We start from the raw sequence: 57,671 nt of genomic DNA, 5'->3' as shown, positions 1-57,671 counted from the left end.
CCCGGCAAAGAACTGTTTGCTGATCACCGCGGCGAGAGCGCCGTAGAGGAAGAAGTCATACCATTCGAAAACCGTCCCGAGGGACGAGGCAAAAATGACTTTCTTCGAGTCGTTGCTGGTGCTCGCATCCATCGCCGAGCCCAGGGGTTGAGCATGTTCTGACATCGGGTAACCCTCACAGTGATTATTTATTGTTGTTCCACTGTCGGCGCCAGGTGCGGCGCCGCTGTTCAGATTGCGTGAACCAGTTCTCTCTCCGGGGCGAGGCTCCTTGTGTTCGGTGAAAGGATCAACTGCGCGGCCTTCTCGGCGATCATCAGCGTCGGTGAACAAGTGTTGCCCGAGGTAATGCGCGGCATGATCGAGGCATCGGCGATGCGCAGGCCCGGCACGCCATGCACGCGCAGCTGTGCGTCGACCACGGCGTCCCTGTCATCGCCCATGCGGCAGGTGCCTACCGGATGGAAGATGGTGGTGCCGATACGCGCCGCGGCTTCGTGCAGTTGCTCTTCGGTTTGCAGAGCGTCACCGGGCAGGTATTCAACCGGCTTGAACCGGCTCAGGGCTGGAGCGGCCACGATTCGCCTTGTCAGGCGAATGGCGTCGGCGGCCACGCGCAGGTCTTCGGGGTGGCTGAGGTAGTTGGGCTGGATCAGCGGTGCGTCTGCCGGGTTGGCCGAGCGGATATCGATTCGCCCGCGGCTGTGTGGGCGCAGGTCGCAGACCGAGGCGGTAAAGGCCGGGAACGCATGCAACGGTTCGCCAAAGCGCTCCAGGGACAACGGCTGCACATGGTATTGAAGGTTGGCCGAGGTCTGCTCCGGGCCGGAGCGGGCAAACGCGCCAAGCTGGCTGGGCGCCATCGACAGCGGCCCGCTGCGGTCATACAGGTAGCGCAGGCCCATGCCCATCTTGCCCCATACGGTGCCGGCGATCTGGTTCAGGGTGCGCGCGTTTTCCAGCTTGTAGATCAGGCGCAGTTGCAGGTGGTCCTGCAGGTTGCCCCCCACGCCCGGCAGTTCATGCACCACGTCGATGCCCAACGGTTTGAGCACATGGGCCGGGCCGATGCCTGAGCGTTGCAGGATGCCTGGCGAGCCGACGGCACCGGCGCACAGCACGATTTCCCTGCAGGCTTTCCAGCTCAGTTGCTGGCCGTGCCGGCGTCCGATCACTTGGGAGGCGCGGCCGTTTTCCAGCACCACGCGGTCGACCTCCACCTCGGTCAATACGGTCAGGTTGGGCCGTTGGCGGACCGGTTTGAGAAACGCCTTGGCCGCATTCCAGCGCACCCCGGCCTTCTGGTTGACCTGGAAATAACCGCAACCTTCGTTATCGCCCTGATTGAAATCGCTGACGTTGGCGATGCCGCTCTGCTGTGCTGCGTCGCGAAACGCATCCAGGATGGGCCAGTGCAGGCGCTGCTGCTCGACGCGCCATTCGCCGCCGTCGCTATGGAACGGCGAATCGCCGGCGAAATGGTTTTCGCTGTGCTTGAACAGCGGCAATACGTCTTTCCAGGCCCAGCCCGGGTTGCCTTGCGCCGCCCAGCCGTCATAGTCCCGGGCCTGGCCGCGCATATAGATCATGCCGTTGATGGACGAGCAACCGCCCAGTACCTTGCCGCGCGGGTAGCTCAGGGCGCGACCTTGCAGACCGGCCTGGGCTTGGGTCTTGAAGCACCAGTCGGTGCGTGGGTTGCCGATGCAGAACAGGTAGCCGACCGGAATATGAATCCAGGCGTAGTTATCGCGACCACCGGCTTCCAGCAGCAGGACGCGATGGGCCGGGTTGGCGGACAGGCGATTGGCCAGCAAGCAGCCGGCGGGGCCGGCGCCGACGATCACATAATCGTATTCAGCAGTTGCAATGGGCATCTGGGGCCTCGCTTGTTTTTCTTATTGGTTCCATCCTAGTTGTTAGTTTTCGTCTTAAAAATGTTAGTTTTTGCCCAGCTGCTGTGCGTTTTTAAACAGCGCTGCCCGCGCGTGCGCAACGGAGGCGATATGTTTGACTGGAATGACCTGCGGTATTTTCTCGAGTTGCAGCGCAGCGGCCGCCTGCTCACCGCCGCGCAACGGTTGAAAACCACGCATGCCACGGTGGCCCGGCATATCGAGGCCATCGAAAAAAGCCTTGGTACGGCGCTGTTCGTGCAGCACGCCCACGGTTACGAGCTGACGCCGTCCGGCGAAGCCCTGCTCAAACATGCCGAAGCCATGGAAAACGTGGCGCTGTTGGCTGAAGACGAACTCACACACGCGGCGGCGCCCCTGGGCAAGATTCGTCTGGGGGTGGCGGAGGGCCTGGGGGTGATGTTCCTCGCCGGGCACATGGGCGAGCTGTTTGAACGTTATCCCGGCCTGGAAGTGGAATTGGTCGCGGTGCCGCGCTTTGTCAGCATCCTCAACCGCGAAGCGGAAATCAGCATTCACCTGGAGCGCCCCAGCGTCGATCAGTTGGTCACCCGTAAACTCACCGATTACCGCCTGGCGCTGTATGCCAGCCGCACTTATCTTGCGCGTCATCCGCCGATTGAAAAACGCGAAGACCTCGCGGCCCATGCGTGGATCGATTACGTCGACGACCTGCTGTTCAGCCAGGAGCTGAAATTGCTCAGCAGCTTTTGTCGCAGTCCCAAGGTGGTCTTTCACAGCACCAGCGTGATTGCCCAGCACCAGGCCGCGCGGTCTGGCTTGGGGATTGCGGTATTACCCTGTTTCATGGCGGCGGGCGATGCGCAGTTGGTGCCGTTGTTGCCGGGGGAGAGCATCCAGCGCAGTTATTGGATCAGTTCGCGGCGGGAGTTGCACAAGTCGGTGCGGTTGCGGGTGTTGTGGGATTATGTGGTGGAGTTGTGCGCGCGGGAGCAGAGCCTGCTGCTGGGCGAAAGCTGACTGACGAAACCGAATCAAACTGTGGGAGGGGGCTTGCCCCCGATAGCAGTAGTCCAGTCATAGTTGCATTGACTGATACAAAGCTATCGGGGGCAAGCCCCCTCCCACATTTTAACCCTGTTGTGTCAGGCAGGAATTTAGAGCTTCACCACCTGATGCACCTGCTCGGCACAGGCGCGTGCTTCATCAATCATCTTGCCGAACGCATCGCTGGCCACTTCACCATGGGTCAACCAACGCTTTTTCTGGCTGAGGCGATAATGATAGCGCAGCGTGCCATCCTCCAGTTTTCCGTCCAGGTCCAGGTCGTACCACGGCGAGCGCACTGCGCAGCCGGGGATAGCTTTTTCCATCTTCGCGCCTGTCAGGGTATAGGTGTAGTCATAGGTTTCAGGGTTGCCCAGATAGAGGTCGGCCTGTTGTCCCTGACGACGGTAATTGATGTAACCCTCCCAGCGATCTTGCAATGACGGATCGGTGTAGACGTAATCATTGCCCAGCTTTTCCAGGGCGCGCTGATCGTTCATCCGTGCGCTGACGCTGTAGCCGTCGTGCACCACAAATGCGCTGGGTGGGCGGGTGATCCGGCAGTCGCTGATGTCGTTGCCGAAGTTGGCGCAGATGTTCTGGTCGGTCGCGGTGCTGCCTTGCTGACGGTCGGCGACGCTCAGTTGCATCAGCGGCAGGCGGCTGAAGGTGATGGTGGCCTCGACCGCGCCATCGCCTTGCTTGCCGAACTGCACGTGTTTGTCCAGGCGCACCGCAACTTCGGGGCGTTCCAGCGCAATATGTTCTTCGCGCACCTGGCCCTGGGCATCGATGACCAGCACCCAGCGATCCTGGATATCGGGCATGGTCTGGCCCGGCGCGAAGACGGGGTTGGTCGGGTCGAGCCACCACACCTGGCCGTTCACTTCGGCGCGCACGATGGCGTGATTGGGCGCCTGGGTGCCCGGAATCAGCAAGGTTTGCGCCGCATCGCCGCGGCTGACCCATGCCGTTTCGGCCTTGATGCCGGTTGCCTTGAGCATCGCTGTCAGCAGGATCGCCAGGTCCTTGCAATCGCCATAACCATGTTCCTCGATTTCCATCAGGTTGAACGGCACATAGCCGCGCTCGGTGGCGCGCCAATCGCCCAGGTAACGGTAGTGATCGTTGATGTGCTGCATCAGCGCGGCGACTCGCTCCGCCGGGGCCAACCGACTGGCAGCGGCCACGGCGGCAGCGGCGTGTGCCGGCAGGCGGGCGCCGAGTATCTGGTTGTAGCGCTGGGCCAGGTCGCCGAAATAGGCCTGGCGCTCCAGGGCGCTGCCCAGCTCCAGGCGCGGGATGCCCAGCAGTGCTGCGTTGGACGGTTCATTGATGTAGTTGAGGTACACCGGTTGCTTTTGCATCACGTCCAGCGTCTTGCCATTGGCCGAAAGCGTCACGTTGAAATCATCGAACAGCTCACTGCGCCACTGGATCGGCCGCTCGGCGGTGAAGCGTGCCTTGAAGCGGTCACGGCGGGCCGCGCTGACGCCGAACTTGAGCACGTAGTGGAACTGGGACATCAGCGGCTTGGCGGCATAGTGCTCGCGTACGGTGTAACGGATGTGCGTGCCCACCCGCAGGTTCGGAAAAGCCAGGGAGGTTTGCTGGTCACGGCTGAAGCCCTGATCCGGATTGGGCGCCGTGCGCGTGTCGATTTGCGTGGCGGCGAGGGCGACCGGTTTGGCGCCAGGTTGGGTGGTTTGCGCGCTGATCACTTCAAACCTGTCGCCTTCGGAATAATTGAAGTCGATGCGCGAGAGCATTTCGCGGCCGTTGGGTGTGAGGATCGTGTAGTGGTAGGTGGTGGTGCAATCGGTGCTGGCATCGCGATTGAAGTGGCAGTGCAATTCGGTATCGCTGGCCAGCGGGGCTTCGGCGATGGGTTGCAGGGCTGCGCAGACGGTATGGGAAACCAGCCCCAGACTCATGGCAATCAAAGGGCGGTGAAACGAAAAACGGTACATGGGCGCCTCGGGTGACACATTGAAACAACTACCCGACGGGTAGTGAGAAGGCGCCGGATGATAATCGCTCTCAACGGACAAGGCCAGGATTGTTCGACAATATTTTTGCCTGAAAGGCCCGTCCTAGAGCCTTTCTTTGATGTATGTCAGGTCTTTCGCCTGTTGCCCGTGGTCTTTGACTAGAGGAACCAACGATACTCTCGCGCATGAATCTCCTGCTGGAACGCCAGGTGATCCTGACGCTTGTTCTCGCAATATACATCGACAAATTCCGCGCCCAGCTTGTCGCGCACAACCTGCTGATGTTGCATGGCGCGCACGGCGTCGAGCATTTCCACGGGGAAATCGGTGCCACTGCTGCGGTCTTCGTTCAGCGGCGCGATAGGGTCCTGCCTGGCTTCGAGGCCATGCTCCAAACCGGCGAGTATCGCCGCCAGCACCAGGTAGGGGTTGGCGTCGGCGCTGGCCAGGCGATGCTCGATACGCAGGTTGCGCGGGTCTGACTCGGGGATGCGCACGCACGCATCCCGGTCTTCGAAACCCCAGCTGGCGCGGGTGGCGGCGTTGACCGTACCACCGAGGCGGCGCAAAGCGTTGTGGTTGGGCGCGAAGATCGGCATGCAATGGGGCAGCAACGCCAGGCAACCGGCCACGGCGTGGCGCAGCGGTTGCTGCTGGTGCGCCGCCAGCAGATTGTTGCCCGCGCCGTCATACAGGCTGACGTGCACATGCATGCCGCTGCCGGGAAATTGCAGGTAAGGCTTGGCCATGAAGCTGGCGCGGTAGCCGTGCTTGAGTGCCACGCCGCGCGTGCTGCGGCAGAACAGGGCGGCCCAGTCGGCGGCGCGCAGGCTGTCGTCCGAATGGCCGAAATTGATTTCGAACTGGCCCGGGCCGATTTCGGCGGTGATGACCGTGATATCGATGCCCTGGGTCTTGGCGGTTTGTGCCATGTCGTCCAGCACGTCGCCAAAGCGCGACAGCCGTTCGATATGCAGGGTGGGCTGGTCGTCGGCATCGTCGCAACGTGGGTCGCGGGGGAATTGCGGCAGGCCGTTGTCGAGTTTTTTGTCGAACAGGTAGAACTCCAGCTCAAACGCCACGACCGGGTGAATGCCTTTGAGATGCAGGCGCTCCAGCACGTTGGCCAGGACTTCGCGGGGTTCGAATTCGATCGGCGCTTCGGTGCCGTCGGAGGTGATCAGCATCTGCCCCAGCGGCTGCGACTCCCAGCTCACCGGCTTAAGCGTGCCCGGCACCAGGCGCCGATTGGCGTCCGGGTCACCGTCGTTGAAGCAGTAGTCGCCAATCTTGAACAACCCGCCCTGGGCCCCCAGCAATACGGCGTTCTGCGGCAGCTTCAAGGGGCTGCCGGCGGCGACTTTCTCGAGCATGTCCACCGGGTAGCGCTTGCCGTAGAAATGCCCCGCAATGTCCAGGGCGATCAGGTCGACGTAGCGCACCTCGGGGTGGTTCTGGCGGAAGGTCCGTACTTCGGCCAGCAAGGTTGCAGATGGGCTTTTCACGGGTGCAGCTCCTAGTTGTAAACCCACAGCACGCGGGCGGGCAGGTCGGTCAGGTTGGCGTAGCGGCAGTGGGCGAAGCTGGCGAGATGGAAGCTGTCGCCGGCGTAGAGGGTGACCGCATCGGTCTCACCTTCCACCCACAGGGTCAGCTCGCCCTCAAGCACAAAACCGGCCTGCTCGGCGCGGTCGCTCATGCTTTGTTCCCCGCTGTTGGCACCGGGGGCCAACAGGCTGTCGAGCATCGAGAACGCGCCGTTCATGCTCGGTGAGACGAGGATGTCGGTGATGCCATTGGCGTAGTACAGCGTGCGCCGTTCGTTGGGCCGCGTGACCCAGTCCACCGCCTTGGGCTTGGGGAGGCTGTAGAAGTAAGTAGTAGGGACGTCGAGAGCGTGGCTGATGGCGGTGAGGTCGGCCACGGTCGGGCGCGACAGGCCGCGCTCGACCTGGGACAGAAAACCTACCGAACGCTCGATTTTCTGCGCAAGTTGGGCCAGGGTGAGTTTCTTGTGTTTGCGCAGGTCGTGGATCAGGGCGGCGAGGGCGGCGAGTTCGTCTTGGGGTGTCATGAAATTTGATTCGAGTAATTTCATGAAAAATTACAGGATTAATTTCATCGCGGCAATGGGGCAGGGCGTGTGGCGAGGGAGCAAGTTCCCTCGCCACAGCGCCGATTGGTGTTTTGACCTGAATGATTGCGCACCGCCGCGGTCGGAGTGTGGGTACGTCCCCTGAATTGAAGGAGCACCCATGACGTCCAAATCCCTATTTGCCTGTGTTCTCGTTGCCGCAACCCTGTCCACTGCCAGTTTTGTGGCGCAGGCCGGCGATACCCCTCAGGAAACTGTGCAACCTTCAAACATCAATGCCCGTGACTTGAAAGAAGGTGACCGTGCCCCGGACATGTTGATGCGCGAGGAATCAGCGGTCAAAGACTGGAAAAAACGCGGCCTCAAGCAGCCCGAAGAGGAGAGTCAATGGGCGCGTGTAGGCGACAAGTACGTTTTGCTCAAGACCACCAACGGCACCATCCTTGAGATTACGCCCGTCAAGAAATAATCCTGCCGGGCCACCTGCTCGTGTCACCTTTCTTGCGTTAAGGTAACCGACCGCAATGGTCGCGTTACCTTCAAAGAAAGAGAGCAGGATGCTTGCCACAATAAGAAACTATCCCCGCACGGTAAACTTGTTGTTGTCCGCCACGTTACTGCTGACGTTGGCCAAGGCGATCACGTTTCCGTACCTGGTGATCTATCTCACCGGTCATTTTGCCCTCGACATCAGCCAGGTCGGCCTGGTGATCGGCAGTTCGCTGATCGTCGGCTCGCTGCTCAGCGTCTATGGCGGTTTCCTCGTCGATCGCGTCAACAGTTACCGCTTGTTGCTCGGTTTGAGCCTGGTGTTTGTGCTGGGTTTCATCGGTACGGTCCTGGCGCAGACTGTCTGGACGTTCTACAGCTGCCTGATTCTGATCAACCTGGCTTATGCGGTCATCGATATCGCGATCAAGGCCGGTTTCGCCAGCGTGCTGCCCGAGGATGGGCGCAGCGAAGTGTTCTCCATCAAATACACCCTGACCAATATCGGCTATGCCGTGGGGCCGTTTTTTGGCGCGATGGTGGCCAAGCTGGATATCAGCCTGCCGTTTATTCTGTCGGCGCTGTTGGGCGCGGGTTTTTTCCTACTGTATTGGCGTCTGGGCGACCGCTCGCTGACCACCGTCGACGCCACGCAAAAACCGGTGTCATTCCTCGCCGTAGGTCGTGTGCTGCTCAAGGATCACCGCTTGGTGTGTTTCACCGTTGGTGGGCTGCTCAGTGCCGTGGTGTTCGGTCAGTTCGTGGCCTATCTATCGCAATATCTGGTGACTACCACCACCGCCGAATACACCTACACGGTAATCAGCACAATACTCACCACCAATGCCGTGCTGGTGATTGCCTTGCAATACCTGATTGGCCGGCGCATCTCGCACCGCCACTTGAGCCAGTGGCTGATCGCGGGCTTGAGTATGTTCATGCTGGGGTTGATTGGCTTTGCGTTGTCGACCAGCCTGCTGTGGTGGGTGCTGGCGATGGCGGTGTTTACCGTGGGGGAAATCATCGTGTTTCCGGCCGAGTACATGTTTATCGACCGGATTGCGCCTGACCCTTTGCGCGGCATGTATTACGGCGCACAGAACCTGGCCAATCTCGGTGCCGCATTGGGGCCGGTGTTATGCGGACTGGTGCTGGCCAGCCTGCCGGCGCATTACATGTTTTATATGCTCGGGGCATTTATCGTAGGGGGCGGGGTGTTCTATTTTATTGGGGCGAAGCTGAAGGCAAGTCATCCAGGTTGAGTTTGCCGACGGTATTGCTCTGCAGTTCGTAGCGCAATTCATCGACCATCTTGGCCACTTCTTCCGGCGTCTGCAGCCGTTTGGTGCTGATGCCGGTGACCACCAGGTCGACTCGGCCGGTTTCGGCGTCGAATACTTTGAGGGTCAAGGACGCATCCCGGCACAGGGTGAATTCGCACGTCAGCGGCGACAGGCCTTCTTCGATGCAATTTCGCAGTTGAGAGAGGGTAAACATGCAGGTTCCTTCAAGGCACAGATACGATGCCTTGAAGGTTATTGATTGCGCCGCCAGCTAATAAGGCGAATTCGCACTAGATGAACTAGTGCATTTGCACTCTCAGCGCTTGTTTTTTACCCGCAGTTCGCCAGCAAACAGCCCGCGTTCACGGGCCCAGACAATCGCCGAACTGCGGCTGTGGACGCCCAGTTTGGAGTACACCGTCGCCACATGATTGCGCACGGTATTGGGTGCCAGCTTCAAGCGCGAAGCGATTTCCTTATCGGCCAGGCCCTCGCAGATCAAGCCCAGCACGTCCCGTTCACGGGCCGTGAGGTCGGTGAAGGATACGTTCGGCAGGTTAGGGCTGTTAACGCTTTTGGCATTGGCCAGTTTCTCGATCAAGGTCTGGCTGAACCAGGAGGCGTCCTGCATCACTTCTTCGATGGCCGCCACCAGCTCCAGCTCCGAGCGCTTGCGTTCGGTAATGTTCATGAACACCAGCAGGTAGCACGGCACATCCTGGATCACTACGGTGTCTGCGGACACCACGCAATCGATCAGTTCATTGCCTTTCTTGCGTACCTTGAGGTCGTGGCCGTCGAGGTTTCCGGCCTTTTCCAGCGTGGCGAACAATTGCGCGCTGGTAGGCGGGCTGTCGATGAAGTTGATTTCTTCGATGGACTTACCGATCAGTTCTTCACTGATGTAACCCGTGATGCTCATGAATGCTTCGTTGACGTCCACAACCTGACGATTGGCAGCGTTGCACACCAGGGTCGGCACCGGCGTCAGGCGGAAGGATTTGGCGAATCGCTCTTCGCTCTGGCGCAGGGCGATTTCCGCCTTGCGACGCGGCTCCAGGTCCATGAACGAGAACAGCATGCAGTCTTCTTCATTCATGTCCAGGGGTTGGCCGGCCACCACAACCAGCTTGCTGCCGCCTTCGGGCAACCTCAATTCGGCCTGCATCTGCGGAATGGTCGCGCCTTGCCCCAGGCGCTCGATCGCCAGGTCCTTGCGCTCGGCGTGTTCGAGCACGTCCAGTTCGTACACGGATTTGCCGATGACCTGGTCGCGGTTGTAGCCGGTCATCTCCAGAAAACCCTGATTGACCTTGATGTAGCGCAGGTCGCTCAGGCGGCAGATCACGGCAGGTGCGGGGTTGGCGTTGAAAGTTTTTTCGAAGCGCTGCTCGGCGCTGGCCCATTCGGTGGCATCGCTGAGGATCAGCACCAGCAGTTCCGGCTCACCCTGCGCGTCAGTGATGATCAGGCTGCGCAGGCGGTGCACCCAGGTCTTTTCCTGGTCGGCGGTAGGAATGACCTCCACGATCACGTCGCTGAATTCTTCTCCTGCCGCCGCGCGGGCCAGGGGGTAGCTGTCCAGTTGCAAAGGGTGGTTGTTGCGATAGCGCAAACCGAAGCGCTCGGCGTATTGCTGGGTGTTGGCGCCCAGCCCCATGACGTCACCTACGCCATGCATGGCCAGTGCGGCCTCGTTCGCCCAGAGAATGGTCTGGTCGACCTCCGCCAGGATCACGCCGTCGGATAACCCGGAGATGATCTGTTGCAGTTGGCGGCGGTTGGTTTCTTTGGCAAGAACATCCTGTGTCATAGATTCTCCGAGGGCTGGACGCATTGAATTACGACATTCCAGGTTCTGGATAGTGCAGAGAAATTGTCCCCGCGGGAGTGCGAATGCACCAGGCCAGATAGTGCATTTGGGCCACGACTGAACGTATGTCGTTTCGCCACACTCACACCCAACAAGGCACTTGGCCTTGCTCCGATAATTTGAAAAGGACCTTTGTATGACGACTGTCTATGAGACCAATCGATCGCTGTTTCGGGTGTCGTGGAGCTCGGTATTGGCCGGTAGTGCAATTGCACTGGTGACCTATCTGGTCTTGAGCGTGCTGGGTACGGCCATTGGCGCCAGTGCCGTCGAGCCAATGGAGGCGGGTAATCCGCTAAGCGGCTTCGGCACGGGGGCCGGGGTCTGGCTGTTCGTTTCGACGCTGATAGCCGTGGCACTGGGCGCGTTCGTGGCCGGGCGCACCGCGCCGGACCGTGGCGGCCTGCACGGGGTGCTGACCTGGACCCTGACCACCTTGCTGACCACCTGGCTGCTGGCAGGATTGGCCTCCAGCGTAGTGGGCACCGCAGGCAACGTGGTGGGTAAAGGTCTGTCGGCTGCCGGCAGTGGTATTGCCGCCGCCGCACCGGGGATCGGCGACAGCATCAAGCAGCAGTTGAATGAGCAGGGTATCCAGCTGGACTGGAACAGCCTGCAAGGCCAACTCGATACCTTGCTCAAGCAAACAGGCAAGCCTGAGCTGGACCCAGCCAACGTCGAGCAGAAAACCGACCAGGCTGCCGCCGATGGCAAGCAAACGGCGACTGATGCAGCGACCAACCCTGCCCAGGCGGGCGATGAACTCAAGCAGTGGTTCGAGCGCGTGAAAGCGTCCGGCGAGCCTGCACTCAATGCTGCGGATAAAGAAGCCCTGGTCAACATCGTCGCGGCGCGTACCGGCAAGAGCAAGGAAGAAGCCACGCAGATCGTCGATAACTATGCCCAGGCTTATCAGCAGGCCATGCAGAAAGTCGAAGAGCTCAAGCAACAGGCCGAACAGAAAGCCCGTGAAGCCGGTGAAGTGGCGGCCAAGCAACTGTCTCGTGCAGCCTGGAGCACCTTGGCGATGCTGCTGTTGGGTGCGGCCTTGAGCTTCTTTGTCGGTCGTATCGCGCTGACAACCCGTCGCGTGCCATTGGCTTAAAAACTGTCTGCGGCAAGGACGCCGCCTCGGTGAACGCGTAAAATGCCCGACATTTTACGCGTATCACGCAAAGGTGCCCCTTGAGCGCAGGCAAAGCCGTCGGACTGTTATTACTCACCTCTCTGTTGGCGGCGTGCGGCACCTCGCCGCCACGCACGCCCAACGACATCTGCGGTATCTTCCGCGAAAAGGACGACTGGTACGACGCCGCCAAGGTCACGCAAAAGCGCTGGGGCGTACCGATCCAGGTACCGTTCGCAATCATGTATCAGGAGTCGGGCTTTCGCTACGACGCCAAGACCCCGCGTAAATACCTGCTGTGGATCATCCCCTGGGGCCGCGTGTCCACGGCTTCCGGCTATGCCCAGGCCAAGGATGAGGTATGGAATGACTACCGCAAAAGCACCGGTCGCAGCGGCGCCGATCGCGAGGATTTCGACGACGCCATCGACTTCATCGGTTGGTACATGGACAAGACCTACACCATCAACGGCGTCTACAAATACGACGCTTACGGCCAGTACCTCAATTACCACGAAGGCTGGGGCGGCTACCGCCAGCGCACCTACGCCAGCAAAGCCTGGCTACTGCCGGTGGCAAGCAAGGTACAGGCGCGTTCGCAGCTGTATGCGCGGCAATACGCCGGGTGCAAGGATGAGTTGGGACGAGGGTTCTGGAGCCGGTTCTGGCATTGGTTGTAACGCCTGACCGCTGGATGCACGCCGATCAAAAGGTGGGAGGGGGCTTGCTCCCGATAGCAGCGTGTCCGTCAACGATGTGGTGACTGATGCACCGCTATCGGGGGCAAGCCCCCTCCCACAGTAAATTGTGGTACGGCGCTGTGACCTGTGGCGAAGCCGATGACAGCCTCACAGCCGACGGCTATCTGACTGATGCGCTGCGATCCAAAGGTGGGAGGGGGCTTGCCCCCGATTGCAGAGTGTCAGTCAACGATGTGGTGACTGATGCACCGCTATCGGGGGCGATTCCCCTCCCACAGTAAATTGTGGTACGGCGGTGTACGCACGTTGTATGTACCGGCGCATCTGCCCTATGGTGAGCGCTCGATGGGCGCGCATTTCAAGCCAAACAGCAACCTGCGTTTCGAAATTGAATTGCTGGAAGTGCTGACGCGCGATGATTGAAGGGATTGAAAATGGATGTTGATCCACATGTGTTACCTGGCTGCTCCCTCGAAAACATTCAGGTGGTCGAGCTGCTTGGCGGCGATGAGGCTGAGCTGCAAGAATTTTTTGAACAGGCGCCGGATTATTTCATCGCGGTGAATGGTGAACCGGCTACCCCGACCGAAGCGCGGGACGAATTGCGCGGCCAATTACCCGCAGGTTGGCATTGCAGCCGCATGTACTGGCTGGGCTACCGCGATGCGCAGGATCAACTGGTCGCTGTGGTGAATATCGCTGCGGATTTGCTTGCCGCCGGGGTATGGCATATCGGCTTGCTGCTGGTGCATACGCGCTGGCACGGCAGCGGGCTGGCGCAGCGCTTGCACACGGACCTTGAGGCATGGGCGGCGGCGAAGGGCGCCCGGTGGCTGCGGTTGACGGTGGTGGTGGGCAATACCAGGGCCGAGCGCTTTTGGCCCAGGCTTGGGTATGTACAGGTGCGAACCCGAGAGGGCATCGCGATGGGGCGTCAGGTGAGCAGGGTCTCTATCCAGATCAAGCCACTCGGCAATGGGACCATTGACGGCTACCTGGCGCAGGTTGAGCGGGACCGACCCAGCGCTCCGTAGCCTGTACCGGTCTCATGAGGGCGTGGCGCCTGATTTCTCCTCAACCTTGATTCCAAATCTGCCGTACAGCTCCTTTCGCCCCTTGGGCGTCAATGCCAACGCCCGACTATCGAGGTCCTGGATAACCCATTTGCGGCTGGTAACGGCCTGCAGAACAGCGGCCCCCAAGGCGCCGGCGAGGTGAGGGCGGCGCATGCTCCAATCCAGGCATGAGCAAGCGAAACGACGTCGCTGTGCCCTTACGGTTTCTATCTCGATACCGAGCCCTGTCATCCCTTTTTCGCCCTCCACGGTGAGCTGATACGTACCGTCGCCAGCATCCGGCAGGCTCAACCAGCCTGAGTCGATGAAATAGTCGTGCAGTTGTACCGCCAGGGATCCTGCCATGTGGTCATAGCAGGTCCGCGCCAACTGCAATCGATGGGGGGTCGTCGAAACAAACCGGGTCTGCGCGTTTCGGCTGATCACCATGAGGGCTTCAATAGCTCGGGCCACGTGCGCGTCTGCCAGGCTGAAGTAGCGGTGCCTGCCCTGCGTGTGCAGCTTGACCAAACCGTCCTCTTTAAGCCTTGCCAAGTGTGCGCTTGCCGTGGATGCACTGATGTCGGCGATGACGGCCATTTCGGTACTGGTACGGGCGTGACCGTCCATCAGCGAGCAAAGCATTTTTGTCCTTGCGGGTTCCGCAATGGCGCCTGCGACACGAGAAATGGCGGTGTCATTGCTTTGGGAATCCATATTTCGTTCCTGAGCGAATTGTCGGTGTGACGATTGTTCGATAGTAGCCGTTCTTTGTGAAAAGGACCGCCAAATGACGCCGTTTGAAGCCGCTACCCATATCGACCCCTACGGTTATTACGCACGCATCAGGCATCAAAGGGGCCTGTCATTTGATGCCAATCTTGGGTTATGGGTTGCCAGTGGCGCCTGCGTTATCGAGGCCATTCTGGAACATCCCGACTGCCTTGTACGTCCATTGCACGAGCCGATTCCAGCGGCCATTGCACAAGGCGCCGCAGGCGATATTTTCGGTCGTTTGATGCGCATGAACGAGGGCACGCAACACCAGTGCCCCCGGAGGGTCATCGAACCCACCCTGGCCTGGATGGGCACGGAAAACATCGCAGACATTGTGGCGCAGGGTGTTGAGACACTTGATGTCTCTGGCGATAACCCGAATGAGTGGATGTTCAGGTTACCGGTGTCGGTCATGGCGACCTTGATAGGCTTCACATCCACCCAGCTACAAGAAGTCGCGCAACTGACACGGGATTTTGTCGCCTGTCTTTCGCCGTTAAGTGACGAGGCTCAACTCAGTAGAGCCCATTGCGGGGCGGCTCGGCTGAGCCAGATGTTCGGGGAGCTATTGAGTCACGACGATAAGGGTAGCGGCGTATTGGGCCGTCTTTATCGCGATTACGAAGCCTCAGCCTGGAAAGACGATGACGCGTTGGTAGCGAATATGATCGGACTGTTTTCACAGACCTGCGAAGCCACCGCTGGGCTGATCGGCAACACCCTCATAGCGCTCCAGCGTAATCCTGACCTGTTCGAAGACATGCAGGCCACACCGACGCTCGTCGCTGAGTGGGTGGCCGAGGTAGCCCGCTACGATTCACCGGTACAAAATACTCGGCGGTTTGTTGCCAGGCGATGCACGATTGATGGCAGCGTTTTAGAGGCGGGCGATGCCATTTTATTATTGCTCGCCGCTGCCAACCGAGACCCCTGCGCCAACCCGGACCCCGACAGCTTCTTGCTCAAGCGAATGCAACGACGAACCTTCAGCTTCGGCTCGGGAAGACATCAATGTCCAGGCCAGCAATTAGCATTGGCTATTGCTTCAGAGGTGGTTTTCGCGTTTTTGCAGCGACAGCCAGCCTCATCTGCTGGTGCTTATCGGTGGAGTTATTTGCCTTCCCTTAATGGCCGTATCCCGCAGTTCTGCCGCGATGGGGAGATTCAAGATAGCAGGCAGGCTCATGAGTGAAAGCACGACATCTGGCTTATAGGTAGGGCTTGCCCCCTCCCACAGTAAATGGCGGTACGGCGCCGGACCCGTGGCGATGCCGCTGACGACCCAAATGTGGGAGGGGGCTTGCCCCCGATAGCGGAGTGTCAGCCACTGATATCTTGACTGATGCACCGCCTTCAGAGGCAAGCCCCCTCCCACATTTGGTTTTGCATCAGCGCGGCAGCATGTATTCCAGCGAACCACCATCACGCTGGTCATTTCCACCAGATGACTGTTCCTACGCTTGCCAAACCCCGCCGATTCTGGGAAAACCCCAGCCTTTCACGCTTTCAATGAGACTCCCATGAGCAACGACGAACTGCAGGTCACCGACATCCGCCTGGGCGCCGGCAAAACCGTGGTCAAGGGCGCACTGATCACCACTCAATACACCGGCACCCTGGAAGATGGCACGGTGTTCGATTCGTCATGGCAGCGCGGCAAGCCATTCCAGTGTGTGATCGGCACCGGCCGCGTGATCAAGGGCTGGGACCAGGGATTGATGGGCATGCAGGTTGGCGGTGTGCGCACGTTGTATGTACCGGCGCACCTGGCCTATGGCGAGCGCTCGATGGGCGCGCATATCAAGCCCAACAGCAGTCTGTGTTTCGAAATTGAATTGCTGGAAGTGCTGACGCGCGATGATTGAAATGCTGATTTGCGAGGAAGCGGCATGGACGTGATTCAAGCAATACGCGAAAGCTGGGGGTGGGTTGGCATCGACCCCATTGAAGTTGTGGGCTTTACCGGCTTTGGCAATTTGATGATCAAGGACGGGCAGGCGCGTTATTGGCGGCTATGTCCGGAGACGCTCTCTTGCGAAATGATTGCGCAGACACGTGAAGCACTCGATGAAATTTCCAAGGACCAGGCGTTTCTGCGCGGCTGGTATTTGCAACCGATGGCAGAACAGGCCGAGAAGATGCTGGGCCCGTTGGCGCCGGGCGAAGTTTATCATTTCGTGATTTCACCGGTATTGGGGGGGGAATACGACATGAGCAATGTGCGTTGTATCAATCATGTCGAGCAAATTCGGTTTTGCGGTGATCTGGCACTGCAGATCAGGGATTTGCCAGACGGCGCCACAGTACGGCTCAGGGTGGTTGATTGAGGGGCTCCATCACCGTGGATTTACAATCGGTCCGTGTACGCGGCCTGCATTGCGAATGCGGTGTATCAGGCAATGAGTTCGCAGCTGACGCACCGTCTTCGGGAGCAAGCCCCCTCCCACATGTGTTCGCCGGTGTGGTTGAGGAGGGCGTTCCTGAACCCATCCTGAAGAAATTTCTTATTCCCCATTCAGGCACTTTCCTACGGTTTACTCTGCCAACATCGCGGCGTAAGCTTCGCGCGTTTTCATCAATAGCGGAGACCCTCAGTGGGTACTTGTTCGAGTGACAGTCGTCGGCCGGTTTCGGTAACCGGCACATACTTGGCAAGGTAACGCGCATGTTTCAGATGCCGTTATCTCGCCACAAAAGCGAGAAGCGGCATCCCGGCAGTGGCCAGTCCTGGCGTCTGCCTGATCCTCTCTCATCGACGCTGACCAGCACCTGAGTTGACTCGGGAGGCTACGGACGCGCCTGTCTTTTACGGCGGGCGGGCCAGGTTCGGCTGTGCCTGTTTGATGGGTGCAGCGCGGATGGGCAGTGCCTGCACGACGGGGTTTCCTCGCGCAGGAGTTACACCATGAACCTCACGCTGCTTAAAGAGTTCTTCGCCGGCTTCCTGCGGACCCGGCATATCGCCCGGCATTTCCGCCGCCTGGCGATGCTGGACACCGTGACCGACGCCAGTGTCAGCCGCGAAGTGCCGCCCAGCCTGGCGCACACCCTGGTGGCTGCGGCCAACGCCAGTGCCGTGCAACTGCTGGGCAGGCTGGGCAGCCACGCCGAGGGTCTGAACACCCAGGAGGCCGACGCGCTGCGCGGGCAATACGGGCTCAATGAGGTCGAGCACGAGCAGCCGCTGCCTTGGTGGGTGCACCTGTGGCACTGCTATAAAAACCCGTTCAATCTGCTGCTCACCTTGCTGGCGGTGATCTCCTGGCTGACCGAGGACATGAAGGCGGCCACGGTGATTTTCTCCATGGTGGTGCTGTCGACTCTGTTGCGCTTCTGGCAGGAGGCCAAGTCGAACAAGGCCGCCGATGCGTTGAAGGCGATGGTCAGCAATACGGCCACGGTGCTGCGCCGGGACGCGGCCAAGCGCCTTGAACTGCCGATCAGGCAATTGGTGCCGGGCGATCTGATCGTGTTGTCGGCCGGCGACATGATTCCCGCCGATTGCCGCGTACTCAGTGCCAAGGACCTCTTCGTCAGCCAGGCGGCGATGACCGGTGAATCCATGCCGGTGGAGAAGTTCGCCCAGCAGCAGGATGCCCATACCCGCAACCCGCTCGACCTGGAAAACATCCTGTTCATGGGCACCAACGTGGTGTCCGGCGCCGCCACAGCGGTGATTCTTGCCACGGGCAACGCCACCTACTTCGGTGCGTTGGCGCAACGCGTCACGGCAACCGACCGCGCCACCACCTCGTTCCAGCACGGGGTCAACAAGGTCAGCTGGCTGCTGATCCGCTTCATGTTCGTGATGGCACCGCTGGTGTTGTTTATCAATGGATTCACCAAGGGTGACTGGACCGAAGCGTTACTGTTCGCGCTGTCGATTGCCGTGGGCCTTACCCCCGAAATGCTGCCGATGATCGTCACCTCGACGTTGGCCAAGGGCGCGGTGTTCCTGTCGCGCAAGAAGGTCATCGTCAAGCGCCTGGACGCGATCCAGAACTTCGGCGCCATGAATGTGTTGTGCACCGACAAGACCGGCACGCTCACCCAGGACAGGATTTTCCTGGCGCGCCACGTGGATGTGTGGGGCCGGGAGTCTGACGACGTGCTGGAAATGGCCTACCTCAACAGCTATTACCAGACCGGATTGAAAAACCTGCTGGATGTGGCCGTGCTCGAGCATGTCGAGATCCATCGTGAATTGAAAGTCGGTACCGCGTTTGAGAAGGTTGACGAGATTCCATTCGATTTCAACCGTCGTCGCATGTCGGTGGTGGTGGCTGAGCAGGGCCAGCCGCACCTGTTGATCTGCAAGGGCGCGGTGGAAGAGATTTTGTCGGTGTGCACCAGCGTGCGCCATGGCGACGTCAATGAAGCACTGACGCCAGAGCTGCTGGCGCGCATTCGCCAGGTCACCGCGGCCTTCAACGAAGAAGGCCTGCGCGTGGTGGCCGTCGCGGCGCAGCCGATGCCGGCCGGGCGTGACACCTACACTCTGGCGGATGAAAACAACCTGACGCTGATCGGCTATGTGGCGTTTCTCGACCCGCCCAAGGAAAGCACCGCGCCCGCCCTCAAGGCTTTGAAGGCGCATGGCGTGGCGGTGAAAGTGCTGACCGGCGACAACGAACTGGTCACAGCGAAGATCTGCCGTGAAGTGGGCCTGGAGCAACAAGGGCTGCTGATGGGCAACGATATCGAAGACATGACCGATGCCGAGCTGGCGCAGGCGGTGGAAACCACCAACGTATTCGCCAGGCTCACGCCCAGCCACAAGGAACGCATCGTGCGTCTGCTCAAGGCCAACGGGCATGTGGTGGGGTTCATGGGTGACGGCATCAACGACGCGCCGGCGCTGCGTACCGCGGATATCGGCATTTCGGTGGACAGCGCGGTGGACATCGCCAAGGAGGCCGCCGACATCATCCTGCTGGAAAAGAGCCTGATGGTCCTGGAAGAGGGCGTGCTGGAAGGTCGCCGCACCTTCGCCAACATGCTCAAGTACATCAAGATGACCGCCAGTTCCAACTTCGGCAATGTGTTCTCGGTGCTGGTGGCCAGTGCGTTTATTCCGTTCCTGCCGATGCTGCCGATGCACCTGCTGGTGCAGAACCTGCTGTATGACATCTCGCAGATCGCGATTCCATTCGACAATGTCGACGAAGACATGCTCGCCAAGCCACAACGCTGGCAGCCGGCGGATGTGGGCCGCTTCATGCTGTTCTTCGGGCCGATCAGCTCGATCTTTGACATCACCACGTTCGCACTCATGTGGTATGTGTTCGATGCCAACACCCCGGACCACCAGACCCTGTTCCAGTCGGGCTGGTTCGTGGTGGGGTTGCTCACCCAGACGTTGATCGTGCACATGATCCGCACCCCGAAAATCCCGTTCCTGCAAAGCCGTGCGGCGATGCCACTGATGGTGATGACGGGCGTGATCATGGCCGTCGGGATCTTTCTGCCGATGGGGCCACTGGCGCATTACTTCAAACTGCAGGCGCTGCCGTCGCTGTACTTTGTGTTCCTGCCCGTGATTCTGCTGGCGTACATGGCGCTGACCCAGGCGGTGAAGGGCTACTACATCCGCAAATTTGGCTGGCAGTAACAGGGTTTCAGTTGCCGCAGCAGTCATGGAGATTTTTTTATGCAGGCCATCAACAACATCAACCTCGACTCCCTGGTCGACACCGTTGTCAGCCTCACCGCCGCGTTTATTCTCGGCGGTCTGATCGGCTTCGAACGCCAATATCGCCAACGCACCGCCGGTTTGCGCACTAACGTGCTGGTGGCGGTCGGCGCGGCGATTTTTGTCGACATGGCCAATCGGCTGGGCGGTGCCGAAGGCGCGGTGCGCGTGGTCGCGTACGTGGTGTCGGGTATCGGTTTTCTGGGGGCCGGTGTGATCATGCGCGAGGAGGGCAATGTGCGCGGGCTCAACACGGCCGCGACCCTGTGGGCATCGGCTGCAGTCGGCGCCTGTGCGGGGGCCGACCTGATCCTGGAGGCATTGCTGGGAACGCTGTTCGTACTGGCGGCCAATACGTTGCTGCGCCCGATCGTCAATAACATCAACCGTCAGCCGTTGGACGTAGTCTCGGCCGAGGTGACCAACATTCTGTATGTCATCGCGCGGCGTAGCCAGCAACAGGCGGTCATGGTGTTACTGGAGGCTGAGTTGGCGCGATGCAACTACCCGGCCAGCGATGTGGATGTACGACCCTTCGGCAGCGAAGAAGTCGAAATCGAGGCCACCCTCGCCGCGACGTCGGTCGACGGTGACGAGTTGGACGCGTTGGTGGCGCGTATTTCCACCTCCAGCCTGGTGGTGCAGGCGTTCTGGAGCCCCAGTACCACCGACTGATCCGTGTGCATGAACGGCCCTGCGAGCCAGCATCGACTAGGCTTTTCGTGAGGAAAAATCCTACAAGTAGTCAGGACTATCCCTTCAATCAAAACGTCATTGCATTGTTAAGGTTGGGCGCTTACAGCTGGTCGCTCGTTGGGGTCCAGCCGTGATTGCTCGTGATGTTTCAATGGAAGGGACCAGGCTACGAGTGGTTATCGTCCTGAGGAGGGTGCAGTACCGTTTGTCGGAACTGTCATTTCTCACAGGTACCTCGGTCCCATTTGATATGTAAGGGTACTGTGACCGCCTAGGGGTGAGTATGAGCAAAGCATTAATCGTGGATGACCATCCTTTTATACGTGCGACGGTCAAATATCTGCTGAAAGAGGAAGGATTCGATGAGATTTATCAGGCGGGTGACGGTGCAGATGCAATGCAATTGGCGCGGGAGCAACGTCCCGAGCTGATCATCCTTGACCTGGCGATGCCCAAGCTGGGCGGGCTGGAGGTTATCAGCCGGGTCAAGGCCCTGGGCCTGCCGTGCCGGGTCCTGGTGCTGACCTCCTACCTGGCGGTGTTTTTTTCTACCCGTTGCATGCGCGCCGGGGCCATGGGGTTCGTGGCAAAGACCGGCGAGCTGGATGAACTGCAAAAGGCCATCCGAGCTATCCAGTCGGGCTACAGCTGTTTCCCGAGCCTGCCCACCAGCTCGGTACGCCGTGACGACCTGCAGGAAACCGAGCGCCAGATGATCGAGTGCCTGTCGGACCGTGAATTGACCGTCTTGCAGAAGCTGGCCCTGGGGCTGGGCAATAAGGAAATTGCTGAAGACATGCTGTTGAGCCACAAGACAATCAGCACTTACAAAACACGTCTCAAGGAGAAGTTACGGATGTCCTCAGTGGTGCACCTGTCCAAATTTGCCCAGCGCAATCATCTGATCTGATTGAAATGACTGCCATCGCGCTCAAGCGGTTCGCTATGATCCTCTGGGTGGGCTTGTTGCCCATGGTCGCGATGGCCCTTGATGAGCCAAACGTGTTACGACTGTTGGGTCATTCTCGTATTGACCCTCCCGTCGTCACGCTGCCAGAGACCGACTGGCGCTGGTTGCGCGAACGGCGCAGATTGCTGATGGGGGTGTCCGCTCCCGATTACGCACCCTTCGACCTGACCAATAACCGTGAAGAGCTCGAAGGGATTACCGCCGATTTTGCTGCGCTGATCAGCCAGGCCCTGAATATCCCCATTGAGGTTCGGTGCTACGAAACTCGCGATGAAGTGATCGAAGCCCTCAAGCGAGGCGACGTGGACTTCCTCGGTTCGGCCAATGGTTACGAGGCGGCCGACCCGCAACTGATCTTGTCTCGCTCCTACGCCAATGACCAACCCACTCTGGTGACCCGTTCCAATGATAGCCAGGCGCTGAACGATGATTTGGCGGGCAAGCGCGTGGCGATGCTTTATCACTATCTGCAGCCCGAGGTGGTACGGGCTTTCTACCCCCATGCCCGAGTGGAATTGTTTTCTTCGGCCTTCGAGGCGATCGGCGCAGTGGCTTTTGGTCGCGCCGATGTGTATCTGGGCGATGCCATCAGTACCAATTACCTGATCAACCGAAACCAACTCAATATCGTGCGCATGGCGGATTTCTCCACCCTCGAAGTCAACCCGTTCGCTTTTGCGTTCACCCGGCAGAATACGCGGCTGCAGCCGATCATCAATGCGGCGCTGGAGGCGATTCCCGCCGGTGAGCAGATGGAAATATTACGCCGTTGGAGTGGCGGCAACCTCGGTATTGTCGGCGCTGGCCGGTTGCACCTGAGCGCCAGTGAACAACGCTGGGTCCTCAAGCATCCTCGGGTCAAGGTAGCGGTGCTCGACAAACTGCTGCCGCTGTCAGTCTTCGATGATCAGGGGCAGTTCGAGGGGCTGAGCGCCGAGGTGCTGTCACGTATCAGCCTGCGCACCGGCTTGAAATTCGATGCGGTGCCCGGCAACTCGATACCGGGTCAGATCGATCAGGTCAGCACGGGCGCGGTGGATATGCTGGCAGTCGTGACCCCCAGCGTCGAACGCGCCGAAAAAGTGCGGTTTACCCGGCCCTACCTGACCAATGCCCTGGTGCTGGTAACCCGGGGGGATGAACACAGTCCTGTCGCATTGGAAGATATGGTGGGTAAGCGCCTGGCGATGATCAGCGGCAACGGATTGCGCGATACCATCTCGCGGGACTTCCCCGGCGTCGTGTTCATCGATGTCGACAGCGCGGAGCAAGCGATGGCGATGGTGGCCAGAGGCGAAGCGGAGGCGGCAGTCAATTCACTGATCAGCGCGCGCTATATGATCGCCCGGTATTACCGCGATCGGTTACGCATCACCAGCACGGTCGGCTCGGAACCGGCGCGTATAACGTTCGGGGTCAACCGCAGTCAACTGGAGCTTTATTCGATCCTCGACAAGGCGCTGCTGAGCATCACCCCGCAGGAAATGGACGAGATGATCGCCCAGTGGCGCAGCGAGGTGATTATCGAAGACAGTTATTGGCTGCGTCACCGCAACGTGATCATTCAGGGGTTCGGGCTGGCCGCGCTGTTATTGATCGTCACGCTGAGCTGGGCCATCTATCTGCGCAGTCTGATTCGCAAGCGCGTCCAGGCCGAACGCGCCTTGAGCGACCAGATGCGCTTTATGAGCGTATTGATCGACGGCACCCCCCACCCGATTTATGTGCGTGACCGCCAAGGGCGCTTGATGGCATGCAATAACGCTTATCTGGACGTATTTGGCTACAAGCTTGAAGACGTGATTGGTAAAACCGTGGTTGAAACCGACGCCGGCAACCTGCCACAGGCCCAGTCGTTCCATCAGGATTACCTGCGCTTGATGGCCGAAGGTGAGCCACAGATTCATGACCGTATACTCAAGTTGCCCAGTGGCGAGGCCTTGACCATCTACCAATGAATGTTGCCGTACCGCGACGGTGACGAGAAAGTGGTGGGCATGATTGCCGGGTGGGTAGATGTCAGCGAGCGCCAACAGTTGTTGGGTCAGTTGCAGGAAGCCAAGGACGATGCCGACGCCGCCAACCGGGCGAAGACTACCTTTCTGGCGACCATGAGCCACGAGATCCGCACGCCAATGAATGCCGTGATCGGCATGATCGAGCTGGCCCTGAAGAACGCCGAACAGGGCTTGGCGGACCGGGATGCCCTGGAGGTGGCTTCTGAAGCTTCGCGCGGCATGCTGGAGTTGATCGGCGATATTCTGGATATCGCACGGATCGAATCCGGTCATCTGTCGTTGGTCCTGGAATCGGCCAATCTGCACGAATTACTGACGTCGGTGGCACGCGTGTTCGAAGGGTTGGCGCGGGCCAAGGGGTTGGCGCTGCAAGTTGAACTTGATCCATCGATCGATCACGTGGTTCTGGTTGACCCACTGCGTTTCAAGCAAGTGGTATCGAATCTGCTGAGCAATGCCATCAAGTTTACCCACGACGGCCAGGTCACGCTCGGTGCTCATGGGGCGTTCGAAGGGGAGCACCTGAAACTGCAATTGTGGGTGCAGGACACCGGCATTGGCATCAGTGCACAGGACCAGTTGCGTCTGTTCAGCCCCTTTATCCAGGGCAGCAATGGTGAGCAATCGGCGCGTAGCGGCTCCGGCCTGGGGCTGGTGATCAGCCGTAACCTGTGCGAAATGATGGGCGGGCGGTTGCACTTGAGCAGTGTACTGGGGCAGGGCACCCGGCTGGATGTGACACTGGCCCTGGTCATGACCGCTGTAGTGCCGCAGGAAGGGACGGCGACGAGCGCTCCAGTCACGCCGCCTCATGCCTTGAATATTCTGGTGGTGGACGACTACCCGGCCAACCGTTTGCTGCTGGCTCGGCAGTTGAGTTTCCTGGGCCACCGCATCACCACGGCCGAAGACGGCATTCAAGGGCTTGAGTACTGGCGCGCGGGGCAGTTCGATGGCGTCATTACCGATTGCAATATGCCGTTCAAGAACGGCTACCAGTTGGCGCGGGACATCCGCGTACTGGAGCGTGAATCAGGTCTGGCGCCGTGCCTGCTCCTGGGGTTCACCGCCAATGCCCAGCCCGAGGAGGCCGAGCGCTGCCGGCAAGCCGGTATGGATGGTTGCCTGTTCAAACCCACCGGGATTGACGATTTGCGCGTGGCGTTGGCGTCACGCTCCACTTACGCCCCCAGCCCTGAGGCAGCGACGTTTGATTTGAGTACCCTGATCGCGTTGACAGGGGAGGACCACCACGCGCTCGCAGAGCTGCTGATGCCCTTGCTCGACAGCCTGGAGGCGGACCGGGCGCTATTGCCGGCGATGCAGCGCAAGGCTGACTTCGCCAAGTTGCACGACCTCGCACATCGCGCCAAGGGTGGTGCACGAATGGTCAAGGCACAGGTTCTGATCGCTCGCTGTGAAGCGCTGGAGGCCGTTTGTGAAAGGCAAGACCGCAACGCGCTGGCGGCGACGACCGATGCGGTAGAGGAAGCGATCGGCGCTTTGCATGGAGGGCTGAGCCTTTATTGCAATCAGCCGTGATGCCGAATAATGGCCATTGGGAGCTTTTGGGAGAAGTCCTACATGAAGGGGGAATATGCCTGATTTTGTGTTCGGCATTTGTCTGGAAAATGGGCGACGCTCAATGACGAGCGCTGCCTGCCCAGGGGTTTGCCATGCCAAACAAAGCACTGACTATCCTCATCGCCGATGACTTGCACTTGCAACGGTTGTACATCGAAAAAATGCTCAACCAGTTGGGGTATCACCGAATTGTGCCGGTGCAGACCTTTGAAGAAGTCCAGATCCTTACCGCCATTCCGGCCGAACCCTTCGATGTGCTGATCATCAATGCGGTACTGGCGGCCCATGCAAGCGGGCCCAACCCTCAGGCACGCCATGTGCTGGTATATGACAACCTGGACCTGAGCGTACCCGCCGACGCCATGCCGACCGTATCGGTACGCCTGCCGGGCGTGCCGGACAACGTCGATCTCGAACATTTCATGGAAATCATCGACCCGCCCCACGCCATGACCGGCTTGCGGGTTTTGCCCTGGTTAAGGGCGCTGTCGCGCCAATCGGTGGTCGGGGTCTGATCCGGCGCTTGTGCAGCGTTATCAGGGCCGGTCAATAAAACTGTGGGGGCGTCGCACACGATACCGGTGTGCCGAGCCTCCTCCCACAGTTTGAAGGTTGCCAGTCAACCGTCGCCATGTTCACGAAGGCGTACCGCGGCATTGCGTAGCAACTGTTCGGTGCCCGCCCAGCCCAGGCAACCATCCGTCACCGACACGCCGTATTTCATTGACGGCCCCAGAGGCTGGCATCCTTCGAAGAGGTGGCTTTCGAGCATCATGCCGATCAACGACGTGTCGCCCTGCAAGCGCTGCTCCAGCACCTCGTTGAACACCGCTGGCTGGCGCAGCGGGTCCTTGCCGCTGTTGGCATGGCTGCAATCGACCATGATGCGCGCAGCGACCCTGGACTTGGCCAGGTCGTGTTTCACCTGGGACACACTCTGCGCATCGTAGTTCGGCCCACGGTGACCGCCGCGCAGCACCAGGTGGGTGTCCGGGTTGCCCGGCGTCTGGATGATCGCCGGGTGCCCCTGGCTGTCGACGCCGAAGTGGCGGTGCGGGTGCGAGGCCGAGCGCATCGCGTCACAGGCAATCGCGACGCCGCCGTCAGTCCCGTTTTTGAAACCCACGGGCATGCCCAGGCCGCTGGCCATTTCGCGGTGGATCTGCGATTCGGTGGTGCGCGCGCCAATCGCGACCCAGCTGAGCAGGTCGTCGAAGTAGCCGGCGGCCATGGGTTGCAACAGCTCGGTGGCGACCGGCAGGCCCAGGCGCAGCATTTCGCGCATCAGTTCCCGGGACAGGGCCAGGCCTGCGGCCATGTCGTCGCTGCCGTCGAGGTGCGGGTCGTAAGCCAGGCCCTTCCAGCCAATGGTGGTGCGGGGTTTTTCGACGTAGGCGCGGATAACCAGCAGCATCTGGTCGCTGACTTCAAGCGCCAGCTTCTTCAGGTTGCGCGCGTACTCCATGGCCGACTGCGGGTCGTGTATCGAGCACGGGCCGACAATCACCAGCAAGCGTGAGTCCTGGCCATCGAGGATGGCGCGCACGGCTTGACGATGGGCATGCACCTGTTCATTGAGGAACGGACTGAGGGGCAGTTGATGCTTGAGCTCATGGGCGCTGGGCAGGCGCTGGGTCAGGGCTTCATTGGCGCTGTTCAGCGTAGAGGCGGGTAAAGCTGCGACAGAGGCGTTCATATTCAAGGTTTCCTGGGCAAGCGGCGGGCAATTCCCGCACGCTTGGCCTACTGGGGTGTTCGACAATTGGCCGTATCGGCTACGTGTGTTGGCTTGCCACCAAGAGGTGACCGATCGGAGGCGGCAGGCTGTCCCGAACGGAGCTGGCTAAATCGCCATGCAGCGCAAGTGTCGTAGCGGTAATAGGTGGCGTAGTTCATGTCGTGATTCCTTCAAGTGTGTTTGGTTGAGCAAATTATCAGGGCCTGGAAAAACAAAACCCCCGGTCGGGGAGCCGACCGGGGGTTAGATTTCTCTGGCAGGCGACCCCTTGAGTAGTGGGCGCCGATTTCAGGTATCAGGCGCGCCAGTGGCTAAACCAATACCCAAAATAAAAGCTGACCAGTGCACTCGAACCGTTCACACGGGTAGCCGACACCGAGCGCGAGGCGCTGGCGGCAGGGCAAACCTGGGTGTGGGTGAGTGGCAACATGGTAGGTCTCCAAATGATGTCGGGCAGCTTACTAGAGCTGGGCGGGCGGATTCAATCAGTAATTTCTATCGCGCAGCGGGACTTACGGCTATGGGGCAAGTGTCGATATGCTGACGACATCCAACACTGATTGACGGAACCCGACCATGACTACCTTGACCTCGACTGCGCTGAGGTGGCGCTGTAAATGACCTTCCACCTGCGCGCTGCTACGGACCGGGACCTGCCCTTTGCACGAAACCTGACTCACCAGGCGATGAACCGCTATTACGAGCAAAACCAGTTGCTGTGGTCCAACGATGGCTTCGACACGGCCTGGGCCGGTCGGGAAAACTGGATCATTTGCCAGGATGACCGGGTGCTGGGGTTCCTCAGCCTGAGCTGTGACAGCAACGCGCTCTATATCCGCGAATTGCATATGCTCGAGCAGCACCGTGGGCTCGGCGCCGGTAGCTGGGTGCTGCAACAGATGGCTTTGAAGGCCCGCACGCCGGGGCTGTTGCGTTTGACCGTATTCAAGACCAATCCGGCCAAAAAGCTTTATGAGCGCATGGGATTCAGCGTTGTCGGTGAAGAAGACAGCTTCTGGCGAATGGAGCGCGTCTGTCGCTCAAGCTAAAAGCCTGCGCTGGAGCCTGATAAGCGCATACTGGTCCAGCAGCCGACTTCCTGATCGGTGTGCTGGCCATCAGCCTCAGCAAGGATGATTGCCTCTTTCATGCCCAAAAGGATCGCTACCTTGCGGGTCTACCCACGCCATCCCTTTTTGCGCCCAGCGAGCACTTGATCGGTGGTTGCCGGATCGACGCCGTGTTCACGGGCGGCCCCTCAACTGACTTTCCTGGATGTTCCAGTCAGGCCTTGGCTTGTGCAGCAGTACGGATTCCGGGCATAGTTCAAATCGTTCAAGTTTGCCTGGCGAAGAGATGAGTGTGTCACCTCTTGAGGTGTGCCAAACAGGGTCATACGTCCAAATGAGTGGAATCGGTTCGCGTTTAAGGCAAGAGAGAGCGACTGGACCTGTCGCAAAAATTTTTTGGTGAAATCGGAGGGGTTGAAGCCAACGCACAGGGTAAATACGAGAGTGGTGGGCGTGCGCCCAAGGCTGACTACTTGTCTCGTGTGGCACAGAGAGGCGTGGATATCCTGTACGTGTTGACCGGGACTGCCACACCGATTCAGCTGGAAAACCTGAGCCAGCTTGAAGAAAAAGTCCTGATTGATTACCGGGCGATGTTCAAGGAGGATCAGGATGCAATCCGCCGCCTGACGTCGACCTTGGCCGAGTATTCCCTTTCCCGGAATGGAAAAATCAAGCCGCATCCGCAGGATTCCTGACCTTTCAACCAGCAAATCCGGCCGTCCAGCCGCCAGTGGGCGCGTGCCGAACGGTCAAGCTCCATATATATATGATGCCAGCGGCTAGGTCTGCGACCCGGTTTTTTGCTAAGGTGTTCAGCAACCTATAAAGACCATATCGCGAGGTGTCTGCTTGATTAGGGTGCTAGTAGTCGATGACCATGATCTCGTTCGTACAGGCATTACACGAATGCTGGCTGACATCGATGGCCTGCAAGTAGTCGGCCAGGCCGAGTCGGGCGAGGAGTCTCTGATCAAGGCCCGGGAGTTGAAACCCGATGTGGTGCTGATGGACGTCAAGATGCCGGGTATCGGCGGTCTTGGCGCCACGACCAAATTATTGCGCAGCCATCCGGATATCAAGGTTGTGGTGGTGACCGTGTGCGAGGAAGACCCGTTCCCTACACGCCTCTTGCAGGCGGGGGCGGCCGGTTACCTCACCAAAGGCGCCGGCCTTGCAGAGATGGTGCAAGCCATTCGCCTGGTATTTGCCGGGCAGCGCTACATCAGCCCGCAGATTGCCCAGCAGTTGGCGATCAAGTCCTTCCAGCCCACCAGCGATTCGCCGTTCGACGCGCTATCGGAGCGGGAAATTCAGATTGCCTTGATGATCGTCGGTTGCCAGAAGGTGCAGTCGATTTCCGACAAACTGTGCTTGTCGCCCAAGACCGTTAACACCTACCGCTATCGCATCTTCGAGAAACTCGCCATCAGCAGTGATGTTGAATTGACCCTGCTCGCGGTGCGTCACGGCATGGTGGACGCCAGCGCCTGACATGACCACACCGTTTGATCCAAGTGCCTTCCTCTCGACCTGCAGTGGCCGCCCTGGCGTGTACCGCATGTTCGACAGCGAGGCGCGCCTGCTGTACGTGGGCAAGGCCAAGAACCTGAAAAACCGTCTGGCGAGTTACTTTCGCAAGACCGGTCTCGCGCCGAAAACCGCCGCCCTGGTCGCGCGCATCGCCCAGGTCGAAACCACCATCACCGCCAATGAAACCGAAGCGCTGCTGCTTGAACAGACGTTGATCAAGGAATGGCGGCCTCCGTATAACATCCTGCTGCGTGACGATAAATCCTATCCCTACGTGTTTTTATCGGACGGCGACTTCCCGCGGCTGAGCATTCACCGTGGCGCGAAGAAGCAGAAGGGCAAGTATTTCGGGCCTTACCCCAGCGCGGGTGCCATTCGTGAGAGCCTGAGCCTGCTGCAGAAGACGTTTTTTGTGCGCCAATGCGAGGACAGCTTTTACAAAAACCGTACACGGCCATGCCTGCAGTACCAGATCAAGCGCTGCAAGGCGCCCTGCGTGGGGCTGGTTGAGCCTGCCGAGTACGCCGAGGACGTGCGTCACTCGGTGATGTTTCTCGAAGGGCGCAGTAACGCGCTCACCGATGAGCTGTCCGGGGCCATGGAGCTGGCCGCCAGTACCCTGGATTTCGAGAAGGCCGCCGAACTGCGCGACCAGATCTCCTTGCTGCGCCGCGTCCAGGACCAGCAAAGCATGGAAGGCGGCACCGGCGACGTCGACGTGATCGCGGCGTTCGTGAACCCGGGAGGTGCCTGTGTGCACCTGATCAGCGTGCGTGGCGGCCGAGTGCTGGGCAGCAAGAATTTTTTCCCGCAGACCGGGATCGACGAAGACGTCTCCGAGGTCATGGCGGCATTCCTCGGCCAATACTATGTGAGCAGTCCCGAGCGCGACCTGCCGTCGGAGCTTATCGTCAACGTGGTCCACGAAGATTTCCCCACCCTGATCGAGGCGATCCACGAACTGCGCGGTCGCGAGCTGGACATCAGCCACCGCGTTCGCGGTACCCGGGCCCGTTGGCAGCAACTGGCCGTGACCAACGCCGAACAGGCCCTGGGCGCACGCCTGGCCAATCGACAGCACGTTGCCGCACGCTTCGAATCCCTGGCCGAGGTGCTCAACCTGGACGAGCCACCGCAGCGCCTGGAGTGTTACGACATCAGCCACTCCAGCGGTGAGGCCACCGTGGCCTCTTGCGTGGTGTTCGGCCCTGAAGGCCCGATCAAGGCTGACTACCGGCGCTACAACATCGAAGGCGTCACCGCCGGCGATGACTATGCCGCCATGCATCAGGCGCTCACGCGGCGCTTCAGCAAGTTGAAGGACGGGGAGGGCAAGTTGCCCGATATCCTCTTGGTGGACGGTGGCAAGGGCCAGTTATCCATGGCCCGCGACGTCCTCAACGAACTGGCCGTGCCCGACCTGATCCTGCTTGGCGTGGCCAAGGGCGCCACGCGCAAGGCCGGTTTCGAGACGTTGTACTTGAATGATGCCGCCCATGAGTTCACCTTGAAGGGCGACTCCCCGGCACTGCACCTGATTCAACAGATCCGCGATGAAGCCCACCGCTTCGCGATTACCGGTCACCGGGCGCGTCGCGGCAAAACCCGCCGAACCTCAACCCTGGAAGGCGTTGCGGGGGTCGGCCCGACGCGCCGTCGCGACTTGCTTAAACATTTTGGTGGCTTGCAGGAGCTCTCCCGTGCCAGCATTGACGAAATAGCCAAAGCACCCGGTATCAGTAAAAAGCTCGCTGAATTGATTTATGCCAATCTGCACAGCGAATAGAATGCCTTCTCACCTCGTAGCCAGTTGTGCCGATGAATATCCCTAATCTGATCACCGTTCTACGCGTCCTGCTTATCCCGATCTTCATTTTGTTGTTCTATTTGCCCTATGAATGGAGCTACGTCGCGTCCAGTTCGGTATTCGCCTTTGCAGCCGCCACCGACTGGCTCGACGGCTACCTGGCCCGCCGCCTGGAACAGAGCACGCCCTTCGGCGCGTTCCTCGACCCTGTGGCCGACAAACTCATGGTCGCCGTGGCCCTGGTGTTGTTGGTGCAGGAGCACGGCAACCTGTGGCTGACCCTGCCGGCCGCCGTCATCATCGGCCGCGAAATCGTCGTCTCGGCCCTGCGCGAATGGATGGCCGAAATCGGCGCCCGCGCCCATGTCGCCGTCTCCAACATGGGCAAATGGAAAACCGCTGCGCAAATGCTTGCGCTGGTCATACTGCTGGCCAACCCGTCGGATTTCTCGTTCTGGGTCCTGACCGGCTACGCCTTGCTGCTCATCGCTGCGGGCCTGACACTCTGGTCCATGCTCCAATACCTGCGCGCCGCCTGGCCTCACCTGCGCACCACCGTTGAAAAGAAATAAAACTTTTTTGAATCAAGGGGTTGACGGCTGCCGAGGATTCTATAGAATGCGCATCACCAAGCGGGAATAGCTCAGTTGGTAGAGCACGACCTTGCCAAGGTCGGGGTCGCGAGTTCGAGTCTCGTTTCCCGCTCAAAAATTTGATCCACAGATGTCCACTCGACGCTGGGATCCACGAAATAGACGCTTAGGCGTCTTTTTTCGTTTCTGCGCATAACCACTGGACTCCAAAGAGATCCGCTATGTTTGAGTACCTTTTTGAGTACTTTTTCCGGAAAGACTCAAATTCGTATTGTTGCTGGATCCTCTCGGGTCGCCAGACGAGCATCGGGTGCGCAGCCCACCCTGCCTATCTCCGAATTCACCATTCGGCATGCCCGGCCTACGGGTAAATAACGTCGGTATTACACCGCAAATAAAGTAGTCCGTACCCATCACCAGGAACCCCACGTCAATCCAACCATGTGACGGCGTGCAGCCGCGGAGTGCTCTTGCATCGTGCGCTCGGTAATATCCCCAGCACAGCGCCTGGAAAAGTTGTCGTTGAACCACAACGCCACCAGACATGAATCGGCCCCGATGCGCATCCTGAAGCCATCCAGATGTGGGATGGCCAATCAGCAAGGAAATGAAGCGACTACAGGGCGGCGATCGATGACGCTTCGGGCCGTCAGCGCGGAATATTTCAGCGTGCATCTGCGCGCATTATTGGCCGAGTGCAAGATCGCCCCGCTCGGCGAGCCAGTAGACGCCTGGGTCCTTGACCAGAATGATGGGACATTGATTGGCGATAGTCTCTGCCAACGCCGGCTTCAGATCGCTGCCTTTGAAGAACAATGACAGGGTGGTCTCCTTGCAACAGCGGGGCTCCCCAACCGCAAGGGTAGGCGCCCCTGGGATGAAGGTATGACGCGGCCAATGCGCGGTTGACGCACCGCGGTCTTGAAGGCTTTGACCGCCTGGGACGTTGCCGACGACGCCAGCGAACATGCGGGCAGTGTGGTCGAATGCTTGGTAGTGGAGGTCCGTCAAGCCGCTTCAGGCACACGCCGGTTTATGGCCGGTGGTCGTTACTCATCCAGCAGGAACACCGCAGTAAGGTTCCGGTCCGCTTCAGTGGAGATACAGAGGGCAAAGTCCTCACTGAAGGCGCAGTTCGACAGCAGGTAGCCGCCGAGTTCCAAAGCCGCTTCGTTGTTGCGTCGATGCTCTGAGCGCACATTGCCCCAATCGCCGCAGATGTGCCGGCGCACATAGGGCAGCGAGTCGAGCAGATCCTGTCGGATCAGCGCGTCTGTGCAGCGGGAGAACGTCAGGCCGCCGAAGGGAATCGTGGCTTGAGGAGGACGAAGGTGGGCATGGGATACGCGGATCCTCCACGGCGATGGGGCTTCGTGCTCTAGCAGGGCAAACTGTTTCGGCGACGAGATCGCGGTCACATAGGTCACCTACTACTGCTTAGGGTGTTCGGACCGGCTGGCTTCCTTGACCGCAAACATCAGACAGCGCACCGCTTCACGATCCTGCTCCGACAATAAACGGTAGTAGCGGATCAAGCGCTCTTCCTCTCGGTTGAGTTGGCGGGCGCGCAGGGATGTGCCGACGGCGCTACGCAGTGAGGAAATAAACGAAGTATTTAGCATGATCCTAGCCCTTCATGAGGTGAATGGAGGCATGGGCGGCTTGCCCAGAACAGCTAAATACATAACGTTTATCGGGGAAATGGGCTCGTCATTTTTCGTGACTGTTGGGTTTTTCAGAAGGGGCCGTCGGAAGTGCTTGGCAAAGGTGTAGGAGCGATCCTTCAAGAGCGACTGAATAGAGGCACGATTGAGTGAAGAATCTGCCAACTGGCATCAATCATCAGGTTGCCGGTGGGAGGGAGTGGGCTTGTCAAAACATCGAGCACGCTGACAAAGGCATCGCCTGCCTTGAGCTGTCTCTCGCTCCCCACCTATTTCGTCCACAGTCGATTCAGCGGATTCCTACATCATCAATAGACACCTGGCGGATGCTGCGGGCCGATGCAGGTGTAACGTGCTGAGCGTCTCAGGCATTTTCAGGGAATCAGCATGGTCACGCGTTATGCAAAGTTGGTCCTGGTCGCGATGTTGGCGGTCTTCGCCGCGCTGGCAGCGTTCAATAACCTCACGGACTACGCCTCAAATTTCAACTTCGTCCGGCACGTACTGAGCATGGACACCACCTTCCCTGGCAACGCTGCCATGTCGCGCGCGATCAACGCCCCGTGGTTATGGCACGGTGCCTATTGGGCGATCATTGCAGGCGAGGCGCTGACGGCCCTGTTGCTGGCTGTTGGCGGGCTGATGTTGTGGTGCGCCCGGCGCAACTGCGCTCAGCAATTCAACCATGCCAAGGCCTTCGCCGTTGCGGGCCTAACCACGGGCCTGTTGGTGTGGTTCTTCGGCTTTATGGTGATTGGCGGCGAGTGGTTTTTGATGTGGCAATCCCAGGAATGGAATGGTCAGAACGCAGCATTCAAATTCTATGCAGCCATTTTGGGCGTGCTGGTGTTTCTCAACCAGCCGGATGCGGATTGCGATTGAAACCCTTCATGCCTGTATCGGTGCGGATAGCCGGTGCGCGCATTGCCCGCACCGGATGGCGGGCTTACTTCGTACACGTCAGTCGCGAATACGTTGGTGGCTCAAGCAGGATGCCCGGCGTCATGAATGTCGAGCAGTTGAATACGCGTCCCTTCGCCGTCGTGGCTTTGAATGTCAGTTCAGCGCCGCCCAGGAAGTCTTCCTTGCCCTTGGTTACCGGACCCATGGTCAGTTCATCCGTGGAGGCCAGGCCGATCGTTTCGGCGGTGACTTTGTGTATCTGCAGAACGTTGGGATTCGTGGCGCAGCCTGCCAGCAGGCTGGTCATTGCAAGCAGTAAAAGGGCGGTTGAGGTTCTGGTCACGGGTGTGGCTCCTTGCGAGTGGCGGCGACAGGGTGGTGTGCGACGTGCCGCCTATAAAGAATCATGAGGGAACAGAGATTTGCCCTACGGCGGCCGAGTCTAGGAGCCTGTGGTTGGCCCCACAATCACTCGGAAAGAATCGAGATGGAACCCACGGCAGAGTGTTCGTGGGGATGACAGAAATCGGCTACAGCGCGCAGATTGAGGAATCGTTCCGGATCGTTAGGGGCCGTGCCTTCCGAGTGCGCAGCTAGTGCTCATTACCTTCAAATGGGGAGGACAGTGCTGTTTTTGACATCGCTTAAGCTTGGTGCGACAAGAAGGTATGTAGGAATTTGCCTTGTTTTTCTGTCGAAAGTTCTCTTCGGCTATGTGGGGGCTAGTAATAAATCCTTGAAATACTTCATTCTTGAAATGAAGGAACTAGGCGCAACACTTGTAAGCGCTTATGACCTTTGAAAGGGAATTATGTGCTGCAGTTGGTGGCGCTCGTGCTCGCCAGCTAAAGGTATGGGTTCCAGTCTAAGTTTTCGCACCAGCATCAGCTGTTGAAAAAGTGTCTGGAGGAAGGGGTTATGGCTACAAACAGTTTTCAGAATGAGGTGCCCAAGGCACGAGTTAATATCAAACTTGATCTGCATACCGGTGGTGCTCAGAAGAAAGTTGAATTACCGCTCAAGCTGATGGTGATGGGCGACTACAGCAATGGCAAGGAGCAGCGCCCGCTCTCTGAGCGAGGCAAGATAGACATCAATAAAAATAACTTTGACAGCGTCTTGGGCGAGTTCTCACCTAGTCTCAAGTTCGCCGTTGATAATACGTTGGCTGATGACGCATCCGACACCTCTGTCGAGCTGAAGTTTCAGAGCATAAAGGACTTCGAACCCGAGCAGGTGGCCCGTCAGATCCCACAGCTGCGCGCCTTGCTGGCCATGCGTAACCTGTTGCGTGATCTTAAGTCGAACCTATTGGACAACGTGACTTTTCGTCATGAGCTGGAGCGGATCCTCAAGGATGACGCACTCAGCGAGGAGCTGCGCGTTGAGTTGACTGCTTTGGCACCCAAAGACGAACGTTAATTCATATCGGTTGTTTTAAAGGGAAGTTAAATTATGTCCGTAGAGAACTCTAGCGTGCAATCGCGCGGCGCCACAGTATTGTCTGAAGGGTCTGCTGGCGTTTATGGTGATCTGTTTAACAAAATCAACTTGAGCCCCGTCACCACGTTGGGGGGTATTGAAGTTTTTCAGCGCTCCGAGGCGCTGTCTGAGGTGTCGGTCGATGAGCGAGTAACGGCAGCCGTCAGTGTATTCTTACAGTTGCTCAAGCAATCTTCACAAAAAGTCGAACGTTTGGATAAGGTTCTACTGGATGTGCATATCGCTTCGTTGGACATGCAAATCAGTCGGCAACTTGATGCCGTCATGCATCACCCGGACTTTCAGCGCGTCGAGTCAACTTGGCGCGGCGTTAAATCGCTGATTGATCAAACGGATTTCCGTCAAAATGTTCGTATAGAGCTGTTGGACGTCAGCAAGGATCACTTGGTGCAGGATTTCGAGGATGCCCCGGAAGTCGCCCAGAGTGGCTTGTATCTGCATACCTATACTCAGGAATACGATACTCCGGGTGGCGAGCCGATTGCCGCGGCCATTTCCAGCTACGAATTTGACCGCAGCCCGCAGGACATTTCCCTGCTGCGTAACATCTCAAAGGTCGCCGCTGCCGCGCATATGCCGTTCGTGGGTTCCGTGGGCCCGGCCTTCTTTGGCAAGGCGTCGATGGAAGAGGTCGCCGCGATCAAGGACATCGGCAACTACTTTGACCGTGCCGAATACATCAAGTGGAAGGCTTTCCGCGACAGCGATGATGCACGTTACATCGGGCTGACCATGCCGCGCGTTCTGGGGCGACTGCCCTATGGGCCTGATACCGCTCCCGTGCGCAGTTTCAATTACATTGAAAGCGTCAAGGGGCCGGATCACGACAAGTACCTGTGGACCAATGCGTCGTTTGCGTTTGCCGCCAACATGGTCAAAAGTTTCATCAGCAATGGCTGGTGCGTACAGATTCGTGGGCCACAGTCCGGCGGTGCCGTCACTGAGTTGCCAATCCACTTGTACGACTTGGGCACCGGCAGCCAGGTCAAGATCCCTTCTGAAGTGATGATCCCGGAAACGCGTGAGTTTGAATTTGCCAATCTCGGTTTTATTCCGCTTTCGTACTACAAGAATCGTGACTATGCGTGCTTCTTCTCGGCCAACTCTGCGCAAAAGCCTGCGCTGTACGATACGGCCGACGCCACGGCCAACAGTCGAATCAACGCCCGCCTGCCCTACATTTTCCTGCTCTCACGCATCGCCCATTATCTGAAATTGATCCAGCGCGAAAATATCGGCACGACCAAGGACCGTCGTTTGCTGGAGCTTGAACTGAACAAATGGATCGGTGGGCTGGTAACAGAGATGACCGACCCCGGCGATGACTTGCAGGCCTCACACCCTCTACGGGATGCGAAGGTCACAGTGGAAGATATCGAGGACAACCCGGGATTCTTCCGAGTCAAGTTGTACGCCGTGCCGCACTTCCAGGTCGAGGGTATGGACGTGAACCTGTCGTTGGTTTCGCAGATGCCCAAGGCCAAAGCCTGACTCAGTCGTAGGGAAACGATGCCATGAAGATCGATCGCCCTCTATGGGCTGCCGGGGCGCTGCTGTGCCCGCAGCAATTCCAGCAGCAGGCGCGCTGGGAGGCTTGGGCCAACGAGCAGCTCTCCCGTCTGACCTTGGTTCATCCTTGGGGGGTCCAGGTCGTTGAGTTTGACCCGCAGGCTTTGCGGCTGGGTAAGCTCAAGGCGACCCAACTGCGTGCGCGAATGCCGGATGGCACCTGGATCGACACTGAGCAGGCAGACCACCTGCCTCCGGCCTTGGAGCTGGCACAGCTACTGGCTGACGACGATCAGCACGCGTTGTTGCACTTGGCCTTGCCGCTGGAGCAGGCCAATGGCAACAACTGCCTGTTTGAGGGCGGCAGAGTTGATCGACCGCTGCGCTTTCGCCAGTCGTGGCGCGAGGTACAAGACACCTATGCGGATGAAGTTCAGACAATCGGTGTGATGGAACATGCACTGAGCCTGCGTCTGCAGCGCGATGACAATGCTGATTACATGACCTGCCCGATCGCGCGACTGGTGCGTGACGGGCAGGGCGCCTGGAGCCTCGACCCGGCCTATGTGCCGCCGCTGCTGAGCTTCGCTGCCCATGCCGGGTTGTTGAACCAGTTGGACAACCTGTTGACGCAACTGTCGGCCAAGCGGCAACGGCTGATGGGCATGCGCCGCGAAAGCAATCAACGTATGGCCGATTTTGCCGTGGCCGATGTGTCGCTGTTCTGGTTGCTCAATGCCTTGAATACCTACCAGCCTGTCTTGGCGGACCTTCAGGCGTTTCCCGCACGACCCCCCGAGCAGGTCTATCAGCAGCTGATAAAGCTGGCCGGCAGTCTGCTGACGTTCTCATTGGAGCACGATCTCGACAAGATTCCAGCCTACCGGCACGAGTCTTTGGAGGCGGTGTTCCCACCACTGATGCACACCATTTCGCTGCTGCTGGAAGCCAGCCTGCCGTCGCGGGTGCTTGCCTTGGAGCTGGAAGAGCAGGGTGCCAATCGTTGGCAGGTCACATTGAACGACCCTCGCCTGCGCGAGCGTGAGGGTGCTGATTTCTATCTGTCGGTGCGTTGCCGATTGCCCGCCGCGCAGTTGCAGGACCAGTTTCCACGCCTGTGCAAGATCGGCACGCCCGACGAGGTCAATTACCTGGTCAACGCCGCACTCGACGGCGTTCCACTGCAATCCCTCAGCCATGTGCCGGCTGCGATTCCGTTGCGTCTGGAAAACCAGTATTTCGCGCTGGACCTCGATCATTCCAAAGGGCAGGCGGTGCTGGACGAAGGGGTATGCGCGTTCTATGTGCCAAGCACCTTGGCCGATGTGAAGCTTGAACTGTTTGCGGTGCTGCGCTCATGAACCTGACTGCCTCCAAGGAACGTACCGCAATGGCCGTGGATATTGATGCGCTGTTGCAGGACACCTACCTGCTGGTGGTTGAGTTGCGCCAGGGCGCCTCCGTGCCGCGCAGCCAGGACCTGTCTCAGCTGTGTGTTAAGCAGGTTGAACACGTTCGGCAGCAGTTGAAAGTGGCGGGCCTGAGCCAGCGCAACATCGATCACATCAGCCATGCGCAGTGCGCGTTGCTCGATGAAACCGTACTCACTTGCGCCAAAGATGACGTGCACGCCTTTTGGGCCAGCGAACCGTTGCAGACCAAGTTTTTCAATCGCCATCAGGCGGGCGAGTTTCTGTACGAAAACATGCGCGACGTCTTGCGCGAGCCTGCGCCCGATCGGCATGTGCTGACGGCCTTTCAACGCGTACTCATGTTGGGGTTTCGTGGGCGCTACCGTGATCTGAGTGATCCAGAGCGGGAACAGTTACTGGTTGACCTCAGTGCACGGATTACGCCACTTCGGGTCAGTCAAAGCCTGATGACGCAGGCGAACGGCAGTGAGCTGATCGCAGGCCTGGCTTGGCTGCGCTCACCTCTGGTCCATGTAGTGGCCGTGGGGATGACACTTACGGCCATTTGGTGGGGATTGGATCATCTGTTGAGCGACGCTGTTGCCTCGCTCTTGCCGGATCAGGGGTGAAGGCGAGATGACCGTGAACCTGCATCGAGTTCTTTGCCTGTGGGCGGGCGCTCTGACCTTCGTGTTGCTGGCCATTATTCCACTCGGCATGTGGGCGCGGGCGTCGGGTGTGATGATTACCGTGGGTTTCGTTGTGTGGGCCTGGATGCTGTTGGGGCGTCGTGCCCTTCAATACCGTGGATTGGTTTCATTGGCCGATAACAGGGTCCTGCCTGCGGCAGCATTTCGTCATCCTGTCGTGCTGGTCTGCGGTGATGGCCTGGATGGACTGTTCAGCGGGGCTCCCGCCGAACAGATGGCCCTGCGCGTAACCGAACAAGGTTGCTATATCCGTGTTCCCAGTCTGGAACAACTGGTAGCCGTCACCGATGGACTCTTGGCGCTACGTCCAAGCTGGCGCGCGCAACTCAGTGTTATGTTCACCGTTAACCCCGGTGCGCATAGTGATGGTGCTGTACTCGCCGGCCAGGTGCGGGCCCTCAGCCACCAATTGACCCTGGTACGTAAGCGCGGCATTGCCCTGCCGTTATTGCTGGTGAGCTACGTGCAAACCTTGCAGGGCGAGGATCCTTGGTTCAGTTGGGTCAATGGCCAGTCTGACGTTCTTGTGCGGGATGCGGGTGCGTGTGTCAGCTTGGATGAGTGGCAGCAGCACACCGCAGACTCGTCCGTACAGTCGGCGCGGATGCACGCAGGTGTACAACTGAACAATGTCGTGGCCTGGTTGCACGACGCGGTGCTGCCGTACCTTGCCACTCGCCGTGCTCCAGGGGTGGCGTCGGTTTGTGCGGTCAGGCTGGTACCGGCTTTGCCCAGCGCCGTGGAGGGCAATCTGTGGCAGCAATGGTTGCGCAGCAGAGTAGCGCTGGCTGACAGCCGATCGGCATCGAAGGATGCGGTTTTGCCTTTCCCGGATCCTCTACTCAACCTGCTCCCGCTCGGCCCGCTGCGCGCTCCTGTGCAGCGGGCAAGCGTCGCGGCACTGTGGCTATTCGCCCTTGCCGGTGCCGTGGCACTCGCAAGCTCAGCGTGGCAGAACACCTTGTTGGTACGCCAGGTCAGTGACGACCTGCGGCGTTACGCGGCCGTCCCTCAGCCGACTCAACGTAGCCAGCGCGAGTTTCTTTGGCGTGACGACGCCGTGACCGTTCTTCGTCAGGACGCCCAGCGCCTGGACGCCTACTACCGGCACGGCGTACCCCTGGCATTCGGCCTGGGCCTGTACCGCGGCGAACGCCTGCGCGCGCCGCTGCTGGCAGTGCTGGCCGCGCATGTTGAGCCGCCGTCGGCCACACCGCCCACGCAAATTGCCAACCCCGTACGGCTGGACAGCCTGTCGCTATTCGCGACCGGCAGTGCCCAGCTCAAGCCGGATTCGACCAAAGTCCTGATCAATGCGCTGGTCGGCATCAAGGCGCAGCCAGGCTGGCTGATCGTGATCGCCGGGCATACCGACGCTACCGGCGACTCGCATAACAACCTTCGGCTATCTCACGCCCGCGCCGCCGCCGTGCATGCCTGGATGCAGCGGATGGGCGGCATGCCCGACAGCTGTTTTGCGGTGCAGGGCTTCGGCGCCAGCCAGCCGATCGCCAGTAACGACACCGAAGCGGGGCGTGCAGCCAATCGCCGCGTAGATATCCGTCTGGTACCGGAGGCAGGGGCGTGTGTGCTCTCTACCGCGGAGCCGGACAGGCAACCCCCTGTCGCTTCCCGCGACAGTTAAATTTCCAAGAAAAGGAGCTTCACATGGCAATTCCCGTTTACCTCTGGCTGCAAGACGACGGCGGCGCAAGCATCAAAGGTTCGGTGGACGTGCAAAAGCGCGAAGGCAGCATCGAAGTGGTTGCCCAGGACCACAGCCTGTACATCCCCACCGACAACAACACCGGCAAGTTGACCGGGACGCGCGTACACACCCCGTTTCTGTTTTCCAAGGAAATCGATTCGTCCAGCCCTTACCTTTACAAGGCGGTGACCACCGGGCAAACCCTCAAGAGTGCTGAGTTCAAGTGGTATCGCATCGACGACGCCGGGGAAGAAGTCGAGTATTTCATCACCAAACTGGAAAACGTCAAGGTGGTGAAAGTCGCGCCGAAAATGCACGACGTCAAAGACCCAGCCAAAGAGAAGCACAACCACCTGGAGCAGGTCGAGTTGCGTTACGAGAAGGTCACCTGGACCTACAAGGACGGCAACATCATCCACTCCGATTCGTGGAACGAACGCCAAAGCGCGTGACAAGCACGGAGCCGCAGGCGTGCTTTCGCCTGCTGGCTGCCGGTGTGCTGGGTTGAGCGTCTGCTCGCGGGCGTTCAGCCAAACACATCGAGTTGCAGAACCCTGGCTGGTTTTATCGACGACACACCCAGATCACCGAACAAGGATGTAACCGTATGGCACCCAATTCCACTCGCTTGCTTCGCCGCCTCAACCCTTACTGCGCCCAGGCATTGAGTGCAGCGGCCTCGCTGTGCCAAAACCGTGCGCATGCACAGATCACCATTGAACACTGGCTGCTCAAGTTGCTGGGGCAGGGAGACGGTGACCTGGCCGTGATCGCGCGTCGTTACGAGTGGAATATGGAGACGCTGTGGTACGGGTTGCTGGAGCATATCGACCGTCTGCCACGAAGCGTACAGAGCAAGCCGCAGCTGTCGGAGCCGTTGCAGCAATTGATCAAGAACGCCTGGTTGCGGGCCTCGCTGGACGACAACAACGACAGCCTGCGCTCTGTCCACCTGCTGAGCGCGTTAATGGAGACACCCAGCTTGCTGGTGTGTGAAGCCGCCTGGCCTTTGCTCAGCCTCAGTGAGGCTCAGTTGCAGCGCCTTTTGGTGCTGTTGGATCAATCGTCCGAGGAACGGCCCGAGGTGCAGGCTTCAGCCGCGTCGGACAGCCCCGCAACGTCTTCAGGTGAGCCCGTCATACTCTCACCCAGCGCAACGAAAAAAGTTGAGGCGTTGCAGGCGGTGCTGGACAGGTTCACCCATGACCTCACTGCCAAGGCAGCGCAAGGGCAGATCGACCCGGTGTTCGGCCGTGACGACGAAATTCGCCAGGTCGTTGATATTCTCAGTCGTCGCCGCAAGAATAATCCACTCCTGGTGGGCGAGCCGGGCGTTGGCAAAACGGCATTGGTTGAAGGCCTGGCGTTGAGCATCGCCCATGGCACGGTGCCGGACAGTCTCAAATCGGTCAGTGTGCGCACCCTTGACCTGGGGTTATTGCAAGCGGGCGCAGGTGTCAAAGGCGAGTTTGAACAACGTCTGAAAAACGTGATCGACGCCGTGCAACAGTCCGAGCAACCGGTGCTGTTGTTCATTGACGAAGCCCACACCCTGATCGGTGCCGGCAACCAGGCTGGCGGTGCCGACGCAGCCAACCTGCTCAAGCCCGCCTTGGCCCGAGGTGAGTTGCGCACCATCGCTGCGACCACCTGGAGCGAGTACAAGCAGTATTTCGAGCGCGACGCGGCCTTGGAAAGGCGCTTCCAGATGGTCAAGGTCGATGAGCCGGACGATGCCAGCGCCGGACTGATGTTGCGCGGCCTCAAAGGGCGCTACGCCACCCACCATGGCGTGCACATTCAGGATGCGGCCGTGCAGGCTGCGGTCAGCCTGTCGCGGCGCTACCTGACCGGTCGCCAACTGCCGGACAAAGCCGTCGACCTGCTGGACACCGCCAGCGCCCGCGTGCGTATGAGCCTGGACTGCGAACCGCAGGCGTTGATCCGCCTGAGTGCCCAGCAAGTGGCCCTGCAGTTGGAGGGCCAAGCCCTGGAACAGGATCAGCGTCTTGGCGGGTATGGTGCCGATGAGCGCCTGGCGGTGATCGCCGCACAACACGCCGAGCTGCAACGCCAATACATCGCTCTGGAGCAGCAGTATCGGCAAGAACTCGACCTGACCCAGCAACTGATTGATGCGCGTCAAACGCAGCCGCTGCAGCGGGAAACCTGCGCGCAATTGCAACGGCAGTTGAGCGATGTCCAGGGCAATCAACCCCTGCTGTCGCTGGATGTCGACGCGCGTAGCGTGGCTGAAGTCATTGCCGATTGGACCGGGGTGCCACTGGGCAGCTTGCTCAAGGACGAACAGGCCAATCTGCTGATGCTGGAGCAGCAGCTAGGCGAGCGTGTCATCGGGCAGGCGCCGGCCCTGAGCGCCATGGCCCAGCGCCTGCGGGCGGCCAAGACAGGCCTCACCGATGACAAGGCGCCGCTGGGCGTGTTCCTGTTGGTCGGCACCAGCGGCGTGGGCAAGACCGAAACCGCCCTGGCCCTGGCCGACAGCCTGTTCGGTGGCGAAAAATCGCTGATCACCCTCAACTTTTCCGAGTACCAGGAAGCCCACACCGTCAGCCAACTCAAAGGCTCGCCACCCGGCTACGTCGGTTACGGCCAGGGCGGTGTGCTCACTGAAGCCGTGCGCCAACGGCCTTACAGCGTCGTGCTGCTCGACGAGGTGGAAAAGGCCCATCGCGACGTACTGAATCTGTTCTACCAAGTCTTCGATCGCGGCTTTATGCGCGATGGTGAAGGGCGCGAGATCGACTTTCGCAACACCGTCATTCTCATGACCTCCAACCTCGGCAGCGACCTGCTGCAAACCTGTGTGCAGGAACAACCGGATGCACCGGACAGCGTGCTGCAGGAATTGCTGCGTCCCATCCTGCGTGAACACTTCCAACCTGCGTTGCTGGCACGCTTTCAAACCCTGATCTATCGCCCGCTGCAAGCCGATGCACTCAAGCGCATCGTGGCGATCAAACTGGCCCAGGTCGCCAAGCGCCTGGAGCGCCATTACGGCCTGGAGTGCCAGATTGAAGACGCCCTGACTGGCGCGCTGGTTGCCGCCTGCCTGCTGCCCGATTCCGGTGCACGCAATATCGACAGCCTGCTCAACGAGCAAATTCTGCCGGTTCTCAGTCAGCAACTGTTGGAGCGCCGCGCGGCGCAGCAACGCACCCACGGCGTGCGCCTCGGCTACTGCGACGATGAAGGCATCAGCCTGCACTTCACCGATGTTCAAGACACGGCGCAGCCCGTCGCCCTGGAGATGTGAGCATGTCCAGCGGATTGCAAAATTTCTTCGACCACAGTCGGCACACCCTGAGTGTGCGCAACGTTGAGGCCCGGCTCGATGTCCTGGCCTTTGAAGGCCAAGAAAACCTGAGCCAACCCTTCACCTATCGCGTGGAGTTCACCAGCACCGAACGTGATCTGGCTGCGGAAGCGCTGCTCGGCCAGGACGCCAGTTTCAGCCTGCACGCCGCGCCGCAAAAGCTTCCGGTCGCCGGGCTCAGCGCACCGGAGGTCAAACCGTTGCGCACCCTGCATGGCGTGGTCACCGGTTTCAAGCGCCAGTCCGGCTCCAACGACCAGGCTACTTATGAGATCACCTTGCAGCCGCGCTTGGCCCTGCTCGGTCGTGGCCGGCAGTTCCGTATCTACCAGCACCAATCAGTGCCGGAAATCGTCGAAAGCATTCTGCGCGGCCGCCACGGTTTGGAAGGCCAGGACTTTCTGTTCAGCGTCAAACGCGACTACCCCAAACGCGAACAGGTCATGCAATACGGCGAGAGCGACCTGGACTTTATCGCCCGGCTGCTCGCCGAGGTCGGCATCTGGTACCGCTTCACCAGCGACGAGCGCCTGGGCATCGATGTGGTCGAGTTCTGCGATGATCAACGCCTCTACCAGTTCGACATCGAGCTGCCGCTTCGCCCGCAATCCGGGCTGGGCAGCAGCGGTCAGGATGCGGTGTGGCAACTGCAATCGAGCCACGCCGTGGTCGAGCAGCAGGTGCATTTCCGGGCTTACCACCACCGCGATGCCGGCGCCCACCTGAGCGGTGAAGTCGACCAGAGCCGAGGCGCGGCTACCACCTACGGCGAGGCCTATCACTACGCCGAACCTTACACTGCTCTCGGCGACCGGCTGGATCAAGACGAGGATCTGCAAAGCGAAAGCGGCTACTTCTATGCGCGCCTGCGCCACGAACGCTACCTGAACGGGCAGACACAGCTCAGCGGCACCAGCAGCAGCGCCACCCTGGCGCCGGGCCAGGTGCTCAAGGTCTCCGGCGGTGCCCCCCAGGCCTATACGCCGGGCGCAGTGATCACCGGCCTGGCCACCAAGGCTGCCCGCGACCAAAGCTTTGAGGCCACCTTTCAGGCGATACCCTATTCAGAAACGGTGTGCTTCCGTCCAACGGTGCCACCCAAGCCGCAGATCGCCGGCACCGTCCCGGCCCGCGTCACCAGCCCACAGGCCAACGACCCCTACGCCCATATCGACCTGGAAGGGCGCTACAGGGTGAATTTCCTGTTCGATCGCGACAGCTGGAAGGCCGGTGAAGAAAGCGTCTGGCTACGCCTGGCCCGACCCTACGCCGGCGACACCCACGGCCTGCATTTACCGCTGATTGCCGGCACCGAAGTGGCCGTGGCCTTCGAACAGGGCGACCCGGACCGGCCCTACATCGCCCATGCCTTGCACGACAGCCAGCATGTGGACCACGTGACCCTGCGCAACGACAGGCGCAACGTACTGCGCACCCCGGCCAACAATAAACTGCGCATGGATGATACCCGCGGGCAGGAGCACATCAAACTCAGTACAGAGCACAGTGGCAAGAGTCAGCTCAACCTTGGCCATCTGGTGGATGCCGGAAAGCAAAAGCGCGGCGAAGGGTTTGAGCTGCGTACCGATGGTTGGGGGGCGGTTCGCGGTGGGAAGGGCTTGTTTATCAGTGCCGATGAACAAGGCCAGGCGCTAGGCGAACAACTGGAGATGGCGGCCGCCATTGCACAACTGGAGGGCGCGTTGTCGTTAGCTCGCACCATGGCCCAGGCAGCCAGTATTGCTCAAGCGACCCCCGGCGACACCCATAGCCAAATCGGTCTGCAAGAGCGGCTTGCAGGGTTACTGCAACCCGGTGTGCTGCTGCATGCCCCTGCCGGGATTGGTGTGCTCAGCCCCAGGGCCTTATGCCTGTCTTCCGTTGGGGAAAGCGTGGGCATTATGGCTGGGGGCAACACTGATATCAGTGCCGGGCACGATATTACTGCCGCCGCCGATGGGGGCATAAGTGTGTTTGCCCAAAATGCCGACCTGCGACTCAAGGCGGCTAAAGGCAAAGTCCAATTGCACGCTCAGGGCAGCAGCCTCCACGCGCAGGCAAAGACCGATATCAATATTGAAAGTATCGGGGGCCGAATAGAAATCAGTGCTCCACAAGAACTGGTGCTTAAATGCGCAGGTGCCTACATTCGCCTCAAGGGCGGCGATATAGAACTGGGTGCACCTGGCAACATCTACTTTAAGGCACCCCATGTGCAAAAGTTGGGCAGTGCCAGCCTTGATACGCCTACCTCATAGTTGTCGGGCGGCTACGCGGGTGTTTATACCCTTAAAGACGCAACCCAGGCACCGTTGCCATTCACAAACTATCGGATAACCACTGAGCAAGGTGAGGTATTCAGCGGAGTTACCGACAGAAACGGCGAGACGTTGAGCGTCCATACCCTATTGCCGGGAGACTTGAAGATTGAATTTCCTGATTCAGTGACTTATGACGAGCAACTTCGCCTGCTCGGTCCGGATGGTCAGTTGGCAAGTAATTTGAGGTATTCTGCCACTCTGGCAGACGGAAGAATATTTGAGGGCGTGACAGATGCGAAGGGTTATACGCAACGCTTCGCGACTGAGCAGCCGACACCTATCACACAAATAACACTCTATCCTTCTGAACCTATTAAGACGCTCTGTTGTGCGGCGCAAAATGTTCACGAGTCGGTGGAAATTGATCTGGCGTCAAGCGGTATATCAACTACGGATACAGAAGTGGGGAGTTCCACAAAGGATGTTTCTTTGCCTGAGGGCAGAAAACGTTCTTTGACCCGTGGTGAAATTGCGATGGCTGGAACCCTCTTTAAAGACGCCATTGATTATACAAGGGTTAACGTTCACCACGGCCCATGGTGGCTTTTCAGTTACTTCCAAAATACCGCGGTGACCCCCAACGGTGAAATGTACTACCCAAGGAAGACGGGATTGTATAGGGATGATTTTTCCGATACCGCTGATCCTAGGGATAAGGCTCTATTCATGCACGAAATGACCCATGTCTGGCAGTACCAACTTGGCTATGACGTAAAAGTCGCCGGATTGAAAGTTACCAGCAAGGGGGCTAAGGCTTATAAGTATCAATTGACGGAAGGCAGGGGGCTCTCCGATTACAATATGGAGCAGCAGGGGGAGATTGTGTCCGATTACTACATGATTTGCGTATTGCAGAAGCCGAGCAGTGTCTGGAATCCGTCGAATTCGACAAAAAGTCCTGTGTTGTTAGCAAAGACAATTGAAAGTCTTTTGCTTGACCCTGCGAGTAAGACCAATTTTCCGCAAACAACGGATGTAGATAAATATGAAAATTGATCAGTTGGTTATGTTTTTTATTTTGTGCGCTTGCGGAATGACTGCGCATGCAACAATTTTGGGGCATGAGGAGTATGCGGACATTGCTTCGTTAAATGGTCGACCAGCCATTTGTTTGCGCAATGATTCAGTCGCCTCGCTTGCAGTGGGGTGGGTGACGTTGTCGGAAAGTTACGCTGATAAAACAGGTGTGTGGGCGCTGACACTTAAAGAGGGTGCATCACCGGTAATGCTGAAGCCAGGCGAGTGCTTTTCATATGGTATTACGCCGGCAGGATATGAGGCGTTAGCGAGTTATGGGAGCCATGAATACCCATTGGTATTGGAAGCCGACAAAACCTACGTGTTTAGGTTGAATGATGCCTATCGTCCAACTGATTCACACAAGGTTGTGTTTTGTATAAAGAAAACCGCGACGGGGACAGCCGAATATCTTCAATACACCCAGTTGGCCGATGGTAGCCAGGTCGTTCCCGCATGTGATGCAAGGCGTAACGCAAATGTAATAGAGCGGGATGGCAGGGAAGGGGTTGATAAATGAACGACTTCTCGCACCGTACCGATACGCTCAACCCGCGCAAAGATGTTATCTGCGGCAAACAGAAACAGCATTGGATTGAATTCCAGTTACTGGATGAGCAGGGCGATCCCCTGGCGAACCTGCCTTATCGCGCGGTTAACGAGGCCACTCGCGAGAAGTTGATGCCCGAGTTCGTAGGCCGTAGCGATGCACAAGGCGTGATACGCATCGACGGCCTGCATCCGTTGCCCATCACGCTGCTGATGGAGGCCAACCCGTTGGCCGAGCTGTCGCAGACCCGTCGCTTGCGCGCCAAACGTGCCGAGCCGCCCCGGCCAGGTGTGGGGGAGCGAGCCCCATTGTATGGTCCGCAGCGCTCGGGCTTTTCGCCAATCGAGAAGAAGGCGCTCGCCGCGGGTCACCCATATCACTACCTGCGCATTGGCCAACTGTGCGATGAGGAGCCGGATTTTGAACCGCCCTTGGCGGATAGCAAAAGACTTCCCGCCTATCACTTCCCCGATGGCAAGTTCCAGGGTTTCACCGTCAGCGGTGGGGAACTGGATTGTCGACATGTACTGGAAGTCTGTCCGTTTCGTGCTTGGTCGCTGGTCCTGCACCACCAGTCTGAGTACAGCCTGGCCAATGCCTACAACCTGGGGTTGATGAGCATTTTGGCATATAGCTCCCTGCCTAAAGATGAAACGGGTTCCGTCGAAGAGTTTTTTAAACAGCAATGCCTGGACTTGTCGCGTACGCCGCGGGTACTTGATAACGGTCAGGGGTGGCCCTGTTTGGTGAGTGACGTTCCCTTCAACGACCGCTATAAAACGGCCGAGCCCTTGGACACGGCAAAGGCGGATCCGCCGGAAGGCCATACTCAGCTGTTTTACGCGATCAGTGCATCCCAAGTGTTAGTGGCTTGGCGCGGTACCGAAATGAACGGGCTGGCTGATCTGAGTACCGATGTAACCTTTCGCCCTGTAAAACCGGAAGTTGTGGCTAATTGCGAGCCTAAGGTTCCTTGTGCCGATCTAACTCCTGTGGGCAGTGTGCATATGGGGTTTCGCGATGCATATGAGGTGGCTAGAAGGATTTATGCAACGGAATTGGGAGAGGTGATCCCTAAAGAAGCTGAAGATAAGCAAATCTTTATTTGTGGTCACAGTCTTGGTGGTGCTCTCGGGCTGGTGTATGCGGCGGCGCTGAAAGCACAAAACCCGCTGCTCTATACCTACGGCATGCCACGTACGTTTACCCTCCACGCCGTGCAGTTTTTGGGCGACCTCTGGCACTTTCGCCATGTCAACGACACAGACCTTATCCCGCGGGTGCCGCCCGAAGCCGCGCTGGACAACTATCTGTATGACGTCTACGGCCCGGTGGGCACGCTGATGGGGCTGAGTTGGTCTGTGCGTCAAGCCGCGCTCGGCAGTGTGTTCAAGCATGAAGATCCCTTCAGCCATCACGGCGAGATCGCCATGTTCTTCAGGGCCGAACAGCACCGCCAGCAGGAAATCACGCCATACCCCGCTTACCGCAAACCGGATGGCACACCCTATCGCAGTGTCATCACTGCCCAGCTTCCGGAAAAAGCCAAGCTGTATCTGGTTCCCAGTCTGAGCGAGGCCAATGATCAAGAGGCCGAGCAAGCCACCCAACGCCTCAATACATCCCTCGACGCGGAGAGCCGCGCCCGGTTTTTCCCGCGCTACGGCAATACTTCGGTAGGTCGGATGCTGTGCATTGGCGACCACTTTATGTCGCAGTACCAGCCCTACATCCACAACCAACTGCTGGAATCGATCAATCCCGAGCGCGAGCCATTGCTGGAGCGGCAGGTACGACGACGCAAGTTTGAACGGCAGATGGAGAAGCACGGCGCCAGCATTCCCGAGGATGAACTGACCCGCAATCGTATTTTCCTCGACTTGCAGCGTCTGGTGGACCGCGCCCTGCGTGTCACACACCAAACCGAAGGGGGCACCGAGGCGCTGGAGCGTTTCGATGCCATCGCCGACCCACAAGCCTATTACGAGAAAACCTATGGTTAAGCCCATCGCCTCACAAAAGGGCAACACCGGCGCTCTCCGGTCCGCCTTCGTTTTGGGTGCGCTATTTTTCAGCCTCAGTGGTTGCCGCCAGGACTATAGCCTTGCCCCGCCTGCCGACAGCGAAAAAATAACCGTGACAGTAAAACTGCCCAAGGAACTGAAGACCGAAACCATGTGGGTGATGTACCGCTCGGCAACCTGCAAAAGTATCGGCACGGGCGCCAGCGGCCAACGCACGGAACGGGATGGCCACCATTCGATTTACAAGAATTTTGAGCGTCAGGGGCAGAGTGATCTTTATCAAGTTGAGTTGCCCAAGGATGGGGGCGGCGCATGCCGCTGGCATTTGGCAAATGTGACCTTTGGCGTGGTTTATGCCGATCCCTCACGTTATGGCGAAAACGTTATCGCTGGAGGGGGGGGAGGGGTAGTTGTGATATTCGACCACAACAATTCGCCACGTGGCGGAGCCGATATCGAAGTCGATGGGGATTTGATGATCCAAAAGGATTATTACCCTTGGGTGAGCGAATCTTTTCTTGGCGGCTATAAAAAACGCATCAGCCTTTTAGGTGATGGGGGTATTTATCTGAAATATCAGGCGTTACAGGCCCGCCAAGTATATTTTGAGCCAATACTGCACGATGATTTCGTACTTCGTTCGGTTGGCGTAAGGGAAAAGAAAGAGGGCAATTATGTTACGTATATTTATCCCGACGGAAGTGTGATGGCTGATGGCCGCCCGGGATCGAAATTTCTAAAGTTGCAGGAAATTCGCCAAGTCAGGAAGAGTAAATGAGACTATCTCCTCCTTCTGTATTTATGGCCTTGAGCGTTAACCTCACGGGGTGTGGCCAGGAATACAGCCTTGCCCCGCCTGCCGACAGCGAAAAAATAACCGTGACAGTAAAGCTGCCCAAGGAACTGAAAACCGAAACCTTGGAGGTTATGTACCGCTCAGCTACGTGTAAAAGCGTCACTTACGGTGCTGGTGGCCAACGTATCGAGTTGGATGGACGTCATGGCATTGACGTACAGCTGCAACGTCAAGGACAAACAGATCTCTATCAAGCAAAGTTGCCAATAGATGGTGGTGGTGCATGCCGATGGAGAATAAGCAATGTGATGTTTGGTGTTACCTATGTTGATCCGACTCGATTTGGCGAAAACGTGACGTTTGGTGGAAGAGGGGGTATTTTGGTGAAGTTCGATAATAATCGCCCGATGAGAAGTTCAGGGTTGCCGATTATTGTTGAGGGCAATCTGACGATTAGGGGGGACTACTATCCGTGGTTGAGCGAAGTATTTCTTGGGGGGTATAGAAAACAGATTAGGCTAGCAGGCAAAGGTGATATTTACGTCAGTTATCAGGCATTGCAAGCGCGTCAGATATATTTCGAACCAGTTTTGCATTCAGACTTCTTGGTTAGTTCTGAAGGAACAAAAGTGCACAAGGTAGGAAGTTTTATAACATTCATCTATCCCGACGGAAGCGTCTTGGCAGATGGTCGTTCCACGCCTGATTTTCGCAAACTGCAAGCCATCCGCCTAGCTGCGGAGGGCAAATGAAACTTGGTCATTCTGCTGCATTTATTGCCCTGTTCGTGGGCCTCAGTGGTTGCCGTCAGGACTACAGCCTCGCCCCGCCTGCCGACAGCGAAAAAATAACCGTAACAGTAAAACTGCCCAAGGAACTGAAAACCGAAACCATGTGGGTCATGTATCGCTCGGCCACCTGCAAGCGTATCGGCACCGGCGCCAGCGGCCAACGCACGGAACGGGATGGTCACCATTCGGTTTACAAGGAGTTTGAGCGCCAGGGGCAAAGTGATCTTTTTCAAGTTGAGCTGCCCAAGGATGGGGGGGGCGCGTGCCGCTGGCATCTGGCGAATGTGACCTTTGGCGTGGTCTTTGCCGAGCCCTCACGTTATGGCGAAAACGTTATCGCTGGGGGAGGCGGTGGTGTAGTTGTGATATTCGACTACAACAATTCGCCACGAGGTGGAGCGGATATTATCGTCGACGGGGATTTGACGATCGGCGAGGAATATTATCCTTGGTTGCATGAGAACTTTTTAAGTGGCTACAGTAAACGCATCAGTCTGGCCGGAAGAGGTAACACCTATCTCAAGTATCAAGCACCTCAAGCTCGCCGAGTGTATTTCGAGCCAATCCTGCATTCAGATTTTTTGGTTAATTCAGAAGGAACAAGGGTACATAAGGTAGGCAGCTTTATAACGTTCACTTACCCCGATGGAAGTGTTGCGGCAGACGGTCGATCCAAACCGAATTTTCGTAAATTGCAAGCCATCCGCCTGGCTGCGGAGGGTAAGTGAGACTTGCTCTTCCCAAGGCGTTAACTGATCGGAATATTCATAACACTTGAGTACTTTGAACGCTCAAGTCAATAGCTCATGGAGTGCGTGATTATGTCGCAAGGATTTGTCTTGTTGGGAGATAAAACTACCGGTGGCGGCGAAGTCATATCGGCCTCGTCCACGATGATCGTTAATGGCAAGCGAGTGGCATTGGTCGGTGACGAAGTTCGTTGCCCACTGCCGGGGCACGGCGTTAACCCGATCGTCGAGGGGTGCCCTGACTGGGCTGAGGGAGACCGGGAGATGGTGGTCAATGGCTGCCGTTGTAAGTGCGGCTGTGAGTTGATCTCCAGTGCGCCCGATTGCGAGGTGGGTTAGTCATGGGCTGGGCTCGTCAAGCCGCCGCTGTGGTCGATGTGCCAGAGCCGCCGGTGATGTCACGTTGGTTATGGGCGGCAGTTTTGGCGGTGCTTGCCGGTTTACTACTGTTCTTGCTGCATGTTTCCGAGCCCATGCCGTTAATGCGTGCATTCAATATCTGGGTATTTTCCGGTTCGCCTTTGCTGACCTGGCTACTGGCGTTCGGCGCTCGTGCTTATACCTATGGTAGAGCCTTGGCCCATTACCGGTTTCTTGAGGAGCAGGCGCAAGAGGCGCAGCAATCCTGGCAGACCTGGGCTCAACGCTATATAGCTGTTTCCGCCAGTTGTGTGCTGCTGCCGGATGACGTGTCTGCCAGCCTATTGGCTCAAGGTTCGTCTGGCTTGCCTCCCTGTACGGGGCGAGCACGACGGATCGCCGCCTTACCTGCGCATCCCGACCGTGCTCGATATGGACTGCAAATGTTGATCCAGGCCGTTGCGCCAGCACTTAAGACATTGCCGTTGGGGCAGGAGCTACGGCTGACCCTGCTGAGCGATGTGGGGGACGCGCAATACCAAACCTTGCGTGATGCGTTGCAGCAGGTGTGGTGCGCCACAGTAAGCATGACGCTCCCTACAACAATCACCCTGTCGGCTGAGTTGTCGTACAGCTGGATCGACGACACGTTAAGAACCGCCAGCACGGCCATGGAGCTGGTCCTGGTTCTCCAGGTTAATGGCGCGCAAACGTACTCCGATGGGCTCGCCGTGTTGCTTCTATGCCCTGATCGCTTGGCAGACGCTTTGGCACTACCGATAACGGCTGGTTTGTTACGGCCAATGCCACTGGACATCAATGGACTGGACAGTGAACTGCCACTACTGCTGCAAACGCAAATCACGGCCAAAGAGGCACCCGCTTTATTGGCCGACGACGCGGCTTGGCAGCCATTGACCAGCAAAATACTTGTTACCGCGGGCGCTCATGGCGCTTCGCTCAAAGTGGAGCAACAGTGGGTTCAAGAGGCTCTTTGCGGGATGCCAGGGCCGCTCGGTCACTGGCTGGTAACCGCTCTTGGCGTGGAGGTGGTTCGACATCAGCGTAAGCCGTTGCTGGTATTGGTTGGTGAAAAATCCGGTCATTGGGTTAGCACTGTTACCACGGGAGAGTTGGCATGAACGCTTGGAAAAATTCATGGCGCCTAGTGGGGGCAACAATATGGATCATCACGTTTTTAATCGTGCTGGGATGGGGAGTATGGAGGTTCGGTGAACGGGTAGGTTTAATCGAGAACGCGCAGAAATTAATGGTTTTTTTACTCGTCTTCACTCTCGCTGTGGTGGGCTATGTTGCACCACGCTTGTTGGCTCATCTAAAAAAACAGAGTCACCGAGAACAAGCACAGGCGGATAAGGTCTACGCCCCTTCAGATGCGCAGACGAAGTTGCCTCGCCAGCCGTGCGTTGATTTTTCAGAACTACGTGATCAATTACGTGACCGATACGGTTTTTTCTGGCGTCGTAAAGTCCGTCTATTTTTGGTAGTGGGTGAGCCTGCCCAGATTGCAGCCATCGCTCCGGGTCTGACTAAAGAAAATTGGCTGGAAGGGCATAGCACCGTGCTGCTGTGGGCCGGCAGCCTCCAAGGCGAACCGCAAGAAGCGTTGCTCTTGCAGTGGCGTGGCCTGTGCCGCAGGCGTGCGCTCAATGGGGTGGTCTGGGCATTGAGCAAAGACCAATGCACCGATGCCGCCGCCATGAGCACCGGTGCCCGTCGTTTGCAAACCCTGGCCCGTGCGTTGCGTTGGCAGTTGCCGTTGCACCTGTGGCAGGTGGGCGGCAGTGCATGGTCTCAGAACGATCGCGATAGCCAGCCTGTGGGCTGCCTGCTGCCATCACGTGTCACCCCCCTGATTCTAGAAAACAGCCTGGACAGTTTACTCGACCCCTTGCGCCGCGCGGGCTTGGCGCAAATGCACGATGCCCTGACCCATGACTTCCTCCTGCGGCTCTCCCGCGATTTACAGGCCGACGGCATTGCCCGTTGGCGCCAGGTACTGGCGCCGCTATTGGGCGAGTTTTCCCGCGGTGTACCCTTGCGCGGCCTATGGTTCAGTCTGCCGGTGGTGCCTGTTGAGAGCACGCTTGAACACTTTTGGCCGGTGAATACGGCCTGGCAAGGCGTTCTCAACGATAAAGCGGCCAGTGGCCGTCGATTGGGTTGGGGCGCACCCCGCATCACCTATGCGCTGGCATTGGGATTGGCCGTGCTGTGGGGAGCTGGACTGTTGCTGTCTTTCGTCAGCAACCGCGCGCAGATCGCCCAGATACACACCTCACTTGCGGCCCTGCAACACTCCTCGCAAGGTGACGAACAACTCCAGGCCCTCAATGAGTTGGTCCGCGAGCTGGCGCGCCTGGATGATCGCGTCCAGAGCGGCGCTCCGTGGTACCAGCGCTTTGGCTTGAACCACAATCCAGCACTGCTTGAAACCCTGTGGCCACGTTATGTCGAGGCCAACAACCGCCTGATCCGCGACCCGGCCGCCGCCACGCTGCGCCGACAGCTCAACGCGCTGGTCAAGCTGGCCCCGGACAACCCCGAGCGTGCTGAACGTGCCCAAGAGGCCTACGCCCAGCTCAAAGCCTATTTGATGATGGCGCGCCCGGAAAAAGCCGATGCCAGTCTCCTGGTTACAACCCTGAGCAACGTTGAGCCTACACGCACAGGCGTATCACCTGGGCTATGGCAAAGCCTGGCGCCCAACCTGTGGCGGTTCTATGGCGAACACCTGACCGCGAACCCTGGCTGGCGCATCCAGGCCGACCCCAGGTTGGTCGCGCAAGTCCGGCAGGTGCTGCTCGGCCAGTTGGGCCAACGCAATGCCGAGGCCAGCCTGTATCAACAGTTGCTTGATGACGCCGCCAATCACTACCCGGAACTGGGCCTTCACCAACTGGTGGGTGACACCGATGCCCCGGCCCTGTTCTCCACCGCTGCCAGCGTGCCGGGCGTATTCACTCGCCAGGCCTGGGAGGGCCAGGTGCGCCAAGCCATCGACGAGATCGCCGAGGCCCGCCGTGAGGAAATCGACTGGGTACTCAGCGACAAGCCCGCCGACATCGACACCCGCTTGAGCCCGCACCAGCTCCGCGAGCGGCTCACCGAACGGTACTTCCAGGACTACGCCAGTGCCTGGCTGGATCTGCTCAACAGCCTGCGCTGGCAGGAAGCCGGGAGCCTCGCCGAAGTGATTGACCAATTGACGCTGATGAGTGATGTGCGCCAGTCGCCGCTGATTGCGCTGATGAATACGTTGGCCTACCAAGGGCAGGCCGGTACCCGAACCCAACCCCTGGGCGATTCACTGGTGACGTCCGCGCAAAAGCTGATCGGGCGTGACAAGGCCCCGGTGATCGACCAGCTTGGCCACTTGCCCAGCAGCCCCTTGGACGCAACCTTCGGCCCGTTGCTGGCGCTGCTGGGCAAAGGCCCCGAAGGCAAGAGTGGCGCCGATGGCTTGAGCCTCCAGGCATTCCTCACACGGGTAACACGGGTACGCCTCAAGTTGCAGCAAGTCAGCACGGCGGCCGATCCGCTGGAAATGACCCAGGCACTGGCGCAAACCGTGTTTCAAGGCAAGAGCATCGACCTGACCGACACTCAATCCTACGGCAGCCTGATGGCCGCCAGCCTGGGGGCCGAGTGGGGCGGGGCGGCGCAGACGCTGTTCGTGCAACCACTGGAACACGCCTGGCAACGCGTCCTGCAACCGTCTGCCGCTGGGATCAACAGCCAGTGGCAACGCTCGATCGTCAGCCATTGGGACGATGCTTTCGCCAGCCGCTACCCGTTTACAGCCACTGCCAGCGATGCGTCCTTACCGATGCTGGGCCAGATGATCCGCGCAGACTCCGGCCGCATCGAGCAGTTTTTGCAGCGGCAATTGAGCGGCGTGTTGCGCAAGGAGGGTAGCCGTTGGGTCGCCGATCCGCGCCACAGCCAAGGGCTGCGCTTCAACCCGCAATTTCTGAGCGCCATCAACCAGCTCAGTGACCTGGCCGATGTGCTCTACACCGATGGCGGTATGGGGTTGAGCTTTGAGCTGCAAGGCAAACCGGTACGCGATGTGGTGCAAACCACCTTCATCCTCAACGGCGACAAGCACCAGTACTTCAACCAGAAGGAGAGCTGGCAGCGTTTCAGCTGGCCGGGGCGTAGTGACTATCCCGGCGTGAGCCTCAGTTGGACCAGCGTACATACCGGCGAGCGGCTGTTCGGTGATTATTCCGGTACCTGGGGCCTGATCCGCCTGTTGGAAAAAGCCCAGGTCACGCC

At 58.8% G+C, this 57,671-nt stretch carries 48 protein-coding genes, 1 tRNA gene and 4 pseudogenes (1 of these 53 running past the window's edge); 40 read left to right on the top strand and 13 right to left on the bottom strand.

Going from position 1 to position 57,671, the window contains the following annotated elements; translation table 11 throughout:
- Both BFQ04_RS20125 and BFQ04_RS20120 read right to left on the bottom strand, forming a co-directional pair.
- Positions 1-165 carry the 5' end (the start) of an MFS transporter gene (locus BFQ04_RS20125; protein ID WP_065952264.1) on the bottom strand. It extends 1,458 nt beyond the left edge of the window, so only the first 165 of its 1,623 coding nucleotides appear in the window; the start codon lies at positions 163-165; its stop codon lies beyond the left edge, outside the window.
- A 65-nt stretch (positions 166-230) separates the two neighbouring features.
- Positions 231-1,877, bottom strand: a complete 1,647-nt coding sequence (locus tag BFQ04_RS20120; protein WP_065952263.1) for a GMC family oxidoreductase — start codon at positions 1,875-1,877, stop codon at positions 231-233.
- 129 nt (positions 1,878-2,006) lie between these two features.
- Between BFQ04_RS20120 and BFQ04_RS20115 the strand changes: the two genes are divergently transcribed.
- A complete protein-coding gene (locus BFQ04_RS20115) occupies positions 2,007-2,897 on the top strand; it encodes a LysR family transcriptional regulator (RefSeq protein WP_065952262.1) in 891 nt (296 codons plus the stop codon).
- Between the two features lie 137 nt (positions 2,898-3,034).
- On the opposite strand, the gene BFQ04_RS20110 is transcribed toward BFQ04_RS20115, so the two are convergent.
- From BFQ04_RS20110 to BFQ04_RS20100, 3 genes are all read right to left on the bottom strand, one after another.
- The gene (locus BFQ04_RS20110; protein ID WP_065952261.1) at positions 3,035-4,894 is read right to left on the bottom strand and encodes a DUF3857 domain-containing transglutaminase family protein; all 1,860 of its coding nucleotides are present in this window, start codon (positions 4,892-4,894) and stop codon (positions 3,035-3,037) included.
- Between the two features lie 179 nt (positions 4,895-5,073).
- Positions 5,074-6,420 carry a glutamine synthetase family protein gene (locus tag BFQ04_RS20105; protein WP_065952260.1) on the bottom strand — a complete coding sequence of 449 codons (1,347 nt, stop codon included), beginning with the start codon at positions 6,418-6,420 and terminating at the stop codon, positions 5,074-5,076.
- Positions 6,421-6,431: 11 nt separating this feature from the next.
- On the bottom strand, positions 6,432-6,989 hold the full coding sequence (locus tag BFQ04_RS20100; protein ID WP_065952259.1) for a helix-turn-helix domain-containing protein: 558 nt from the start codon (positions 6,987-6,989) through the stop codon (positions 6,432-6,434).
- A gap of 181 nt (positions 6,990-7,170) precedes the next feature.
- On the opposite strand from BFQ04_RS20100, the gene BFQ04_RS20095 reads away from it, so the two are divergent.
- Entirely contained in the window at positions 7,171-7,479 is a 309-nt protein-coding gene (locus BFQ04_RS20095; RefSeq protein ID WP_065952258.1) for an RcnB family protein, read from the top strand.
- Between the two features lie 88 nt (positions 7,480-7,567).
- A complete protein-coding gene (locus tag BFQ04_RS20090) occupies positions 7,568-8,761 on the top strand; it encodes an MFS transporter (RefSeq protein ID WP_065952257.1) in 1,194 nt (397 codons plus the stop codon).
- Here BFQ04_RS20090 and BFQ04_RS20085 read toward each other — a convergent pair.
- On the bottom strand, positions 8,724-8,996 hold the full coding sequence (locus BFQ04_RS20085; RefSeq protein WP_065952256.1) for a DUF1652 domain-containing protein: 273 nt from the start codon (positions 8,994-8,996) through the stop codon (positions 8,724-8,726). The genes BFQ04_RS20090 and BFQ04_RS20085 overlap by 38 nt on opposite strands.
- 102 nt (positions 8,997-9,098) lie before the next feature.
- Entirely contained in the window at positions 9,099-10,595 is a 1,497-nt protein-coding gene (locus BFQ04_RS20080; RefSeq protein ID WP_065952255.1) for a PAS domain S-box protein, read from the bottom strand.
- 196 nt (positions 10,596-10,791) lie between these two features.
- On the opposite strand from BFQ04_RS20080, the gene BFQ04_RS20075 reads away from it, so the two are divergent.
- The 4 genes and pseudogenes from BFQ04_RS20075 to BFQ04_RS20060 all read left to right on the top strand — a co-directional run bounded on the left by BFQ04_RS20075 (position 10,792) and on the right by BFQ04_RS20060 (position 13,516).
- Entirely contained in the window at positions 10,792-11,760 is a 969-nt protein-coding gene (locus tag BFQ04_RS20075; RefSeq protein ID WP_065952254.1) for a hypothetical protein, read from the top strand.
- 80 nt (positions 11,761-11,840) lie between these two features.
- Positions 11,841-12,461, top strand: coding sequence for a transglycosylase SLT domain-containing protein (locus BFQ04_RS20070; protein WP_065952253.1), 621 nt, complete (start codon positions 11,841-11,843; stop codon positions 12,459-12,461).
- Positions 12,462-12,773: 312 nt separating this feature from the next.
- A pseudogene (locus BFQ04_RS20065) lies at positions 12,774-12,905 on the top strand (FKBP-type peptidyl-prolyl cis-trans isomerase); the annotation flags it as partial.
- A gap of 11 nt (positions 12,906-12,916) precedes the next feature.
- Positions 12,917-13,516: a GNAT family N-acetyltransferase gene (locus BFQ04_RS20060; RefSeq protein ID WP_065952252.1), complete on the top strand. Its 600-nt coding sequence runs from the start codon at positions 12,917-12,919 to the stop codon at positions 13,514-13,516.
- A 12-nt stretch (positions 13,517-13,528) separates the two neighbouring features.
- On the opposite strand, the gene BFQ04_RS20055 is transcribed toward BFQ04_RS20060, so the two are convergent.
- Positions 13,529-14,254 carry an ArsR/SmtB family transcription factor gene (locus tag BFQ04_RS20055; RefSeq protein ID WP_065952251.1) on the bottom strand — a complete coding sequence of 242 codons (726 nt, stop codon included), beginning with the start codon at positions 14,252-14,254 and terminating at the stop codon, positions 13,529-13,531.
- Positions 14,255-14,327: 73 nt separating this feature from the next.
- Here BFQ04_RS20055 and BFQ04_RS20050 point away from each other — a divergent pair, with 73 nt between their 5' ends.
- From BFQ04_RS20050 to BFQ04_RS20015, 8 genes and pseudogenes are all read left to right on the top strand, one after another.
- Complete coding sequence (locus tag BFQ04_RS20050; RefSeq protein ID WP_065952250.1) at positions 14,328-15,506, top strand: cytochrome P450; 1,179 nt, start codon at positions 14,328-14,330, stop codon at positions 15,504-15,506.
- Positions 15,507-15,834: 328 nt separating this feature from the next.
- The gene (locus tag BFQ04_RS20045) at positions 15,835-16,179 is read left to right on the top strand and encodes an FKBP-type peptidyl-prolyl cis-trans isomerase (RefSeq protein WP_065952249.1); all 345 of its coding nucleotides are present in this window, start codon (positions 15,835-15,837) and stop codon (positions 16,177-16,179) included.
- 24 nt (positions 16,180-16,203) lie between these two features.
- Positions 16,204-16,641 carry a T6SS immunity protein Tdi1 domain-containing protein gene (locus BFQ04_RS20040; RefSeq protein ID WP_065952248.1) on the top strand — a complete coding sequence of 146 codons (438 nt, stop codon included), beginning with the start codon at positions 16,204-16,206 and terminating at the stop codon, positions 16,639-16,641.
- Positions 16,642-17,219: 578 nt separating this feature from the next.
- Positions 17,220-19,925 carry a magnesium-translocating P-type ATPase gene (gene mgtA, locus BFQ04_RS20035; RefSeq protein ID WP_065952247.1) on the top strand — a complete coding sequence of 902 codons (2,706 nt, stop codon included), beginning with the start codon at positions 17,220-17,222 and terminating at the stop codon, positions 19,923-19,925.
- A gap of 39 nt (positions 19,926-19,964) precedes the next feature.
- Entirely contained in the window at positions 19,965-20,681 is a 717-nt protein-coding gene (locus BFQ04_RS20030) for an MgtC/SapB family protein (RefSeq protein WP_065888250.1), read from the top strand.
- Between the two features lie 304 nt (positions 20,682-20,985).
- Positions 20,986-21,612 carry a response regulator transcription factor gene (locus BFQ04_RS20025; protein ID WP_065952246.1) on the top strand — a complete coding sequence of 209 codons (627 nt, stop codon included), beginning with the start codon at positions 20,986-20,988 and terminating at the stop codon, positions 21,610-21,612.
- Between the two features lie 35 nt (positions 21,613-21,647).
- Positions 21,648-25,232 (top strand): annotated as a pseudogene (locus BFQ04_RS20020) (transporter substrate-binding domain-containing protein).
- Between the two features lie 134 nt (positions 25,233-25,366).
- Entirely contained in the window at positions 25,367-25,789 is a 423-nt protein-coding gene (locus BFQ04_RS20015) for a chemotaxis protein CheY (protein WP_065952245.1), read from the top strand.
- A gap of 104 nt (positions 25,790-25,893) precedes the next feature.
- On the opposite strand, the gene BFQ04_RS20010 is transcribed toward BFQ04_RS20015, so the two are convergent.
- A complete protein-coding gene (locus tag BFQ04_RS20010) occupies positions 25,894-26,970 on the bottom strand; it encodes a 3-deoxy-7-phosphoheptulonate synthase (protein WP_065952244.1) in 1,077 nt (358 codons plus the stop codon).
- A 659-nt stretch (positions 26,971-27,629) separates the two neighbouring features.
- On the opposite strand from BFQ04_RS20010, the gene BFQ04_RS20005 reads away from it, so the two are divergent.
- Positions 27,630-28,061, top strand: coding sequence for a GNAT family N-acetyltransferase (locus tag BFQ04_RS20005; protein WP_065952243.1), 432 nt, complete (start codon positions 27,630-27,632; stop codon positions 28,059-28,061).
- Here BFQ04_RS20005 and BFQ04_RS30090 read toward each other — a convergent pair.
- Positions 28,058-28,296: pseudogene (locus tag BFQ04_RS30090) on the bottom strand (DNA-binding protein). The gene BFQ04_RS20005 and the pseudogene BFQ04_RS30090 overlap by 4 nt on opposite strands.
- Before the next feature lie 120 nt (positions 28,297-28,416).
- On the opposite strand from BFQ04_RS30090, the pseudogene BFQ04_RS20000 reads away from it, so the two are divergent.
- The 6 genes and pseudogenes from BFQ04_RS20000 to BFQ04_RS30235 all read left to right on the top strand — a co-directional run bounded on the left by BFQ04_RS20000 (position 28,417) and on the right by BFQ04_RS30235 (position 32,834).
- Positions 28,417-28,780, top strand: a pseudogene (locus tag BFQ04_RS20000) (helix-turn-helix domain-containing protein).
- 154 nt (positions 28,781-28,934) lie between these two features.
- On the top strand, positions 28,935-29,576 hold the full coding sequence (gene uvrY, locus BFQ04_RS19995) for a response regulator transcription factor GacA (RefSeq protein WP_017530522.1): 642 nt from the start codon (positions 28,935-28,937) through the stop codon (positions 29,574-29,576).
- Between the two features lies 1 nt (position 29,577).
- Positions 29,578-31,401 carry an excinuclease ABC subunit UvrC gene (gene uvrC, locus BFQ04_RS19990; protein ID WP_065952242.1) on the top strand — a complete coding sequence of 608 codons (1,824 nt, stop codon included), beginning with the start codon at positions 29,578-29,580 and terminating at the stop codon, positions 31,399-31,401.
- A 32-nt stretch (positions 31,402-31,433) separates the two neighbouring features.
- Entirely contained in the window at positions 31,434-31,994 is a 561-nt protein-coding gene (pgsA, locus tag BFQ04_RS19985; RefSeq protein WP_034119069.1) for a CDP-diacylglycerol--glycerol-3-phosphate 3-phosphatidyltransferase, read from the top strand.
- A gap of 60 nt (positions 31,995-32,054) precedes the next feature.
- A tRNA-Gly gene (locus BFQ04_RS19980) sits at positions 32,055-32,127 on the top strand.
- Positions 32,128-32,537: 410 nt separating this feature from the next.
- Positions 32,538-32,834: a hypothetical protein gene (locus BFQ04_RS30235; protein ID WP_175413302.1), complete on the top strand. Its 297-nt coding sequence runs from the start codon at positions 32,538-32,540 to the stop codon at positions 32,832-32,834.
- 230 nt (positions 32,835-33,064) lie between these two features.
- On the opposite strand, the gene BFQ04_RS19970 is transcribed toward BFQ04_RS30235, so the two are convergent.
- Together BFQ04_RS19970 and BFQ04_RS19965 are read right to left on the bottom strand one after the other, a co-directional pair.
- On the bottom strand, positions 33,065-33,442 hold the full coding sequence (locus tag BFQ04_RS19970) for a hypothetical protein (protein ID WP_083218022.1): 378 nt from the start codon (positions 33,440-33,442) through the stop codon (positions 33,065-33,067).
- A 3-nt stretch (positions 33,443-33,445) separates the two neighbouring features.
- The gene (locus BFQ04_RS19965) at positions 33,446-33,637 is read right to left on the bottom strand and encodes a hypothetical protein (RefSeq protein ID WP_065952240.1); all 192 of its coding nucleotides are present in this window, start codon (positions 33,635-33,637) and stop codon (positions 33,446-33,448) included.
- A 429-nt stretch (positions 33,638-34,066) separates the two neighbouring features.
- Between BFQ04_RS19965 and BFQ04_RS19960 the strand changes: the two genes are divergently transcribed.
- The gene (locus BFQ04_RS19960; RefSeq protein ID WP_065952239.1) at positions 34,067-34,561 is read left to right on the top strand and encodes a DUF2165 family protein; all 495 of its coding nucleotides are present in this window, start codon (positions 34,067-34,069) and stop codon (positions 34,559-34,561) included.
- Between the two features lie 64 nt (positions 34,562-34,625).
- Here BFQ04_RS19960 and BFQ04_RS19955 read toward each other — a convergent pair whose 3' ends face one another.
- Positions 34,626-34,925, bottom strand: coding sequence for a hypothetical protein (locus tag BFQ04_RS19955; RefSeq protein WP_232790586.1), 300 nt, complete (start codon positions 34,923-34,925; stop codon positions 34,626-34,628).
- 575 nt (positions 34,926-35,500) lie between these two features.
- On the opposite strand from BFQ04_RS19955, the gene tssB reads away from it, so the two are divergent.
- The 17 genes from tssB to BFQ04_RS19880 form a co-directional block, all read left to right on the top strand.
- Positions 35,501-36,004 (top strand): type VI secretion system contractile sheath small subunit, encoded by a 504-nt coding sequence (gene tssB, locus BFQ04_RS19950; protein ID WP_065952237.1) that lies wholly within the window; start codon positions 35,501-35,503, stop codon positions 36,002-36,004.
- A 33-nt stretch (positions 36,005-36,037) separates the two neighbouring features.
- A complete protein-coding gene (gene tssC / locus BFQ04_RS19945) occupies positions 36,038-37,576 on the top strand; it encodes a type VI secretion system contractile sheath large subunit (protein WP_065952236.1) in 1,539 nt (512 codons plus the stop codon).
- Positions 37,577-37,599: 23 nt separating this feature from the next.
- Positions 37,600-38,955 (top strand): type VI secretion system baseplate subunit TssK, encoded by a 1,356-nt coding sequence (gene tssK / locus BFQ04_RS19940; RefSeq protein ID WP_065952235.1) that lies wholly within the window; start codon positions 37,600-37,602, stop codon positions 38,953-38,955.
- On the top strand, positions 38,952-39,635 hold the full coding sequence (gene tssL / locus BFQ04_RS19935) for a type VI secretion system protein TssL, short form (protein ID WP_065952234.1): 684 nt from the start codon (positions 38,952-38,954) through the stop codon (positions 39,633-39,635). Before tssK ends, tssL begins: the two co-directional genes overlap by 4 nt.
- Positions 39,636-39,642: 7 nt before the next feature.
- Positions 39,643-41,361, top strand: a complete 1,719-nt coding sequence (locus BFQ04_RS19930) for an OmpA family protein (protein WP_065952233.1) — start codon at positions 39,643-39,645, stop codon at positions 41,359-41,361.
- Positions 41,362-41,384: 23 nt separating this feature from the next.
- A complete protein-coding gene (locus tag BFQ04_RS19925; RefSeq protein ID WP_065952232.1) occupies positions 41,385-41,876 on the top strand; it encodes an Hcp family type VI secretion system effector in 492 nt (163 codons plus the stop codon).
- A gap of 155 nt (positions 41,877-42,031) precedes the next feature.
- On the top strand, positions 42,032-44,701 hold the full coding sequence (tssH, locus tag BFQ04_RS19920; RefSeq protein WP_065952231.1) for a type VI secretion system ATPase TssH: 2,670 nt from the start codon (positions 42,032-42,034) through the stop codon (positions 44,699-44,701).
- A gap of 2 nt (positions 44,702-44,703) precedes the next feature.
- Positions 44,704-47,019: a type VI secretion system Vgr family protein gene (locus BFQ04_RS19915; RefSeq protein WP_083218021.1), complete on the top strand. Its 2,316-nt coding sequence runs from the start codon at positions 44,704-44,706 to the stop codon at positions 47,017-47,019.
- Between the two features lie 132 nt (positions 47,020-47,151).
- Positions 47,152-48,078, top strand: a complete 927-nt coding sequence (locus tag BFQ04_RS28775) for a hypothetical protein (protein ID WP_139111947.1) — start codon at positions 47,152-47,154, stop codon at positions 48,076-48,078.
- Positions 48,068-48,619, top strand: coding sequence for a hypothetical protein (locus BFQ04_RS29420; RefSeq protein ID WP_139111946.1), 552 nt, complete (start codon positions 48,068-48,070; stop codon positions 48,617-48,619). The genes BFQ04_RS28775 and BFQ04_RS29420 overlap by 11 nt, the downstream gene beginning before the upstream one ends.
- Positions 48,616-50,652, top strand: a complete 2,037-nt coding sequence (locus BFQ04_RS19910) for a lipase family protein (RefSeq protein WP_065952230.1) — start codon at positions 48,616-48,618, stop codon at positions 50,650-50,652. The genes BFQ04_RS29420 and BFQ04_RS19910 overlap by 4 nt, the downstream gene beginning before the upstream one ends.
- Entirely contained in the window at positions 50,645-51,451 is an 807-nt protein-coding gene (locus tag BFQ04_RS19905; RefSeq protein ID WP_065952229.1) for a hypothetical protein, read from the top strand. Before BFQ04_RS19910 ends, BFQ04_RS19905 begins: the two co-directional genes overlap by 8 nt.
- Entirely contained in the window at positions 51,448-52,221 is a 774-nt protein-coding gene (locus BFQ04_RS19900) for a hypothetical protein (RefSeq protein ID WP_083218019.1), read from the top strand. The genes BFQ04_RS19905 and BFQ04_RS19900 overlap by 4 nt, the downstream gene beginning before the upstream one ends.
- On the top strand, positions 52,218-52,988 hold the full coding sequence (locus BFQ04_RS19895) for a hypothetical protein (RefSeq protein ID WP_065952227.1): 771 nt from the start codon (positions 52,218-52,220) through the stop codon (positions 52,986-52,988). The genes BFQ04_RS19900 and BFQ04_RS19895 overlap by 4 nt, the downstream gene beginning before the upstream one ends.
- A gap of 78 nt (positions 52,989-53,066) precedes the next feature.
- The gene (locus BFQ04_RS19890; RefSeq protein ID WP_371914525.1) at positions 53,067-53,348 is read left to right on the top strand and encodes a PAAR domain-containing protein; all 282 of its coding nucleotides are present in this window, start codon (positions 53,067-53,069) and stop codon (positions 53,346-53,348) included.
- Positions 53,349-53,350: 2 nt separating this feature from the next.
- The gene (locus tag BFQ04_RS19885; protein ID WP_256544596.1) at positions 53,351-54,511 is read left to right on the top strand and encodes a hypothetical protein; all 1,161 of its coding nucleotides are present in this window, start codon (positions 53,351-53,353) and stop codon (positions 54,509-54,511) included.
- On the top strand, positions 54,508-57,671 hold a 3,164-nt coding region (locus BFQ04_RS19880; RefSeq protein WP_256544595.1), incomplete at its 3' end, for an ImcF-related family protein. The genes BFQ04_RS19885 and BFQ04_RS19880, both read left to right, overlap by 4 nt.

Source organism: Pseudomonas sp. 37 R 15, assembly GCF_900004865.1.
In the GTDB taxonomy this organism is placed as follows: Bacteria; Pseudomonadota; Gammaproteobacteria; order Pseudomonadales; family Pseudomonadaceae; genus Aquipseudomonas; species Aquipseudomonas fluorescens_AM.
The sequence above is the reverse complement of the archived record's forward strand: the minus strand, read 5'-3'. Positions and strand labels throughout refer to the sequence as shown.

Excerpts from the sequence above, each read along its gene's own strand:
- BFQ04_RS19915 (WP_083218021.1), top strand. The coding sequence starts at position 44,704 with ATGTCCAGCGGATTGCAAAATTTCTTCGACCACAGTCGGCACACCCTG.
- BFQ04_RS20115 (WP_065952262.1), top strand. The coding sequence starts at position 2,007 with ATGTTTGACTGGAATGACCTGCGGTATTTTCTCGAGTTGCAGCGCAGC.
- tssL (WP_065952234.1), top strand. The coding sequence starts at position 38,952 with ATGAACCTGACTGCCTCCAAGGAACGTACCGCAATGGCCGTGGATATT.
- BFQ04_RS20095 (WP_065952258.1), top strand. The coding sequence starts at position 7,171 with ATGACGTCCAAATCCCTATTTGCCTGTGTTCTCGTTGCCGCAACCCTG.
- uvrC (WP_065952242.1), top strand. The coding sequence starts at position 29,578 with ATGACCACACCGTTTGATCCAAGTGCCTTCCTCTCGACCTGCAGTGGC.
- BFQ04_RS20085 (WP_065952256.1), bottom strand. The coding sequence starts at position 8,996 with ATGTTTACCCTCTCTCAACTGCGAAATTGCATCGAAGAAGGCCTGTCG.
- BFQ04_RS19905 (WP_065952229.1), top strand. The coding sequence starts at position 50,645 with ATGGTTAAGCCCATCGCCTCACAAAAGGGCAACACCGGCGCTCTCCGG.
- tssK (WP_065952235.1), top strand. The coding sequence starts at position 37,600 with ATGAAGATCGATCGCCCTCTATGGGCTGCCGGGGCGCTGCTGTGCCCG.
- BFQ04_RS20040 (WP_065952248.1), top strand. The coding sequence starts at position 16,204 with ATGGACGTGATTCAAGCAATACGCGAAAGCTGGGGGTGGGTTGGCATC.
- BFQ04_RS20005 (WP_065952243.1), top strand. The coding sequence starts at position 27,630 with ATGACCTTCCACCTGCGCGCTGCTACGGACCGGGACCTGCCCTTTGCA.
- BFQ04_RS20090 (WP_065952257.1), top strand. The coding sequence starts at position 7,568 with ATGCTTGCCACAATAAGAAACTATCCCCGCACGGTAAACTTGTTGTTG.
- BFQ04_RS20060 (WP_065952252.1), top strand. The coding sequence starts at position 12,917 with ATGGATGTTGATCCACATGTGTTACCTGGCTGCTCCCTCGAAAACATT.
- BFQ04_RS19895 (WP_065952227.1), top strand. The coding sequence starts at position 52,218 with ATGAAACTTGGTCATTCTGCTGCATTTATTGCCCTGTTCGTGGGCCTC.
- BFQ04_RS20055 (WP_065952251.1), bottom strand. The coding sequence starts at position 14,254 with ATGGATTCCCAAAGCAATGACACCGCCATTTCTCGTGTCGCAGGCGCC.
- tssB (WP_065952237.1), top strand. The coding sequence starts at position 35,501 with ATGGCTACAAACAGTTTTCAGAATGAGGTGCCCAAGGCACGAGTTAAT.
- BFQ04_RS20100 (WP_065952259.1), bottom strand. The coding sequence starts at position 6,989 with ATGACACCCCAAGACGAACTCGCCGCCCTCGCCGCCCTGATCCACGAC.
- BFQ04_RS20025 (WP_065952246.1), top strand. The coding sequence starts at position 20,986 with ATGAGCAAAGCATTAATCGTGGATGACCATCCTTTTATACGTGCGACG.
- BFQ04_RS19910 (WP_065952230.1), top strand. The coding sequence starts at position 48,616 with ATGAACGACTTCTCGCACCGTACCGATACGCTCAACCCGCGCAAAGAT.
- BFQ04_RS19890 (WP_371914525.1), top strand. The coding sequence starts at position 53,067 with ATGGAGTGCGTGATTATGTCGCAAGGATTTGTCTTGTTGGGAGATAAA.
- BFQ04_RS20045 (WP_065952249.1), top strand. The coding sequence starts at position 15,835 with ATGAGCAACGACGAACTGCAGGTCACCGACATCCGCCTGGGCGCCGGC.
- BFQ04_RS19885 (WP_256544596.1), top strand. The coding sequence starts at position 53,351 with ATGGGCTGGGCTCGTCAAGCCGCCGCTGTGGTCGATGTGCCAGAGCCG.
- BFQ04_RS19960 (WP_065952239.1), top strand. The coding sequence starts at position 34,067 with ATGGTCACGCGTTATGCAAAGTTGGTCCTGGTCGCGATGTTGGCGGTC.
- BFQ04_RS19930 (WP_065952233.1), top strand. The coding sequence starts at position 39,643 with ATGACCGTGAACCTGCATCGAGTTCTTTGCCTGTGGGCGGGCGCTCTG.
- BFQ04_RS19965 (WP_065952240.1), bottom strand. The coding sequence starts at position 33,637 with ATGCTAAATACTTCGTTTATTTCCTCACTGCGTAGCGCCGTCGGCACA.
- tssC (WP_065952236.1), top strand. The coding sequence starts at position 36,038 with ATGTCCGTAGAGAACTCTAGCGTGCAATCGCGCGGCGCCACAGTATTG.
- mgtA (WP_065952247.1), top strand. The coding sequence starts at position 17,220 with ATGAACCTCACGCTGCTTAAAGAGTTCTTCGCCGGCTTCCTGCGGACC.
- BFQ04_RS29420 (WP_139111946.1), top strand. The coding sequence starts at position 48,068 with ATGAAAATTGATCAGTTGGTTATGTTTTTTATTTTGTGCGCTTGCGGA.
- BFQ04_RS20110 (WP_065952261.1), bottom strand. The coding sequence starts at position 4,894 with ATGTACCGTTTTTCGTTTCACCGCCCTTTGATTGCCATGAGTCTGGGG.
- pgsA (WP_034119069.1), top strand. The coding sequence starts at position 31,434 with ATGAATATCCCTAATCTGATCACCGTTCTACGCGTCCTGCTTATCCCG.
- BFQ04_RS20075 (WP_065952254.1), top strand. The coding sequence starts at position 10,792 with ATGACGACTGTCTATGAGACCAATCGATCGCTGTTTCGGGTGTCGTGG.
- BFQ04_RS20010 (WP_065952244.1), bottom strand. The coding sequence starts at position 26,970 with ATGAACGCCTCTGTCGCAGCTTTACCCGCCTCTACGCTGAACAGCGCC.
- BFQ04_RS20080 (WP_065952255.1), bottom strand. The coding sequence starts at position 10,595 with ATGACACAGGATGTTCTTGCCAAAGAAACCAACCGCCGCCAACTGCAA.
- tssH (WP_065952231.1), top strand. The coding sequence starts at position 42,032 with ATGGCACCCAATTCCACTCGCTTGCTTCGCCGCCTCAACCCTTACTGC.
- BFQ04_RS20120 (WP_065952263.1), bottom strand. The coding sequence starts at position 1,877 with ATGCCCATTGCAACTGCTGAATACGATTATGTGATCGTCGGCGCCGGC.
- BFQ04_RS20030 (WP_065888250.1), top strand. The coding sequence starts at position 19,965 with ATGCAGGCCATCAACAACATCAACCTCGACTCCCTGGTCGACACCGTT.
- BFQ04_RS19925 (WP_065952232.1), top strand. The coding sequence starts at position 41,385 with ATGGCAATTCCCGTTTACCTCTGGCTGCAAGACGACGGCGGCGCAAGC.
- BFQ04_RS19900 (WP_083218019.1), top strand. The coding sequence starts at position 51,448 with ATGAGACTATCTCCTCCTTCTGTATTTATGGCCTTGAGCGTTAACCTC.
- BFQ04_RS20015 (WP_065952245.1), top strand. The coding sequence starts at position 25,367 with ATGCCAAACAAAGCACTGACTATCCTCATCGCCGATGACTTGCACTTG.
- BFQ04_RS20050 (WP_065952250.1), top strand. The coding sequence starts at position 14,328 with ATGACGCCGTTTGAAGCCGCTACCCATATCGACCCCTACGGTTATTAC.